Annotated in this window: 46 protein-coding genes and 1 pseudogene (2 of these 47 cut by a window edge); 30 read left to right on the top strand and 17 right to left on the bottom strand. The window is 49.2% G+C overall.

The features are described from left to right. From SHEWANA3_RS19030 to SHEWANA3_RS18995, 8 genes are all read left to right on the top strand, one after another. Positions 1-2536, top strand: the 3' portion of a protein-coding gene (locus SHEWANA3_RS19030) for a YhdP family protein (RefSeq protein ID WP_011718416.1). The gene continues 1718 nt to the left of window position 1, outside the view; only the last 2536 of its 4254 coding nucleotides appear in the window; its start codon lies off the left edge, out of view; its stop codon occupies positions 2534-2536. After that, positions 2460-3308, top strand: a complete 849-nt coding sequence (locus SHEWANA3_RS19025) for a carbon-nitrogen hydrolase family protein (protein ID WP_041412813.1) — start codon at positions 2460-2462, stop codon at positions 3306-3308. Before SHEWANA3_RS19030 ends, SHEWANA3_RS19025 begins: the two co-directional genes overlap by 77 nt. A gap of 124 nt (positions 3309-3432) precedes the next feature. Next, complete coding sequence (gene tldD, locus SHEWANA3_RS19020; RefSeq protein WP_041413174.1) at positions 3433-4881, top strand: metalloprotease TldD; 1449 nt, start codon at positions 3433-3435, stop codon at positions 4879-4881. A 110-nt stretch (positions 4882-4991) separates the two neighbouring features. Further along, positions 4992-6413, top strand: a complete 1422-nt coding sequence (locus SHEWANA3_RS19015) for a TolC family protein (protein WP_041412811.1) — start codon at positions 4992-4994, stop codon at positions 6411-6413. Then, on the top strand, positions 6403-7377 hold the full coding sequence (locus tag SHEWANA3_RS19010) for an efflux RND transporter periplasmic adaptor subunit (RefSeq protein WP_011718412.1): 975 nt from the start codon (positions 6403-6405) through the stop codon (positions 7375-7377). The genes SHEWANA3_RS19015 and SHEWANA3_RS19010 overlap by 11 nt, the downstream gene beginning before the upstream one ends. Positions 7378-7430: 53 nt before the next feature. After that, entirely contained in the window at positions 7431-8678 is a 1248-nt protein-coding gene (locus tag SHEWANA3_RS19005; RefSeq protein WP_049796101.1) for an ABC transporter permease, read from the top strand. 1 nt (position 8679) lies between these two features. Further along, positions 8680-9831 (top strand): ABC transporter permease, encoded by a 1152-nt coding sequence (locus SHEWANA3_RS19000; protein WP_011718410.1) that lies wholly within the window; start codon positions 8680-8682, stop codon positions 9829-9831. 168 nt (positions 9832-9999) lie between these two features. Next, on the top strand, positions 10000-10401 hold the full coding sequence (locus tag SHEWANA3_RS18995; RefSeq protein WP_011625012.1) for a hypothetical protein: 402 nt from the start codon (positions 10000-10002) through the stop codon (positions 10399-10401). A gap of 145 nt (positions 10402-10546) precedes the next feature. On the opposite strand, the gene SHEWANA3_RS18990 is transcribed toward SHEWANA3_RS18995, so the two are convergent. Further along, the gene (locus SHEWANA3_RS18990) at positions 10547-11086 is read right to left on the bottom strand and encodes an outer membrane beta-barrel protein (protein WP_011718409.1); all 540 of its coding nucleotides are present in this window, start codon (positions 11084-11086) and stop codon (positions 10547-10549) included. Positions 11087-11609: 523 nt separating this feature from the next. Between SHEWANA3_RS18990 and SHEWANA3_RS18985 the strand changes: the two genes are divergently transcribed. Next, the gene (locus SHEWANA3_RS18985; RefSeq protein WP_011718408.1) at positions 11610-12941 is read left to right on the top strand and encodes an APC family permease; all 1332 of its coding nucleotides are present in this window, start codon (positions 11610-11612) and stop codon (positions 12939-12941) included. A 53-nt stretch (positions 12942-12994) separates the two neighbouring features. Here SHEWANA3_RS18985 and SHEWANA3_RS18980 read toward each other — a convergent pair whose 3' ends face one another. After that, positions 12995-15484: an Ig-like domain-containing protein gene (locus SHEWANA3_RS18980; RefSeq protein ID WP_011718407.1), complete on the bottom strand. Its 2490-nt coding sequence runs from the start codon at positions 15482-15484 to the stop codon at positions 12995-12997. 28 nt (positions 15485-15512) lie between these two features. After that, positions 15513-16046 (bottom strand): ribosome biogenesis factor YjgA, encoded by a 534-nt coding sequence (yjgA, locus tag SHEWANA3_RS18975; protein WP_011625015.1) that lies wholly within the window; start codon positions 16044-16046, stop codon positions 15513-15515. Between the two features lie 175 nt (positions 16047-16221). Between yjgA and pmbA the strand changes: the two genes are divergently transcribed. Next, positions 16222-17565 carry a metalloprotease PmbA gene (pmbA, locus tag SHEWANA3_RS18970; RefSeq protein WP_011718406.1) on the top strand — a complete coding sequence of 448 codons (1344 nt, stop codon included), beginning with the start codon at positions 16222-16224 and terminating at the stop codon, positions 17563-17565. 145 nt (positions 17566-17710) lie between these two features. Here the strand turns inward: pmbA and SHEWANA3_RS18965 are convergent, their stop codons facing one another. Both SHEWANA3_RS18965 and SHEWANA3_RS18960 read right to left on the bottom strand, forming a co-directional pair. Continuing rightward, positions 17711-19837, bottom strand: a complete 2127-nt coding sequence (locus SHEWANA3_RS18965; RefSeq protein ID WP_086017274.1) for a TonB-dependent receptor — start codon at positions 19835-19837, stop codon at positions 17711-17713. Between the two features lie 196 nt (positions 19838-20033). Continuing rightward, the gene (locus SHEWANA3_RS18960; RefSeq protein WP_011718404.1) at positions 20034-20879 is read right to left on the bottom strand and encodes a transporter substrate-binding domain-containing protein; all 846 of its coding nucleotides are present in this window, start codon (positions 20877-20879) and stop codon (positions 20034-20036) included. Between the two features lie 254 nt (positions 20880-21133). Between SHEWANA3_RS18960 and SHEWANA3_RS18955 the strand changes: the two genes are divergently transcribed. Continuing rightward, entirely contained in the window at positions 21134-21391 is a 258-nt protein-coding gene (locus tag SHEWANA3_RS18955) for a ribosome alternative rescue factor ArfA (protein ID WP_011718403.1), read from the top strand. Between the two features lie 272 nt (positions 21392-21663). On the opposite strand, the gene rimO is transcribed toward SHEWANA3_RS18955, so the two are convergent. Beyond that, positions 21664-23106 (bottom strand): 30S ribosomal protein S12 methylthiotransferase RimO, encoded by a 1443-nt coding sequence (gene rimO / locus SHEWANA3_RS18950; RefSeq protein WP_011718402.1) that lies wholly within the window; start codon positions 23104-23106, stop codon positions 21664-21666. 420 nt (positions 23107-23526) lie between these two features. Between rimO and SHEWANA3_RS18945 the strand changes: the two genes are divergently transcribed. Beyond that, positions 23527-24237 carry an oxidative stress defense protein gene (locus tag SHEWANA3_RS18945; RefSeq protein WP_011624181.1) on the top strand — a complete coding sequence of 237 codons (711 nt, stop codon included), beginning with the start codon at positions 23527-23529 and terminating at the stop codon, positions 24235-24237. 268 nt (positions 24238-24505) lie between these two features. Further along, positions 24506-25297 (top strand): annotated as a pseudogene (locus SHEWANA3_RS18940) (class I SAM-dependent methyltransferase). A gap of 655 nt (positions 25298-25952) precedes the next feature. On the opposite strand, the gene SHEWANA3_RS18935 reads toward SHEWANA3_RS18940, so the two are convergent. Together SHEWANA3_RS18935 and SHEWANA3_RS18925 are read right to left on the bottom strand one after the other, a co-directional pair. Next, entirely contained in the window at positions 25953-26879 is a 927-nt protein-coding gene (locus SHEWANA3_RS18935; protein ID WP_011718401.1) for a DUF2971 domain-containing protein, read from the bottom strand. A gap of 537 nt (positions 26880-27416) precedes the next feature. Next, on the bottom strand, positions 27417-28520 hold the full coding sequence (locus tag SHEWANA3_RS18925; RefSeq protein ID WP_011718400.1) for a phosphoribosylaminoimidazolesuccinocarboxamide synthase: 1104 nt from the start codon (positions 28518-28520) through the stop codon (positions 27417-27419). A 703-nt stretch (positions 28521-29223) separates the two neighbouring features. Here SHEWANA3_RS18925 and SHEWANA3_RS18915 point away from each other — a divergent pair. The 4 genes from SHEWANA3_RS18915 (at position 29224) to nrfD (ending at position 34050) form a co-directional block, all read left to right on the top strand. Continuing rightward, on the top strand, positions 29224-29850 hold the full coding sequence (locus tag SHEWANA3_RS18915; RefSeq protein ID WP_011718398.1) for a pentapeptide repeat-containing protein: 627 nt from the start codon (positions 29224-29226) through the stop codon (positions 29848-29850). Between the two features lie 391 nt (positions 29851-30241). Continuing rightward, the gene (phsA, locus tag SHEWANA3_RS18910) at positions 30242-32524 is read left to right on the top strand and encodes a thiosulfate reductase PhsA (protein WP_041412810.1); all 2283 of its coding nucleotides are present in this window, start codon (positions 30242-30244) and stop codon (positions 32522-32524) included. A 12-nt stretch (positions 32525-32536) separates the two neighbouring features. Beyond that, positions 32537-33103 carry a 4Fe-4S dicluster domain-containing protein gene (locus SHEWANA3_RS18905; RefSeq protein WP_011718396.1) on the top strand — a complete coding sequence of 189 codons (567 nt, stop codon included), beginning with the start codon at positions 32537-32539 and terminating at the stop codon, positions 33101-33103. Positions 33104-33105: 2 nt separating this feature from the next. Continuing rightward, positions 33106-34050, top strand: coding sequence for an NrfD/PsrC family molybdoenzyme membrane anchor subunit (gene nrfD / locus SHEWANA3_RS18900; RefSeq protein ID WP_011718395.1), 945 nt, complete (start codon positions 33106-33108; stop codon positions 34048-34050). Positions 34051-34172: 122 nt separating this feature from the next. Here nrfD and SHEWANA3_RS18895 read toward each other — a convergent pair whose 3' ends face one another. Together SHEWANA3_RS18895 and metJ are read right to left on the bottom strand one after the other, a co-directional pair. Continuing rightward, complete coding sequence (locus tag SHEWANA3_RS18895) at positions 34173-34916, bottom strand: sulfite exporter TauE/SafE family protein (RefSeq protein WP_011718394.1); 744 nt, start codon at positions 34914-34916, stop codon at positions 34173-34175. Between the two features lie 107 nt (positions 34917-35023). After that, positions 35024-35338 carry a met regulon transcriptional regulator MetJ gene (gene metJ / locus SHEWANA3_RS18890; RefSeq protein WP_011718393.1) on the bottom strand — a complete coding sequence of 105 codons (315 nt, stop codon included), beginning with the start codon at positions 35336-35338 and terminating at the stop codon, positions 35024-35026. A gap of 222 nt (positions 35339-35560) precedes the next feature. Between metJ and metB the strand changes: the two genes are divergently transcribed. The 3 genes from metB to metF all read left to right on the top strand — a co-directional run bounded on the left by metB (position 35561) and on the right by metF (position 40325). Further along, positions 35561-36724, top strand: coding sequence for a cystathionine gamma-synthase (metB, locus tag SHEWANA3_RS18885; RefSeq protein ID WP_041413169.1), 1164 nt, complete (start codon positions 35561-35563; stop codon positions 36722-36724). An 11-nt stretch (positions 36725-36735) separates the two neighbouring features. Then, positions 36736-39129 (top strand): bifunctional aspartate kinase/homoserine dehydrogenase II, encoded by a 2394-nt coding sequence (locus SHEWANA3_RS18880; RefSeq protein WP_011718391.1) that lies wholly within the window; start codon positions 36736-36738, stop codon positions 39127-39129. 302 nt (positions 39130-39431) lie between these two features. Then, positions 39432-40325 (top strand): methylenetetrahydrofolate reductase, encoded by an 894-nt coding sequence (metF, locus tag SHEWANA3_RS18875; protein ID WP_011624168.1) that lies wholly within the window; start codon positions 39432-39434, stop codon positions 40323-40325. 79 nt (positions 40326-40404) lie between these two features. On the opposite strand, the gene SHEWANA3_RS18870 is transcribed toward metF, so the two are convergent. Continuing rightward, complete coding sequence (locus SHEWANA3_RS18870; protein WP_011718390.1) at positions 40405-42309, bottom strand: methyl-accepting chemotaxis protein; 1905 nt, start codon at positions 42307-42309, stop codon at positions 40405-40407. Between the two features lie 219 nt (positions 42310-42528). Between SHEWANA3_RS18870 and slyA the strand changes: the two genes are divergently transcribed. From slyA to SHEWANA3_RS18835, 7 genes are all read left to right on the top strand, one after another. Next, a complete protein-coding gene (gene slyA / locus SHEWANA3_RS18865) occupies positions 42529-43002 on the top strand; it encodes a transcriptional regulator SlyA (protein ID WP_041413167.1) in 474 nt (157 codons plus the stop codon). An 8-nt stretch (positions 43003-43010) separates the two neighbouring features. Then, entirely contained in the window at positions 43011-44069 is a 1059-nt protein-coding gene (locus SHEWANA3_RS18860; protein ID WP_011718388.1) for an HlyD family secretion protein, read from the top strand. Positions 44070-44085: 16 nt separating this feature from the next. After that, positions 44086-45114, top strand: coding sequence for a DUF2955 domain-containing protein (locus tag SHEWANA3_RS18855; RefSeq protein WP_011624164.1), 1029 nt, complete (start codon positions 44086-44088; stop codon positions 45112-45114). Positions 45115-45303: 189 nt separating this feature from the next. Beyond that, positions 45304-45930, top strand: a complete 627-nt coding sequence (locus SHEWANA3_RS18850; RefSeq protein WP_011718387.1) for a c-type cytochrome — start codon at positions 45304-45306, stop codon at positions 45928-45930. 10 nt (positions 45931-45940) lie between these two features. After that, positions 45941-46999: a c-type cytochrome gene (locus SHEWANA3_RS18845; RefSeq protein WP_011718386.1), complete on the top strand. Its 1059-nt coding sequence runs from the start codon at positions 45941-45943 to the stop codon at positions 46997-46999. Between the two features lie 835 nt (positions 47000-47834). Continuing rightward, positions 47835-48209 carry a hypothetical protein gene (locus tag SHEWANA3_RS18840; RefSeq protein WP_011718385.1) on the top strand — a complete coding sequence of 125 codons (375 nt, stop codon included), beginning with the start codon at positions 47835-47837 and terminating at the stop codon, positions 48207-48209. A gap of 1208 nt (positions 48210-49417) precedes the next feature. After that, a complete protein-coding gene (locus SHEWANA3_RS18835) occupies positions 49418-49777 on the top strand; it encodes a cysteine-rich CWC family protein (RefSeq protein ID WP_011718384.1) in 360 nt (119 codons plus the stop codon). Between the two features lie 24 nt (positions 49778-49801). On the opposite strand, the gene SHEWANA3_RS18830 is transcribed toward SHEWANA3_RS18835, so the two are convergent. Beyond that, positions 49802-50917: an energy transducer TonB gene (locus tag SHEWANA3_RS18830; protein WP_011718383.1), complete on the bottom strand. Its 1116-nt coding sequence runs from the start codon at positions 50915-50917 to the stop codon at positions 49802-49804. A 158-nt stretch (positions 50918-51075) separates the two neighbouring features. Continuing rightward, positions 51076-51891 (bottom strand): hydratase, encoded by an 816-nt coding sequence (locus SHEWANA3_RS18825; protein ID WP_011718382.1) that lies wholly within the window; start codon positions 51889-51891, stop codon positions 51076-51078. A 318-nt stretch (positions 51892-52209) separates the two neighbouring features. Between SHEWANA3_RS18825 and SHEWANA3_RS18820 the strand changes: the two genes are divergently transcribed. Beyond that, positions 52210-53199 carry a DMT family transporter gene (locus SHEWANA3_RS18820; RefSeq protein WP_011718381.1) on the top strand — a complete coding sequence of 330 codons (990 nt, stop codon included), beginning with the start codon at positions 52210-52212 and terminating at the stop codon, positions 53197-53199. 8 nt (positions 53200-53207) lie between these two features. After that, entirely contained in the window at positions 53208-53828 is a 621-nt protein-coding gene (locus SHEWANA3_RS18815; protein WP_011718380.1) for an HAD-IA family hydrolase, read from the top strand. Positions 53829-53844: 16 nt separating this feature from the next. Here SHEWANA3_RS18815 and dkgB read toward each other — a convergent pair whose 3' ends face one another. Together dkgB and SHEWANA3_RS18805 are read right to left on the bottom strand one after the other, a co-directional pair. Further along, complete coding sequence (dkgB, locus tag SHEWANA3_RS18810; RefSeq protein ID WP_011718379.1) at positions 53845-54687, bottom strand: 2,5-didehydrogluconate reductase DkgB; 843 nt, start codon at positions 54685-54687, stop codon at positions 53845-53847. A gap of 132 nt (positions 54688-54819) precedes the next feature. Then, entirely contained in the window at positions 54820-55701 is an 882-nt protein-coding gene (locus SHEWANA3_RS18805) for a LysR family transcriptional regulator (RefSeq protein ID WP_011718378.1), read from the bottom strand. Between the two features lie 182 nt (positions 55702-55883). Here SHEWANA3_RS18805 and SHEWANA3_RS18800 point away from each other — a divergent pair, with 182 nt between their 5' ends. Next, positions 55884-57080 (top strand): MFS transporter, encoded by a 1197-nt coding sequence (locus SHEWANA3_RS18800; protein WP_011718377.1) that lies wholly within the window; start codon positions 55884-55886, stop codon positions 57078-57080. Between the two features lie 65 nt (positions 57081-57145). Here SHEWANA3_RS18800 and SHEWANA3_RS18795 read toward each other — a convergent pair whose 3' ends face one another. Beyond that, positions 57146-57517, bottom strand: coding sequence for a hypothetical protein (locus tag SHEWANA3_RS18795; RefSeq protein ID WP_011718376.1), 372 nt, complete (start codon positions 57515-57517; stop codon positions 57146-57148). Between the two features lie 67 nt (positions 57518-57584). Then, positions 57585-57671: the 3' portion of a hypothetical protein gene (locus SHEWANA3_RS23660; protein ID WP_166485363.1), read on the bottom strand. Its footprint extends 69 nt past the window's final position; the window shows 87 of its 156 coding nt (coding positions 70-156); its start codon lies off the right edge, out of view; it ends in the stop codon at positions 57585-57587.

The raw sequence follows: 57671 nt of genomic DNA, 5'->3' as shown, positions 1-57671 counted from the left end.
CCAACCGGATTGGCCCGCGGTGACTGAGCTTTCCCTCGATGCCTTATTTGAAAATGCCCGCATGGATATCTGGGTTAACCAAGGCAAATTGATGAATGTGGTGGCCGATGGCGCCCATGTATTTATCCCCGAATTAGGCGAGCATTCGCTGTTAAAAATTCAGGCCGATCTCGCCACCAATGGTAGCGACGCCACCAAGGTGCTGCAGGCATCACCGCTCGCCGATACAGTGGGCAAGACCTTAAGCGTTGTGCAAGTGCAGGGCGCGGTGACCGGAAATTTAGATATCAGTATCCCCTTATACGAGGGTGAGGCCGAGGATATTCGTGGTCAAATTGCCTTTGATAACACCCCCGTCTTTATTGCCCAACCTGGTTTACAGCTCAAGGCCGTGACGGGCACAGTGCAGTTTGCAAATGAGATTGTTGAAGGCAAAGGCATTAAATCCCGCTTATTTGAGCAGCCCTTCGAGTTTAGTTTTGCCACTAAACCCGAGGGCAAAGATTTTGCGCTCAATGTGGATATGAAGAGCCGCTGGGATCTCAGCCGTTTACCACAAGAGTTGCAAAATCCCTTGAGTGATTTTTACCAAGGTAAATTCGCTTGGGGTGGTAACTTGAATATGGTGTTCGACGATAAAGGCTATCAAATTCAAGCCAATGTGGGTTCAGATCTGGTTGGCGCCACCTTGAAATTACCGGGCGCCTTTGCCAAACCCGAAGATGAACCTAGACCCTTAATTGCGGAGTTTTCTGGCGATCAGCAAACGGCAACCCTAAGGGTAAAACTGGATAAACAGGCCGAGTTTATTGGTGGCTTCGAGGCCGAAAAGGGCACTCAATTCAGCTATTTTGACTTGTTACTGGGTCGACTCTTCGATGCGGCCGAGGTGCCTAATACTGAGCTTGGGCATATCAAGATTGATGTGACCAGCGGCAAGCTCGCCAATTGGCTGCCTGTAATTAATGCCTTTGTCGGCACAGACAACAAGCCCACCCGTACCGGTATTTTAGTCGAAGAGACGAGCCACTCGGCCTTGTTCCCCTCGGTGGTTGGGATCGATGCCAATATCGGCAAGTTTGATTTATTAGGCCAAGGACTGACTGAGCTTAGATTGAGCGCTAAGCCTAACGAACATGGCTGGCGCTTCGATGCCAAGGCCAGCGAGTTTGAAGGCTGGGTCGATTTTTATCCCAATTGGATGACCCAAGGATTAAAAGTTAACGCCAGTAAGTTTTATTTCTCCCCCGAAGTGAAACCCGAAGGGGAAGCGGATTTCGCCGCGGATCAGGTGCTCACTAATTTACCGCCGGTTGCCGTGAATGTGGAAGATTTTCGCTTTTTCGACAAAGCCTTCGGCAAGTTGGTCTTACAGGCGAGCCCGCAACCTTTAGGCTATCGCATTCAGACCCTATTGTTAACGACGCCAGAGGTGTCCTTACAGGGCAATGGCATTTGGCAACAGCAGAATGCTCAAAACCAAACAGAATTAACGGTGAGTTTAAACGCCAGTCAGTTCAATTATTTGAGTCAGCAATTAGGCATAGACCCTGGTGTGAATGAGGCGCCTTTGAAGATGAATGCCGAGCTTAAGTGGCAAGGTGCACCCTATGCTTTCTCCCTCAATACCTTAAACGGCAAAGTGAAGTTTGAGCTGGGTAAGGGGCATTTATCCCAAGTGAGCGATAAGGGGGCGCGGATATTCTCCCTGTTCAGCCTCGACTCCTTAGTACGTAAGTTATCATTAGATTTCAGTGACGTGTTCGGCCAAGGCATGTACTTCAATTCTTTTAGCGGCACTCTGCAAATCGATAATGGCGTGGTTAAAACCACGGATACCGAAATGGATGCGATTGCAGGCAATATGAAGGTGCGCGGCTATACGGACCTTACCAGCGAAAGCTTAAATTACGATATCCGTTTTGTGCCGCAGCTGGCATCGAGTGTGCCGACCGTGGTGCTGCTCAGTACCAGTGCGTGGACGCTGGGGCTTGGCGCGTTTGCGCTGACCAAAGTGCTCGAACCTGTGATTGAGGTGATTTCGGAAATCCGCTTCCGAGTGACTGGCACTATGTCCGATCCTGTGGTGGAAGAGCTCGAGCGTAAGAGCAAAGAGATTGAGATCCCCGAGTCGATTCTGCCTATGGTGGGGGGCGAATTGCCTGCGCCAACCGAGGGCGCTGAGCCTAAGGCCGATGCAGTGCCCGTCAAGAATGGCGCCCCGACTAAGATAGAGGCTACGCCGACCGTCGAGCCTGAAAAAAACAATGAGCAGCCTGCGCCAGATGCTGATAAACCTAAAGTGGAACCAGTAAAAGCAGTCGAGGAAGAGGCATCGCCCCAAGCGCCAACGCTCCCCAAGGTAGAGCCTGCTGAGCCGCCCCAAGTCGAACCTGAACAGCCTAAGCCTTTGAGCACCAAGGTGGTATTGTCGATAAACACAATTCAAGGAGATAGTCATGCGCATCAGCCTGTTGCAATGTCAGAGCAGTCGCGACGTCAGCGCGAATCTGTTGTTTATCGAATCGCAGCTTGAAGAATTAACCCGTGAGCGCCTGCAATGGGATAAAGATGCCCCGCATTTAGTGGTGCTGCCAGAATGCAGTCTGCTGTTTGGTGGCCATGAGAGTCAACAACTCGCCTATGCGGGCGACAGTCATCTTAGCCCGTTAAAATCCGCCTTAAGTGCCTTAGCCGCCCGTTACTGCGTGTATATGGTGGCGGGAACCATCCCCGCGCTGGCGGAGGATGGACGTGTCTACAGCCGTTGTTATCTGTTTGATGATAAAGGTGATACCTTAGGGCAATACGATAAACTGCATCTGTTTGACGTGGATGTCGCCGACGGCACTAAGCAATACCGCGAGAGTGAAACCTTTTGCCCCGGCAATCATATAAGCGTCATCGACACCCCTTTTGGCAAAATTGGCTTGACCATCTGTTATGATTTACGCTTTCCGGATTTATTCAGGGCGCTACGCCTCGCGGGAGCCGAGGTTATTACCGTGCCTTCGGCCTTTACTAAGGTCACCGGAGAAGCCCATTGGCAGGTGTTATTACAGGCCAGAGCCATTGAAACCCAATGCTTTATTTTGGCCGCCGCCCAATGGGGCGCCCATAACGAAGGCAGTCGCGAGACCTGGGGACAGAGCATGGTGATAAGCCCTTGGGGCGAGGTGATTGCCGAGCAGAAAACCGGTATAGGTTGGGTGCATGCCGATATCGATGTGGCCGAGGTGCACAGCATCCGCAGTAAAATGCCCGTGGCGCAACATAATCGCTTTACTGCACCGAACCTTAAGCCTTGAACAGATCAAGCCTTGAACAGATTAAGCCTTCAACAGATTAAGATGAAATAGACTCACAGCGAATTTAAGTTGTTTAAAAATGAGTGAGTTGCCAATTTTAGCCAAGCTTTCAGAGAGAACCGCGATGCCTTTTTTAGCACAAGTAGAGCAAAGTTTATTAAAGGGTGGCTTAGCCCTAGATGGGTTACAGAGTTATTTAAACACCATACATCAACATAAAGTCGATTTTTCCGATCTCTATTTCCAAGGCAGTCGCCACGAATCTTGGGTGCTCGAAGATGGCATCATTAAAGATGGTAGCTTCCATATCGAACGCGGCGTCGGTGTGCGTGCCATCAGCGGCGAGAAAACCGGTTTTGCCTATGCCGATGATATTACGCCTGCGGCCTTAAGCGCTGCTGCCGAGGCGGCGCGCGGTATTGCGGGGGCAGGTGAGCAGGCCAAGGTGCAGGCTTTCAAACGTCAACAAGCCTTGGTGCTGTACGATAGTCTCGACCCTATCGCCGCCATGGAAGAAGTGAAAAAAATCAACCTGCTGAAAGAGGCCGATGCCTATATCCGCAGCCTCGACAGCCGCATTATCCAAGTGGTGATTAGCCTCGCGGGCGTGCATGAAGAAATTCTGGTTGCCGCCAGTGACGGCACCTTGGCCGCCGATATTCGCCCGTTAGTGCGCTTTAATTGCAGCGTTATTTTAGAAGAAAATGGCAAGCGTGAGCGTGGCAGCGCCGGTGGCGGTGGTCGTCACGATTACAGCGTGTTTATGGTGACGGATGAAACAGGTTTACCTATGTGCTTTGCCTTCGCTCGTGAAGCGGTGCGTCAGGCGCAAGTCAACCTCAATGCCATCGATGCGCCAGCCGGAGAGATGCCTGTGGTGCTCGGTAATGGTTGGCCGGGCGTATTGCTGCACGAGGCCGTGGGTCATGGTCTAGAAGGTGACTTTAACCGCAAGGGCAGCAGCGCCTTTAGTGGCATGGTCGGCGAGCAAGTGGCTTCGAAGCTCGTGACTGTGGTGGACGATGGTACGCTTGCGAATCGCCGTGGCTCACTGAGCATCGACGATGAAGGCGTACAAACCCAGAGAACCGTGTTAATCGAAGACGGTATTCTTAAAGGCTATATGCAGGATAAATTAAATGCGCGCCTGATGGGCGTGGCACCGACGGGTAATGGTCGCCGTGAATCCTATGCGCATCTGCCTATGCCTCGCATGACCAACACTTATATGACGGCGGGCGAGTCTGATCCGAGCGAGATCATCAAGTCAGTGAAGAAGGGCATTTATGCGCCTAACTTTGGCGGCGGTCAGGTGGATATCACCTCGGGCAAGTTCGTGTTCTCCGCTTCTGAAGCCTATCTGATTGAAAATGGTGAAGTGACTCAAGCGATTAAGGGCGCTACCCTGATTGGTAATGGCCCAGAAGCCATGAGCCAGATTTCTATGGTGGGCAACGACATGGCGCTAGATAAGGGCGTTGGTGTGTGTGGTAAAGATGGTCAAAGCGTGCCTGTGGGTGTCGGTCAACCGACCCTCAAACTTGACCGTTTAACCGTTGGGGGTACGGCATAACCCGCTTGTTTACTGTCTAGGCAGCACTTAAGGCGGTGGGTTCTAGCCGCCTTCCATGATGGATGTTATCATTTGCAAAGGAAATTAGAGTAACTACTCTAGAGGTGTTAATGAAACTATCACGTTTGGCATGGCTGTGTTTATTGCCTTTGCCCTCGCTATTGCCGTTAGCGGCTAGTGCCCAGCCCAGTAGCTTTACTGAGGCTTGGCAGCAAGTGCTTAAGGTGAGCGATAAACTCCAGGCCCAATCCCAAGAGGTGAATCGCGCCAAGGGCGAGCAAGAGGCTGGCGAAAGTTTAAATCTGCCGTCCCTCAGCCTGAATGGCAGCTATACCCACCTCGAAAAACCAATCGAATTAGATTTAAGGGATCTCAACCCCTTAGCCTCGCTTGACCCTGCGACCTTGCCACCCGCACTCGGCGGTGCTTTGGCGAGTATTCCGGGTTCATTATTTGTCACGCCCTTTACCGAGCAAGATATTTTTCGCGCCAGCTTACAGGCGATGTGGCCGATTTATACCGGCGGCCAGATCACTGCGGCTCAAGGCATTCACGCCGCCATGGTGGCCGAGAAGCAACAGGAATTACAGTTAGCGACCCGCGACTTATTCACTCAGTTGGTCGATAGGTACTATGCCGTCGATGTGACTCAATCCCTCGTCAGCACCCAAACCGAGCTGGTGGCCTCCTTAACTAAGCACGTTGATCACGCGTTAGCGTTGGAGCGCGAAGGGCAAATCGCTAAGGTCGAGCGCCTTAATGCTCAAGTTGCCTTAGATAACGCTAAGGTCAATTTAGGCAGCGCCCGCCGCCAACATGAAATGGCTGTGATCGCCCTGTCGCGCATGTTGCAGCAGAGCGATGTCAGTACTAACTCGCCACTGTTTGTGTTACCACAGGCGCCTTCATTGGGGGATTTGACCCAAGTGACCCTGAGTCAGCATCCCGCACTTAAACTGCTCGAGGCTAAAGAGGCGCAGGCGAATGGCTTGGTTTCCTTAGAGAAAGGCAAATACCACCCGACTGTTTTCCTCTTTGGTAATTACACCTTATACGAAGATGACAGCTTGTTTTCTAAAGTGGAGCCGGACTGGATGGTCGGTGTCGGCGTAAAAGTGCCCTTGCTGAGCCGCGATGGCCGCAGCGGTAAAGTGGAAGCGGCTAAGAGTGCCTTGCTGCAAGCCCGTTACACTAAGGCGCAGACCCGCCAAGACTTAAGTTTGCTGCTTGACCAAAGCTATCGCCAGTTATTGCAGGCCGAGGAAGAGGTCAAGGCACTGAATACCTCACTCGAACTGGCCAGCGAAAACCTGCGTTTAAGGGAAATCGCCTTCAATCAAGGGCTTTCGACTTCTATCGACAGGGTCGATGCCGAATTAAAACTGAGCGCCGTTAAAACCCAGCAGCTCGGTGCCAGTTATCGCTATGTGCAAGCCTATGCCAGATTAATGGCCATCAGTGGTCAATTAGATGAATTTATCGGTCGCAGTGCCACAGGCGCTCAATCGCAGGAGACTATCAATGCGCGCTAACAGAATCCTTGCCCTAACGGCGTTGGTCGCATTAGGCCTTATCTTAGCCTATGGGCTCAAACTGGCTTATAGCCCGCAGCCGAGCTTGTTGCAGGGGCAAATTGAAGCCCGTGAATATAACGTATCCTCCAAAGTACCTGGGCGGGTAGAGCAAGTGCTTGTGCGCCGTGGCGATAGCGTCAGCGAAGGTGATTTATTATTTGCCATTCATAGTCCTGAATTGGATGCCAAGTTGATGCAGGCCGAAGGCGGCCGAGATGCGGCTAAGGCGTTGCAACAGGAGGCGAATAACGGCGCCCGCACCCAAGAGGTGAGGGCGGCTAAGGAACAATGGCTCAAGGCGCAAGCGGCGGCAACGCTGGCGAAAACCACTTATACCCGAGTGGAAAATCTCTTCAACGAAGGAGTCGCGGCAAGACAAAAACGCGATGAAGCCTTTACCCAGTGGCAAGCGGCCAAGTACACAGAACAAGCCGCATTAGCCATGTATCAAATGGCCGAAGAAGGCGCGCGGGTCGAAACCAAAGCCGCTGCGGCGGGTAATGCTCGCATGGCCGAAGGGGCGGTGAAAGAAGTCAGCGCCATTATGGCCGACAGCCAAATGCGCGCACCTAAGTCTGGGGAAATCAGCGAAGTATTGTTGCAAGCGGGGGAGCTAGCCCCGAGCGGCTTCCCAGTGGTAAGCCTTATCGACATGCAGGATGCTTGGGCAGTATTCCAAGTGCGTGAAGATCAGCTAAAACGCTTTAAAAAGGGCGACAAACTGCCATTAACCATTCCCGCGCTAGATAAAACCGTGGAGTTCACTGTCTCTCATATCAGTGTGATGGGCGACTTTGCGACTTGGCGTTCAACCGAAAGTGGCCATGATTTTGATATGCGCACCTTCGAGGTGGAGCTGCGCCCAACTGCGCCGATCCCCGATTTGCGTGTTGGTATGTCTGTGCTGCTCAGTGCCGAGTAACCATTGTGGCCAAGTTACCGAGCGAGCAAACGCATTTGAACGAGCCTAAGCCGTTGAATGGGGCTCAGAATGCGGCGCAGCCTGCATCTTCAGGCATCATTGCATTAGTGCGGCGCGAGCTTAGGGCGCTATGGCGCGATCCTTGGCAACTGGCCCTTATCAGTTACATCCCGCTGCTGGGCATCTTGTGTCTCTGGTGGTTATTTAGTGCTGGGCTACCACGGCAATTACCCGTGGCGATTGTCGACCAAGACCATAGCCAATTGAGCCGAATGTTGACCCGTCAACTCAAAGCTAACCCTGTTACCGAGCCGCGCAGTTTTACCGATCTCCCTTCGGCCGTCGCGGCCATGCAGCAGGCGCAGGTCTATGCTGTGGTGGTCTTTCCCCATGATATGAAAAAGGATTTACTCACCGGCCATAAACCTACAATCGATGTGCGTTACAACAGCCAGTTTTTGCTGGTGGGTAAGCTGCTGTCGAGCCAAATTCAGTTGAGTCTAGGCGATGGATTGTTGCAGGTCGCAGGTCTTAAGCAATTGATGACGGGCACGCCAAAATCCCAAGTGGCGGTGAATTTAAGTCCAGTAAAGAGCCAAACGACCGCGTTGTTTAACCGTAATAACAACTACATAGGTTTTTTAGTGCCGCCGGTATTGGTCGCACTCTGGCAGTTATTATCTATGTTGGTGATGGCCAACAGCTTAAATCGCGAGTTACACCTTAATGCCGCGCAGTCAGAGGAGGGGATCTCCAATCGATTGACCGAGCATTTTTGGCCTAAAGTGTTGGCTAAAATCCTGTTGTTTACCCCGATATTGATGCTGCAAGGCGGGTTTATCCTCGCTTGGTTGTATCTGTATCTGGCTCTGCCTTTTGCGGGCAGTTTAGCGCTGCTGCTAGTTGCCCAGTTGATTATGCTACTGGCGGTGTGGAGCCTAGTGCTGTTTATCTTTGTGCTGATGCGCGATAGCGCGCGGGTCATCAGTTTTTGTACTGCGCTGTTTGCGCCAGCCTTCGCCTTTATGGGGATCACTTTCCCCACCCATGAAATGCCGCAACTCGCTCAGTGGTGGCGACTCATTATGCCATCGAGCCATTATATTGAGTCCCATGTGAGCGTGGTGAGTTATGGCGCGACTTGGTCGACCTTGGCGCAGCAACTCAGTAGTTATTGGGGTTTTATCGGTTTATTACCGCTGATTTATCTTTTGGCGATTAAATTACTGCCGATGACGGTAAAAGCTCAGGCTGAAGCGGCGGAATACGACGCGGCGCCTCTGCCTGCGAAGGGGCAATAACATGAATTTATGGCAGTTAGTGCTGACAGAATTAAAGGCGATTGTGAGCGACAAGGCGATTGCCGTGACCCTATTCGGCGGAGTGCTGTTTTATTCGGTGCTCTATCCTTTGCCTTACTTGCACCAAGTCCCAACAGAACAACAGCTTATCGTGGTGGATTTAGATCATTCCTCCCTGAGCCGTCAACTTATTCGCCATGCGGATGCCAGCGCTAAAATCCAAGTGATAGGCCAAGTGGGCTCCATTACCGAGGCGAAGCGTTTTATCGAAACCGGCAAAGCCCATGGTTTATTGGTGATCCCTGAAGGATTTCGCCGCGACTTGCTGCTGGGCAAGGGCGTGACCTTAAGCTACGGCGGTGATGCCAGTTACTTCTTGATTTATTCGGCGGTGGCCGAGGGGCTTGTCAGTGCGGGAATGGATGCGGGTAAGCAAGTGCAATTAATTGGAATGCTCGCGCAGGGGAAAAATCCGAAAGAAGCCGAGCAGAACCTAAACTCGCTGCATTTAAACAGTGTGCCTGCCTTTAACCCTAGCCTAGGTTATACCCCCTACGTGGTGCCTGGACTGTTCTTACTTATCCTGCATCAAACTTTGTTGATTGGAACCGGGATCCTCGGTGCGGGGCAGTGGCGCAGCCGCAGCTATTGGCAGCAGGTGTCGCCGCTGCAATTGGTCTGCGGTCGTATTCTCGCCTTTATGTTGATTTATATGGTGTTTACCAGCTTTTATGTGGGGTATTGCTACCACTGGTATAAGGTGAGTATTCAGGCGAGTCTTGGTTTAGTGGCGCTATGGTTGCTGCCGTTTTTATTGGCGACGGCCGCGGCCGGAGTCGCAATGAGCACGCTGTTTAGCCGCCGTGACCTACCGACTCAAGTATTGCTGCTGATTTCTATGCCGATTCTGTTTGTCTCCGGCTTTGTCTGGCCGATTGCATTAATTCCCGAGCCTTTGGTGCTGGGCTCGCAGATAATCCCTGCGGTGCCCGCCATTATGGGGATGTTGGAGCTGAACCAAATGGGCGCAAGCTGGGCGAGTGTGCTGCCAAAATGGTTACAGCTTTGGGGCTTGTTTGTGCTGTTTTTGGGTCTTGCGATTTTGGGGATCAAACGTCGGGCGCGGGTATTGGCAGAACTCAGTACATCCTAGGCGGCGCTGTTATTCGTACCGACAGAATACTGATTTTTATGTTTGTATTAAATTTGTTATTGGATATTAGGCAGATATAGATATAATCGTCCGGCAAAAAATTAAACAGGGGCCGTTTAATTTCGAAGCAGTTGCTTCATTTTTTTATCGCATCAAAAGGAAGATGAAATGCGTAAAATTACTTTAGTCTCTTTGGCCATGGGTACTTGTTTGTTGGCCGCCTGCGCCGCTAAACCTCCCATCGTTGCACAAGAAAAAACCGTTGAAGTCGATGGTATCAACCTCGTTTTTGGCGGTAGCTACGATACTGAACGCAAAAATATTTCACTGTCGGTGAATGGCGACTCAGTGATGAAAGGCACTTTCCCACCTTACACGCCAACCCAAAACCTCAGCGGTAAATACAAGGGTTACACCATCTCTAGCCAATGTTATTTTGGCTCAGTGCTGAGCAGCCAAGGTGGCGCATTTGGTGCGATTGCTGGGGTGATCCAATCGACGAAATCCAGCTCTGGCGATAAATGCGACATGCTGGTTAACGGTAAAATCGTCGAAAGCCTTTACTTCTAAGCATCCCACATATCGCTACATGGCCCCTGTATCTTGTGTGTTCCCTTGTGGATAGTTGTATCGAACTCGGTAGGCTGTTTAAAAAAAAAAGGGAGTACCCAAATAAACTAGGTACTCCAAGAAAATAATGAGGGAGAAAATAGTGTTAGAACTTGTAGTCTAAGGTGAGGTAAACCTGTTGACTGTTGTTAATTTCATTGCCGTTTTCTTCATAGTCTTGGGCTAAATAACGGTAGCCGAGATCCGATGAGAAATGCTCGCTCCATTTGTATTGCACGCCCACTTGACCGCCATATACAAAATCGGTTGCCGATTTGCCTGAGACTTTGTTGTCGTTGGCACCAATGCTAACCCCGGCAAACAAATTAACGTCTTTATGTACTGGTAACAGGTAGTCATAGGAGACTAACCAGCTGTACTGTTCCTGCTTGTACTTATCATTGGCAAAATTGAATTTGTCTTCCATATAACCAAAAGTACCTGTAATACGATGGTTCTGTTCAATCAGCATACCAATGCGGGCTTGATAGCTCAGATCTTCGGTGTCTTTGTTGATAACACCTTCAATCTCATCTGCTTGATAACCTAAACCCATACCTGCAAAGTAATCGATCTCGACGGCGTGAACACTGCTAGTCAGTAACGCTGCACCTGCTGCCATCATCATAATTTTATTCAGTTTCATCATGGACTCCTAAGACTGCTAAGTCGTTTTATCAAAATAATATCGGGTTGATGGAGCCTACTTTACGGCAACCCTTTAACGAGGATAAGCCTGTAACCGCGTGTCTCTTTGTCTCAAAAAACGCGACAATCAGATCAAACTCACATAGATAAGTACAAAATTTGTACTCTTTTTAAGCGAAGGAGCCATTTCTGAGAGCTTGCAAAATAGTAAGATTTTTTTATCTGCCTAAAGCACAGATAGGCAACTTAATGCCCTTATTGGGTTGTCTTCGACTCTGTTTTGGGGGAGAATGCGCGCCGCAAAAATAACCGGGGTATTCAGTATCCCGGTTATTTTCTTTTTGTGTGTATAGGTTTTAAACCAATTGAGGCCGGTAAACATCCGGAAATGATATGAGGTTCGTTTGAACCTACTTTACTGAGGACAATTCAATGGGGCTGTTGTTTACCGGATGTTCGGTAGTTGCCGTAAATCAAGCTGTTGCGTTTGCAATTCCACCTGCTGCAAAGGGAGGTTGGATATGAGCCAACAAAATCCAGGCTTAAAGCAAAGCCTGAGTCTGTGGCAAGTGGTTGTGATGGGATTAGCCTATCTCACGCCTATGGCTGTGTTTGACACCTTTGGCATTGTCTCCGAGATCACCTCAGGCCATGTGGCCACCTCTTACCTGCTCGCGTTAGCAGGGATCCTGTTTACCGCCTTTAGCTACGGTCATTTAGTGCGTAAATATCCCTATGCGGGCTCGGCCTATACCTATGCGCAAAAAACCTTTAGCCCGAATGTCGGCTTTATGGTGGGCTGGTCATCGCTGCTCGATTATATGTTTATGCCGATGATCAATATGCTGCTGGCAAAGATTTACCTTACGGCCATGTTCCCTAACGTCGAGCCGTGGATTTTTATCTTTGGTTTAGTCGCTGTGATGACGGTATTAAACCTCAGGGGCATAGATTTAGTGGCGAATTTTAATGGCGTTATCGTATTCGCTCAGATAGCCATTATCTTAGTTTTCATTGGCTTAATGGCCCACAGTCTGTCCCTTGGCGAAGGTGAAGGTGTGATTGCCAGTGTGCGTCCATTCTATTCTGAAGAGATAAGCCTTGCGCCGCTGTTTACTGGCGCGACCATTCTGTGTTTCTCTTTCTTAGGCTTCGATGGCTTAAGTTCGTTGAGTGAAGAAACCAAGGACGCTAAGCGGGTGATCCCCCGCGCTATCGTGTTAACTGCTTTGATTGGCGGCGTGATTTTTGTCAGCGTGTCTTATTTCTTGCAGCTGTTTTTCCCAGATATTTCTCGCTTCCAGCAGTTAGATGCTGTGCTGCCTGAGATTGCCCTGTATGTGGGCGGCAATTTATTCCAGTCTGTGGTACTGGTGGCAACCACCATTGCGGTGTTGGCCTCAGGCATGGCCGCCCATGCGGGGGTGGCACGTATTCTCTACGTGATGGGGCGTGACAATATGCTGCCCAATAAAGGCTTTGGCTATATTCACCCCAAATGGCGCACGCCAGCATTTAACGTGATTCTGGTGGGATTACTGGCGCTTTCGGCGGTGTCCTTCGACCTCGAAATGGCACTGGCGCTCGTCAACTTCGGGGCGCTGGTGGCCTTTACCTTTGTGAACCTGTCGGTAATAGTGCAGTTTTATATCAAAGAGAAACGTAACCAATCCTTGAAAGACCACTTTCAGTACTTCGTCTTACCCTTGTGCGGCGCGGCGACTATTGGCGTGCTGTGGATTAACCTTGAGCCTCAGTCCCTAGAGCTTGGTTTGATTTGGGCGGCTGTTGGGATCTTGTACTTGGCGCTGCGAAGCCTGCGTTTACGCAAGGCCGTAGAGTTACAGAATTAACCAATAGATTGAGCTAGAAAGTAAAAGACCCGCAGTTGCGGGTCTTTTGGTTTTTACAGTGTAGGCACGGTAAAGCTGAGGGAGGTCTTAATTTGCTTGGGCGTAGTGGTCACAACGCTGATTTGACTCCCCGCAGAGGCGGTGAAACTGAGCGGTGTGCCTAAGCCATTCTTCGCGGTGAGAGTATTGGCTACCTCAATGATATCTGGCGTACCGTTACAATCGACGCAGAGCTCGATTTGAGTCTTAGCAGGCATAATTTGCTTGGCACTGTCATGCACAAACACCACAAACTTAGACTCGCTACCTGCGGCAACGGGTTTAATATCATTAACGCTCGCGAGTAACACACCGTCTTGCTGCACACTGATATAAGCTTGCGAACCAGACATGCTTAACACCAAAGCCTTACGCACATAGGTTTTGTTGGCTTGACCAGTGCCACAGAGGCTGCCTTCACATTGAGGGCCGTTAAACTTGCCATCGGCGACGGGATAGGTCTCGCGGGCGAGGTTATCGAAATAAGGTTCACCGCTGTCGCGGCTAAAGTTTTCATTATCATCACGAAACGCCGTTGGTAAGTCGCTAAAACCGCTACTGTGGAAGGTTTCAACATCCATACCATTGCCGCTACAGTTAGTTGCTACACCATTGAATAAGCAGGCGTTCGCGATAGCGCCACCATCGGCACTATCAAACTGATTGTTGCCGTTAGTGTCGAAGAAGGTTTCGTGACCCAAGGCGTAGGCCAAGATGGTAATACGGTGATCTTGAGGGCGATAATCGCTTGAAGTCCAAGTCACGCTACAGGCGCCATTTTGCGTCAGGCAGCTTGGGGCAATTTGGCCGCCTTCGGTGGTAAAGTTCACCGTAGTATCATCGGGCGCGGGGTTACCAAAACTGTCCGACAGTCTGGCGGTAATAGTCGCGGTTTCACCGTTATAATCGCCCGCTTCGGGGTTAAATATCGTCGTCGAAAGACCAAAGCCAAGCTGTTGTGGCAGACCTGTATTAACGGTTAATTGTTCAGATTGGCTAGTGATCACTTCCTTGGTATCGGCATCCACTGCGCTGGCAACCACGCGAACTGGGGTCGGCACAGTACCTGAGAGCACACGTACACTAGCAATGCCTTGGGAGTTGGTCAGGCTCTCGGCGCTGGCGCTGCCATTGGCAAAACTTAAGCCGCCAACCACAGTATCTAAACTAAAACTAACCTTTTGCTGCGCTGCTGGCTGACCATTGGCGCTGGTGACTTTAAAGCTCACCAGTGATGATTCACTCGACCCAGTTCCGCCCGCGCCTTTAATGCGAATTTGGTTAGGCTCGGCCGCTTCAAAACTCAGACTGGCTAAGGTTTGACGTTGTAGCGTAAAGGGGAAGTTCGCCGTTAGTGTTTGATTACCCACGACAGTGGTCGCGACGATTTGATCGTTACGCTCGCTATTCCCGCTGCAACTGGTGTCTTGGAAAGTCGAGCTGGCATTACCCGATAGGGTCGTGACTGGCGTGTCTAAGTTCGCATTATTGCTGGCGGTACAGTCAGAGCTGAAACTGATGGATGATGGCGTCTGTACGCGAGTGATAGTGCCATCGCTGGCCTCTAACACTAAGCTTGCGGTCACGCCAAAGCTGCCGCCCGCACTGATTTTATAACTGCCATCGGCTTGCGCCGTTAACGTACTGGCCAGTTTTCCTTCGGTAAAACTGCCGCCAGTAAAGGAGCCTAACTTTAAGGTACCGGCTTCGTTAACGGCATCTTTGCTGAGCACTTCATATAAGCTGCTGCTTTGTAGCGATTGCCCTTGATAATCCACTGTTACCGTTAAGGCATTGGCGCCTAACTCGGTGGCACTAGGGGTATAACTGACTTGGGCAATACCTTGGCTATTGGTTAGCGCACTAGCTGGGGTTAAGGTAGCCGAACCCGCGCTAAAGGTGACCTTAGCATCGGCAATGCCGTTACTCTCGGCATCGAGGAAAATGGCTTGCAGTTGTACGGCTTCGTCTACTTTAAAACGAGTCACTACATTCGCGCCGCTTTGAATACTGGCGCTCAGTTTGGGGGCTATGGATGCGCCAGTGCCGTCGATAGTGCCTGTAAATTCAAAGTTGCGAGTCGCCGATAGCGCTGTGCTGGAATCATTCGGAGTGGTGGTCGCTGTAATAGTGCCAGCATTGATAAGCAAATCAGGATTACTCACAATCACAACGGCTTCACCATTGTTATCCGTGAGTTTGCTTTCCGGTGTTAACGTCCCAAGGTCGCTCGTAAAGTTAACTCTCTGATTGCTGACCTTAGCCGAACCTTTGTTTAACTTGGCGACAGCACAAAAACCTGCGTCTTTAGGGAAACTTTGAAGTGAGGTAAAACTGCCACATTGACTACCCGATAGGGTTTTAAAGTCGATAGACAGTTTGTAAGTACCGTCGCTGGCATCTGTGCCACCGTTATCTTCGTCAGAAGGGCCGTTACAGCCCCAAAGTCCAAATAAGCCAATAGAAAGCAAAGTAAGATTGCAAAACGTGTTGCTAAATCGCATAAGCAAACATCCTTGTTGGGCTGAGTTGTTAGTCTTGGATTTCGCTGCGTAGGTATTTAAACAGCTCTTTAGATGATTTGGACTCAGGGCCTTTTGCCAACTCTTTTGTGGCTTGGCGCACTAAGGTACGCAGCTTCTGTCTGTCCAACTGTGGGTAATGTTCCACTAAGGTTTGAATTTCGCTGTCGCCTTGGCTCAGTAAACGCTCGCGCATTTTCTCGAACATTTGCAGCTTAGCGGTCTCGTTGTTGTTTTTGTTCAGTACGATAGCGAGAGCGGCTTTAATCGGCTCCACATCGACGTTACGCATCAACTTACCGATATATTGCATATGGCGGCGATAGGCTTCGGTCTTCGGCTTAATCTTATGAGCTTGCTGGATGCTGTCGTATAAGTGCTCGTCCAGCTCGATTTTATCTAGCTGGGTCTTGCTGAGCGACACCAATTCCATACCGACTTTTTGAGCAGCTTCGCAGTCACGCTTGTCCTCGGTTTTGCTGACATACTCTTCGTCACTGTCATAGGGTTGTTTAAAATGCTCTGAATCACCAACAATCTTCATATAGATAAAACCTCAGTTAAATAACGGCCTAATAATAACATCTCCCGCCAAAAATCGCCTAACGAAAGCGCGTGCGCCATGGCTGAGATTGACGAAATAAGCGCGCAATAAATAATGAGAATGGCATGGGTGTTTGTTATGCTAACGCCATTGCCGACAACGAAAGAGTAGCTTTGTGTCTTTGAACAGAATCGATAGTGAATTGGCCGCGCTGAAAGATGCGGTTGCCGTGGCCCTCGAATATGCCAATAAATTAGGGACAAATGCCGCCGAAGTGGCGATCAGTAAACAACAGGGATTATCGGTTTCAACCCGCTTAAAAGAAGTGGAAACAGTTGAATTTAATAAAGATGGCGCCCTAGGGATTACGGTTTATCGCGATGGTTGCAAGGGCAGTTCATCAACTTCCGATCTCAGTCCCGAAGCCATTGCTCTGGCGGTGAAAGCGGCGGACGATATCGCCCGTTATACCTCGGCCGACCCCTTTAGTGGTTTAGCCGACAAAGCCCTAATGGCGACCGAGATCCGCGATCTTAAGCTCTATTATCCTGAAGATATTTCCCCCGACGAATTAGCCCAATTGGCGATTCGCGCCGAAACCGCGGCGCTCGATGCCGACTCGCGCATCAATAACTCCGATGGTGCCAGCGCAAACGCCCACACTTCGGTCAAGGTTTACGGTAATAGCCACGGCTTCTTAAATGGTTATTGCAGCTCGCGCTACAGCTTAAGTTGCAGCGTGATCGGTGAAGACAGCGATGGCAGCATGCAGCGGGATTACGATTACACTATCGCCCGTAAATTCAGTGAGATGGTATCTCCCGAATCCGTTGGTTTGAAAACCGCACAAAAGACAGTGAGCCGTTTAGGCGCGCGTAAGATTGCGACTTCGCGTTTACCTATTCTGCTTTCGCCTGAAATCGCCACAGGGCTTATCGGCCATTTAGTCGGCGCGATCAGCGGTGGCAGCCTGTATCGTAAATCCAGCTTCCTGTTGGATGCGATTCACACCCAAATCTTCCCCGATTGGTTCAATATTGAAGAACAGCCGCACCTGCTGGGCGCGCTTGCCAGTGCCAACTACGATAGCGAAGGTGTGGCGACGCAAGATAGACGCATCATCGACCGGGGTATGTTAGAAAGCTATCTGCTGACCAGCTATTCGGCGCGCAAACTAGGCTTAACCAACACAGGCCATGCGGGCGGTATCTACAACTGGACGCTGGCGCACACTGGCCAAAGTTTCGATGAGCTAGTCAAAGGCATGGGCACTGGCTTGATTGTCACAGAAGTGATGGGCCAAGGCGTGAATATGGTAACGGGGGATTATTCCCGCGGCGCCGCCGGTTTTTATGTGGAAAATGGCGAAGTGCAGTTCCCCGTCGAAGAGATCACTATCGCGGGCAATCTAAAGGATATGTTCCGTGGTATTCAGGCGGTCAGTAGAGACTTTGATTTACGTTCGTCTATCCGCACCGGCGGGATTTTATTATCCGAGATGAAGGTCGCGGGTAACTGATTGAGTTAACTTAGTCGGGTTCATTTAATGACTCAGTTCTCACCAAGTGAGCTTTAAACAAAAGGGCAAATGCTAATGCATTTGCCCTTTTTGCTTTAATTGCGCCGTGCTAAATAGCGCTGCCACATTTTAGCGGCGGTGCTCATTAGAATTTGTAGCTAGCGCCTAATTCAAATGAGCGACCCGAGCCTGCGACTTGGCTAAAGCCACCCGTGCTATCGGCCTTAAATTCGGCAAGGTTGACGCCACCCAATGGCAGTTCGTAGTAAGTATCAAACAGGTTGTTGATCGCAAAGGTTAAACTCAGCTCTTGCCATTTAATACTGCTGCTTAAATTTAATAGCGAATAGCTGTCGGTCTCATTCTCTAAGCGGCGCTCATCAACCTTATCCTTAGTCGCTACCCATTGCCATGACAGACGGTTTTCCCAATCACCCAGTTGATGGCTAAGGGCTAACTCGGTTTGTAGCGGTTTGATTTGATAAAGCGGCTCGTTACCCTCATCGCGCTCGCCACGGGTGATATCGAGTTTCCCCTGCATCTGCCATTTACCGCTGTCGGTATCGGCTAATAGGTAGTTCGCACTCAACTTAGCGCCATATAAATTGGCATCTTCGTTGGTGAATTTAAGGATATTGCGTTTACCGTTGGCAAGGCCAGTACGGTTAAAACTGCCAATCACCTCGGCATCAATATAGTCGGTCACTGCGCTATACCAAGCCGTGGTCGAGAATTGCCATTCATCGCCCGCGAACTTGTAGGCCGCGCTCAGAGTGTGCGCCGTTTCAGGCTTAAGATTGGGATTGCCCACATAACCGTTACCGTCGCCATACCAGCCGATCATTGTGGTTGCCATCACGCCACGGCCCCAGCTGTAACGCTCATACAGGTTTGGCGCGCGGTTTTTACGGGCTAAGCCAAATTCCAATTGTTGTTTGGCCGACAATTGATAACGCGCCAACAGAGTGGCGTCGATAAGATTATCGTCTCGGCTTCTATCCATAGCATTAAAGGCTTTTGTTGCCTCGGCATCCACATTCGGCATGCCCATCATGGGCATATTGCTGTAAGCCTGCACTTCGCCCGTATCTGTGGTGACATATTCATAACGCACCCCGGCAGACAACCACCAGAGTGGCGTGAGGTTTTGCTGCCATTCGCCATAAACTGCGGCGCGGCGGCGTTCACCGTCGTTGATATTGATATAGTCATTGGGCGCCATCATAGTGCCGGGCACCGCTGGCCAAGTATCATCGAGTTGATAGTTATAATATTCCTGACCGACGAGTAGCGTGCTGTCATCACCCATAGGTAAGCGCCAATGCAGTTGGTAGCTGTAATCGCGACCCTCTGTATTCATTGGCATCTTGCCGATTTTTTCTGGGGTGAAGAAGCCCATTTCATGCTTCACGCTGTGCCAGTTTAACTGGGCGCTAAATTCACCGTCGTTGTCTAAATCTCGCAGATAGCGGACTAGGGCGCCGTAACTCTTGTTATCCGTCATATCCATGTATTGGTTAGGAAAACCTTGGAATGGGATAGCCTGGTGCGTTAGCTTAATCGCCAGTTGTTGAGTGTCATCGCGCCATGCCGCCGTTAAGGCGTGGTTTTGGGCGCGATAGAGGGTATCGAGCACTTTATCGCCGTGACCATCCTGGTAGCTATTGGCATCTTCATAGGCGCCTTGATAGCTGAAACTTAAGTGCTTACTGGCAATCCCAGTTTTAGCCCCGAGTAAGAAGGCATCGCTGGTGCTGCGGTATCCAGATGAAATCTCGCCGCTTTCAAAGTTGAGGTTGTCACTGTCGCTAAATTTAGGATTAAGGCTATTAACCTTTATCACCCCGGCGATATTGTCGCCGCCCACACTGACAGGGGGCACGCCCGCGACCACTTCTACCGAGCTGATTTGGTTAGCTGAAACGTAGGAAAGTTGTGGGTTCATTTGGTTGGCACAGGAAGCGGTGATATCCGCGCCATCGACGAGTACTTTAATGCGATCGCCCATCATGCCATTCAGCACGGGCAAGGCGGAAACGCCGCCCGCTTCGGAGAAATCGACGCCTTGGTCTTTCAGCAAGGCATCGGCCGAGCCTAAGGCATTACGGCCAAGACTCTGCTCGCCATGAACTTGAATACGTTCAATTTGAGTCTGATTTGTCTCGTCGGCCATGGCCTGTGAGGTAACCGAAGCGCCTAATGCTAAGGTCAGCGCGCTGGCGATTGCGGAGCATTTAAAGCCGTGGGGGATAGTTGAAGGGTGTGCAGCCATCGTTTTGTCTTCCATTCACTCGGATAAATTGCGCTGCATTATAAAGATCATCACAGTGTGACAGGTGCGGCATATTGTCGCAGAGCTTATAAAGACAAAGCTGAAATAGCGGCCGCAGTGCTAGCTAGCACCAAGATGAAGATAAGCTAGCAGCAATGTGAGGATAAAAAGCGGCGCGGTTTAACACGCTTTTGGATTAACCGAAGTGATTGAAGTAGATACGCTGGGTTTCCCCTTCGGCATCCATGGCGGCGAGTGCCTTAGCAAACTCATAGGCCTTCGAATCTTCGGCGAGTCTGTTGGGGCTGTTATCTGGGCTGACGGGTAAGTCTGCTCGGTAATTGGGGTTATGCTGCCCGCGAAAATGGCGGCTTTTTTTCGAAAACCCCAGATACATGGCCTGAGGCTGCTGGCAGCAATTAGGGTGCAGCTTAAATTGGCTCATGTCCCGCTGTTTAAGGTAGTAGCTGATGGTGGCCTGATCGTAGATAAAAAAATCCCCTTGGCTGGCAAGCAGGTAATCTAAGGCCTTAGGCACATCGAGTTCGGGCGGTTTACGTACCGACATGGTCTCTGGTAAGCCGTTAAAGTCGTAACTGCCGGGGGCGATTAATAGTGTCATCCCACTCTGGGACAACTGCTCTAACGAACTGATATTAGCGGCTCCCGCACGGCTAATGCCGATGGCGCGCTCCGACAGGCCATTAGGGATAAAATAGGCAAATTGGGCGCGCTCTTCACTAAAACTCAGGCCTGGGTAAAAGTCGATATTACCGAGTTTTAAATCCCGTAAAATCCGCATCTTAGGCGCCCGCGTGATCCTGAGTTTGCAACCAATCCGTTCGGCGGCGGCTTGATATATGTCGTGGTAGAAGCCTTGGTTATTTGGGTCGTGCTCGATAAAGGGAAGGCGCTCACTGGTGCGATACCCCATGGTAATGATGCACTCAGAGCTTGAAAAAGCCTGCGCGAGACTGGGGAAGAAGCTGAGTAACAAGAAAACGAGGCTAAGCAAAGGCCGATAAATAACTGCAAACTGCAAAATGATCTCCTTATCCCGTGATTACAAAGGGTAATCTTGCCGCCAATGGGCGAGCTAAAAGTACAACTAAGGCGAAGGCTTGTTAGCCTAATGTATTATTTTTATTGAATTAATCTATCATACTTTTTGATAATAAAAAGAGAGATTCTTTGCACTACTGCACAAACTCTGTACATCCTGTCATATTGCGCTATAGTGTCGCCGCAGGTCGGGTGAGGTGCATTTGGCCTGTAAATATTAACTGAGGAGTTCCTATGGCAAAGCTTAAAGAGACTAGCGTGCTCGAGCATGAAAATGGTCGCGGCACTATTACCGACAACGCACTCAAGGCAGTGGTGACAAGTTCACTGTTTAGAATGCGAACCGAAAAGCCGAAAAAGGGCAAAGGGTCTTACAACCGTAAAGCAGCAAACCGAAAGGGGTATCAGCACAGGGGCGATACCCCTTTCGACTTTATGGGGCTTGCCTCGCTGGTGCCTAGTGTTAAAGCTTTAAGTTTGCTCGCCTTGTAACTTGTTTTTCCCTTATCTCTGCTCGATTTCTCTTTGATTTTTATCCAGTAAGCCTCTTAACGCACCATTCCTGAGCCTATTCCTCAACTTATCTGCTCTGCCATTGGCAGCCTATTTCCTTCAATGCCTATCACTAGGCTGGTAACGATTGCCCATAAAAAAGCGAGCCCTTGACTATTAGTATTAATATCAAGGGCTCGCTATTTATGTTTTTAATCCGGCTAATCGACTGCTTAGGGCAAGCGCTTTAGTAGCACGCTTAAGTCGAGTGCTTAAGCCTCGATATCATCTTCTGCATCGGCGTCGACTAACTCAGCCCACAGATCGTGCTCGTCCGAGTGAGTGATCACAGCGCGGACTAACATGCCGGGTTCGAGTTCGGTTTCACCGTTGATAAAGACCATGCCGTCGATTTCTGGGGCATCGGCGAAGCTGCGGCCAATGGCGCCTTCTTCGTCTACGTCATCGATCAGAATATCCATAGTGCGGCCAACGAAACGGGCTAAACGCTCGGCGCTGATCTCGGCTTGGACTTCCATAAATCTGTGGTATCTGTCTTCCTTCACGTCTTCGCTGATAAGTTCAGCGATGGTGTTGGCGACTGCGCCTTCCACTTCTGAGTACTTGAAGCAGCCTACGCGGTCGAGGCGCGCTTCACGCAGGAAGTCGAGCAACATTTCGAAGTCTTCTTCGGTTTCGCCAGGGAAGCCCACGATAAAGGTTGAGCGGATCACCAAGTCTGGGCAGATTTCGCGCCAGCGTTGAATCGCTTCTAACTGACGGTCAACACGGCCTGGACGCTTCATCATTTTCAGGATGCGAGGGCTGGCGTGCTGCATTGGAATGTCTAAGTAAGGCAGGATTAAGCCTTCGGCCATTAATGGGATCAGATCGTCAACCCATGGGTATGGGTAGATGTAGTGTAAACGTACCCAAGCGCCCATCTTGCCCAGTTGGCGGGCAAGGCTAGTGATGTCTTGCTTCACCGGCATACCGTTCCAGAAATCGGTGCGGCCGCCCTTGTCTTTGCCGTAGGCAGAGGTGTCTTGGCTTACGACTAAAATTTCTTGCACGCCTGATTCAACCAAACGCTTGGCTTCATCTAATACGCTACCGGCTGGACGGCTATCTAAATCGCCACGCAGTGCTGGGATGATGCAGAAGGTACAACGGTTATCACAACCTTCTGAAATCTTTAAGTAAGCGTAATGCTTAGGCGTTAACTTAACCCCAGTTTGTGGGATTAACGAGGTAAATGGGTTGTGCTCTGGTTTTGGCACGTACTTGTGTACATGCTTTAACACGGCTTCGTAGCTGTGTGGGCCGGTGATTTCGAGCACGTCTGGGTGCACTTCACGAATTTGGTTTTCCTTGGCGCCTAAACAGCCAGTCACGATCACTTTGCCGTTTTCTTCTAGGGCTTCGCGCACCGCATCTAAGGATTCTTCAACCGCCGCATCGATAAAGCCACAGGTGTTGACGATAACCAGATCGGCATTATCGTAGCTGTTGGTGACTTCATAGCCGTCGATGCGTAATTGGGTCAGAATGCGCTCTGAGTCCACTAGGTTTTTTGGGCAACCCAAAGACACGAAACCGATGCGATTCCCGGTAGCACTTTCGGCATTAGCTAAGTCAGCACTCGCTGCTTCTAATGTCTTGGCTGGGGTCTCAAGCGTGGTTGTTTGCTTAGGATTAAAAGTTTCAACTGTCATGGTGTCTCGCTGATGCTGATAAAAGAGCGCCGTAAAAAGAGCGCGGATTATACCTGAAGTGATTAAAAGGTACAGTGTCTTTGGGTGAAAAGTGTACAGCCAAGAGGGCGTTTCTACCAGTTGTGGCGCGGCAGAGTCCGCTGCTCTGTTATCCCGCCGCATTTCATCTTGGGCGAATGGCTTTAAGGTTTGAATGGCGCAGTGCACTGCCGCTCGCCGCCGATTTAAAAAATTTTCAAAAAAATTAACCCTTTTTATTTTTGCCCGCGTTTATAGGGGTAGTTTGCATGATGCGCGGCTATCACAACGGACGACAAATCGTGCTGTTACATATTGGTACAGTGAGTCGTACTTTTAGCCGATAGCCGCCGCGTCAGAACCACGGCAGTCTCGCCTTAAATGATTTAGTTGGAGTTAATAATGAAGCATTCTCTTTTAGCTGTATTAGTGGCTGGTGGTCTTTTTTCTGGTGTATTTACCGCTAAGGCGATGGCCGCCGACGTGGATTTCCCCCATATCGAAACCATGGGAGTGAGCCAAATTCAGGTTGAGCCCGATATGGCCGAGCTTAATGTCGAAGTGGCCGTTACCGAGAAAGAGGCTAAGGCCGCCAAGGATAATTCGGATGCCGCAGTGGCGAAATTTATCGCCCGTTTAACCGCCGCGGGTATTACCAAGGAGCAAATCCAAAGCGCTAACTTAAATCTGCAACCGCAATATGTGTATGCCCAAGATAAGGCGCCCGAGCTGAGTGGTTATACCGCGAGTCGTCAAATCACAGTCACTATTAGTGATTTAGCCCGCTTAAATACCATTCTGGACTCCGCCTTAGAGGAGGGGATTAACAGGGTTAACAATATCGCCCTTAAGTCGAGCAAAGAGGCCGAGTATGTGGCCAAGGCGCGCCAAGCGGCCATTGTCGATGCTAAACAAAAAGCCGAAAGCTTAGCCAAGGGATTTGGGGAGAACTTAGGTAAGGTGTGGCAAATTCGTTATTACGATCAACGACCTGTGCAGCCCGTGATGTTACGTATGAATGCTAAGGCCGATGCCATGGGAGCCGCCGAAAGCTATCAATATGGTCAAGTCACTATCGAAGACAGAGTCGAAGTGGTTTATAAACTCAAATAAAACCGCAATGTGGGTATGGCTCTCTATCGCAATGGGCCGCTCAACTGAGCAGCCCATTTTTATATGCTTGGCCGTGAAGGCATATCCCACTCAGCGAACCGAATTGAAGAAAACACCTGCCCCATCTTTATCCTAGTGGACTGTTTATTGAATAAAATGGATTCTCGCGTTTTGTACTCGACTCTAGGGCGGAATTGCGTGTATCGGTTCTTAGCCAACTGATATATCATGCGCCACCCTTAATTGCCTATGGCTCCTGTTTGCCGCTATGTCTTCTAACGCGCTTTATACCGATCTTTCCGGTTATTACGATCTCATGTGCTCCGATATCAACTATCAACAACAGAGTGCGAGTATCCATCGATTGCATCAGTTCTTAGGCAATAATGGCAAGCAACACCTCGATCTAGCCTGCGGCACAGGCCCGCATGTGCGGCACTTTATCGACCTTGGCTATCAATGTCGTGGTCTGGATATTAATCAACCCATGCTCGATATGGCCATGCGCCGCTGCCCTGAGGCGCAGTTTAATCTACAGGATATGACCGCCTTTTATCTCGAGCAGCCAGTCGATTTAATTACCTGTTTTTTATATTCCATTCATTACAGTGCGGGCATCGAGCGCCTTAAGAGTTGTATTGCCAGCGTGCACCGCGCCCTAAATGACGGTGGGATATTTTGTTTTAACTCGGTTGATAAGCACCGCATCGATAACCGCTTATCGATTAAGCATTTTGCCGAGTTTGAGGGGCACCATTTTGCCTTTGAATCTGGCTGGCATTACAGTGGTCAAGGCGAAAACTAGTCATTAAACCTGAGTATTGCAAAGAGTCACCAGCCTTTTACTCAACAGGCTGATGTAGACGCCGATGCCGATACATCTGCGCATCAGACTGAGTTATGGCAAGACCAACATACTATGGTCGCGACCAGTTTTGCGGAGCTGCAAGCGTTACTCGCGCCATATTTTGAAGTGCATATCTTTGAACACGATTATGAAAAAATCGTCCCATGGGATTTAAGCTCAGGTAATGCGCTGTTTGTCTGTGTGAAGATTTAACCTTGGGTTGAAGATGGCAACTTTCTTACTTTCATCAGTCTTCTTTAGCTTATTTAGACTGTTGATGGTTCCTTTAGAAAATCAAAACCAAAGTCAAAGTCGTGGGACTTCATCTCACACTTGTTTATGTTGATGTATAGTCATTGCGGCCTAACGGCCGAGGTGAATCAAAGTCGTGGGGCTTCACCCCACACCCGACCAAAAGGGGAAAAACGCCTGTTCCCCTTTTGGAAATCCCCCGGCGTCCCTAGCGAAGTTAGATGCATTGGTTAGTGGCTTCGTGCTTATTCGAAAATCGCTAACGCTTCCGATGGTACATCCTGTACCCCGAAAGCTAACTCGGCATCCATGCCTCGCTCACGCGATTTTCTTCAGCGCCCTTCAGCAACTTCGCAGGGGAAGGTGAACTCCTGCTATTTAAGTGTTCGCTATTGATTTCCGAAAGAGTTGTGGTTTTCATATCTTCAAATCGGCGTACTTTAGGATATAGGATCACAGAAGATCTAAGATTTGATTTGAATAGAGCACAAGTGTAGGGACAAAATGGTACTCAGTTAATGTAACTATAAATTCTACGATAAACAGTAAAATTTTCCGATAAGTAAGGTTTTAGGATTCTAGAAATATTGTTCTAAGATAGTGATGTTCTATATCACTAAGATTTTTTTGTTATGTTAGGAAATGATCTGACATATTGCTCTAATATCCCAGCATGGTCTAATGCTCTCATCGGATTTCGGTATGCTGCATTTTGCTGATGATATTCTGTAATACAACACCATGAGCACATTTCCTTATCTGCAATAATTGGTTCCCTGCAGTTTTTACATGCATGAGACGCGGGGCGAATTTTATCGCTATCGAAGATGAAACTTTTGGAGTCTTTGGTAAGTAAATATGGTGTTGATGAGCTTTTCCCTATAGTCGTTTGAAAGTAAGGGATATTAAGTGAATCAGATAAATCTCTACACTTTTCAAGGTATTCCTGTTCTGCTTTAGAGCCAGCAATGATGGCTGATACGCAGTCGATAGGAATATTTAGGATCATGAGACCACCAATATTTTCAATATCCTCATTTTTTACAACAAGTCTTCTCTCTAACTCGTAGCTCCAACATGAGTTTTTTGTAAAATACGCTGAACTTAGGACACCTCTCCATAGAAACATGGTGTACCTTGGTTTTCCAATAAAACAAGCACGATGTAAAAGATTGGATAATTCTTCGCTAGGCTTATCTTTATAATCGACATCGTCTATTCGAGCATTTTCTATTGCTTTTAAAATTTTATTTTCATCAAATTCGATTACAAAACCTTGAGAGTTTTGTCCATAATGGGCCCACATTGGAGTTACAATAGGAGAGTTAGAAAAACAAGATGTAGGATACTGTGGTATCTCTTCAATTACTTCATTATAAAAAGCCAGCACTTCAGGTTCATCATTAAAATCTACAGTCAGAAATAGTTCATATGGATCATTATAATCTTTTGGATAAGAGCACTTCACACGACAGAAACCTTGTCTATAAAAGGCCTGCTCTAAAATTTTAGGACCAATATATTTATATATTTTTTTGCTCATTTCATTACTTAGATTGATGAGAAACGTATTTTATTAAGAGAATAAAAAATATTTTTAAAATAAATGGAAATTATCATTGTTGTAGGTTGTTATCAACCATTCCGCACAATGATACCTGTCATGAAGATCTGGCAAGCTCAAATCTTTGAGGATTAAAAGTTCACACTTTTGTAAGAGAAGTTCACCTCCCCTCGGAGTTGCCGCAGGGGATTGGTGTCCGTTGCGTGGTCGAGGCATGGATGCCGAGATAGCGTCAGTCGAATCAGGGACGAGCGTCTGACGCGATAGCATAAGGACGCTAAATGCCCAAGGGGCTTTCAACTCCGTTGGGGCGTCTTGGAGCATCCAAGGAGGATAGGACGAGCAGTCCTCCTTGGTCGGGTGTGGGGTGAAGCCCCACGACTTTGATCTTGTCTTAGATTTTCTCTGAATGAATTCATACACATAAATCCAAACCCAGTTTGAAAAACAAAAAAGGCGCCTAAGCGCCTTTTTCAATTTAGGTTGAGGGTAACACCCTAACCACAGCAGAGCTGATTAAACAATCAGATCATACTCTTCCCGTAGGATCTTGATGATATCTGCCTTTGGATTCGCTGGCAGCGGGATTGCCGCGCCAGTCACCTTCTCGGCGATGCCGGTGTAAGTGCGTGACACATTCATCATGGCCTCTAATGGCAGGGCGTTATCGCGGGCGAGGGCTTCGCGCTCTGGCATTCTGTCTTTGTTGAGCAGAATATCTGGATCGGGGAAGTGGTTCAGCAGGAACTGACGGAAGCCTTCCTTAGAGTTTTCAAGGATTTTACCATCGCGGTAGGCGGCGCCGTCCCAAATGCGGGATGAGTCTGGGGTGCCCACTTCATCCATATAGATCAGTTTTGAGTTGCCGTTTTTATCGGTCACATAACCAAACTCGAACTTGGTATCCACAAACACTTGGTCAAGGTCGGCTAGGGCCTTTGAAATCACCTTAAAACCATCTTTTAACAGCTTCTCGTACAGGTCTATATCTTCTACCTTTTCAAAACCAAAGGCTTGATAGTTGGCTTCGATATCGGCTCGGCTGATGTTCACATCGTCCTGCGCGGGCACACCGGGAATACCGGTTAAGATGCCTTTGGTCGAAGGGGTGATCAGCAAATCTGGCAGCTTTTGATCTTTCTCTAAGCCTTCTGGCAGTGTGATGCCGCAGAATACGCGCTCGCCCTTAGAGTAGGCGCGCCACATTGAGCCGGTAATGTATTGGCGGCAAATGGCTTCGACTTTAATTGGGCGGGCTTTTTGGACTATCCAAACGAAGGGATGCGGAATATCTAAAATGTGGCTGTCGGCTAAACCGTTTTCGGCAAATAACTTAAACCAATGATTAGAAATGGCATTTAATGCCGCGCCTTTACCTGGAATGCCTTTTAATCCGCCTTCACCGTGGAAGATGCAGTCGAAGGCTGAGATACGGTCGCTAATCACCATAATGGCAAGCGGCGTATCTTCGGGCACATTGTAGCCCTTGGTTTGAATTAAACGGCGGCTGTCGGCGTCGGTTAGCCAGTAAACGCTACGTACCTTGCCGCTATGGACTGGGCTGTTGGTGCGGATGGGTAAATCGTTGTTTACGGCTAATACGGAATCAGCAAGACTCATGACGAGTATTCCTTTGGATAGAGAGTGTAGGGACAAGTTTTTTATTCGTTGCGGTGTGCATAAGCCGTAAATGCTTTGCCACCTTTTTATTATTGACCAATAGCTTATCGCTCAGTGCGCACAAGAGATTGGTGAGGTTAAAACGTAAAGCGAATAGGATATTTTCGGGCGATAGGCAGGAGAGAGAAGGTCGGGATAAGGGGTAAAAATAGCACGCAGAGCAAGGTTGGCGCCAGAGAGAATCTGGTCTGTTCAAGCGGGGAAACCCCGTGCCATTTTGCTCGAAAAGGCTAACCATTAATCCGAGAGAACCTTGTTAGACAGCCGCGAAAAGTGGCGCCATTTTACCTTTATTCGCAAAATTTTCCACGGCTATTTATGCACATCTGTGCGGCGTGTCGGTGTAAATTTGGTCAGGGATCAATGTGGCAGCAGAAAATACTTCCCATAAAACCCGAGCCGAGGAATCGCGAAGCTTGAGTTTAAAGTGTGACTCGCTAAGCCTCAGAATGGTATTAATCCCAATATAGGCATGCAGTTAGCTCAGTAAATCGGGGTAATATAGGTGGTCTGAATAAAGCGAGTGGCTAAGCAGCTATACCGCGTGGCCTTTTGCGTTAACGCCCATTTTTTGTGAATTGAAAAACACAGTTTGCCCATCAGCCCTTAGCCTAGGTAGGGATGACACAGATAGAGGTAGTCAATGACAGATGTAAAAACGCCGATGATGGCGCGCGCCGCCTCCGAGGGGCGATATTTTTTCTCAAAGCAATTTATCGCCTTAGCCGAGAGCCAAACCCTGTGGCAGGATCTGGAGTTTGAAGAGTGTGAATTCCACGATTGTCAGTTTAGCGACAGCACATTCCGTAACTGCAAGTTTATCGATTGCCGTTTTGTGGGGTGTAATTTGAGCCTGCTCAAGGTGCCCTTAAGCCAATTTAACGGCGTGCGTTTTGAAGAATGTAAGTTGGTGGGCATAGATTGGACTCGTGCCGCTTGGCCGAGATTATCCTTTGCGGCGCCTTTTAGCTTTAGAACCTGCATCTTAAACGACAGCTCTTTTATGGGGCTTAAGCTCGATGAAATGGTGCTCGAGGGCTGTAAGGCGCAGGATGTGGATTTCCGGGAGGGCAAGTTTAATCGCGCCAACTTTAGTTACAGCGATTTTCGCCACAGTTTATTTGGCCGCACCGAGTTGATGGAGGCGGATTTCTCCGAGGCGACCGATTACGATATCGATATTTTTAACAATAAAATCAAGGGCGCTAAGTTTAGCCGTGACGAAGCCATTCGTTTACTCAATGGCTTAGAGATCACCCTAGTCGATTAAGCTGCTATTTTACCGAGCTTGTTTTGGTCAGTTTTAAGATTTTTTTAGCCCGTTTTTTATCTCAAAATGTTGGCGAGTGGTTCCCCAAATGGCTCGCCAATTCTATTGATCCTATTCACGAATTTTTAGACCATTTTTAACTTTTAGTTGCCGCAGATCACACTCAACTTGCCTATGTGGTTTACCACAATATCCGCTTACCCCTTTAGGGATAACAATCACTCTGGAACAGCAAAATGCCAGCGTGCCCAAGGTCATTGGTGCAAGTGCATTGGCGTAAATAACTAAAAACCTGTGAGCGAATTTAGCCTTTAACCGCAGCGGTGACAAAAGCCTAAGTTTGCGTGTGCCAACTGGCGCATTAGGGTGGATGAGTGTGATGGAGGTAACCATGATTGAGCTTAATAGGCGAACCTTTTTAAAGGGCGCTGGGGCCAGCGGTGCAACGTGCGCCTTGGCTAGCCTGCTGCCAGGCAGCTTAGCGGCATTAGAGAGCAAGCAGCTAAAGGGTATGGGCAAAGACATTGCCAGTATCTGTGAGATGTGTTCGACTCGCTGCCCGATTTCGGCGCGGGTGATTGAGGGTAAAAACGTTTTTATCAGCGGCAATAAGGCGGCCAAATCCTTTGGTGGTAAAGTCTGTGCCCGGGGCGGCGCTGGCCATAGTTTACTTTACGACCCACAGCGGATTGTGAAGCCACTCAAGCGGGTTGGCGAGCGCGGCGAGGGTAAGTGGGCGGAGATCTCTTGGGATGAAGCCTATCAACTGATTGCCGATAATCTCAATAAAATCAAGCAAGCTTATGGCCCTGAGGCGGTAGCATTTTCCTCTAAATCCGGTTCGCAAGAAAAACACTTATTCCATCTCGCCACCGCCTTTGGCAGCCCGAATACTTTTACCCATGCCTCAACTTGCCCCGGTGGTTACGAGATTGCCGCTAAGGCCATGTTTGGCACTAAGGTGAAGCGCGATTTAAGCAACTCCAAATACATCATTAACTTCGGCCATAACCTGTACGAAGGCATCAACATGTCCGAAACCCGCGGCATGATGGCGGCGCAAATGGATAAAGGTGCCAAGCTGGTGGTATTTGAGCCAAGATTCTCCATCGTCGCCGATAAGGCCGATGAATGGTATGCGATCCGCCCCGGCACCGATGTGGCGGTGGCTTTAGCGCTTTGCCATGTATTGATTGAAGATAATCTCTACGACAAGGCCTTTATCGAGCGCTATGTGGAAGGGTTTGATGCCTTCGCCGCCGAAGTGAAAGCCTATACCCCTGAGTGGGCCGAAACCGTTTCCGATGTGCCCGCCAAAGATATTCGCCGTATCGCCCACGAATATGCGGCCAAGGCGCCCCATGCTGTGGTGGATTTTGGTCACAGAGCCACCTTTACCACCGAAGAGTTTGAAATGCGCCGCGCCTTGTACGCTGCCAATATCTTGATTGGCAATATCGAGCGTAAGGGCGGTATCTACCTAGGTCAAAAGCCTGGCGATTATAACAAGCTGGCGGGAGAAAGCGTGGCGCCCGTATTGGGTAAACCCGGCGTAAAAGATATGCCTAAGTCTGCGGCGAAACGTATCGACCAAGTGGAAGAGCAGTACGCCATGATGTGGTCATCGGGCGGGGTTTACCAAACCATCCTCGATGCGACCTTAAGTGCCGTGCCCTACCAATTACACGGTTGGGTGATGTCCCGTACTAACCCCATGCAAACCATGACCGACAGGGCGCGTGTGGTCGAAGCCTTGAAAAAGCTCGACTTTGTTGCCGTGTGCGATGTGTATATCAGCGAAACCGCCGCCTATGCCGACGTGATTTTACCCGAGTCGACTTACCTTGAGCGCGATGAGGAAATCGCCGACAAGTCGGGTAAAAATCCAGCCTACTATGTGCGCCAACGCGTGGTGGAAACCCTAGGCGACACTAAGCCCTCATGGCAAATCTTTAAGGATATTGGCCATAAGCTAGGGCTAAGTGAATTCTACCCTTGGGACAATATGGAAACCCTGCAACTGCTGCAGGTGAATCGCGATACCGCACTGCTGCGCCGCATTAAGGACGAAGGTTTTGTTAGCTTTGGTAAGCCCATCATGCTGCGCGAACCTAAGATGGTGGCCGAGTTTACTAAGGCTTACGCCAATGCCAAACCCGTCGATGAAGATGGCACCTACGGCAGTTTACTCAGCTTTAAAACCCCAAGCGGCAAGATTGAATTGACCTCTGCTAAGGTCGAAGCCATGGCGCCAGGACGCGGGGTGATTAAGTTCCGTGAAGTGCATTTGAAGAAAGCCGATGAGCTGTACTTTATCCAAGGCAAGGTCGCCGTGCATACCAATGGCGCGACTCACAATATCCCCATGCTGGCTAACCTGATGTCGGATAACGCCATTTGGGTGCATCCCGTCACGGCGGGCAAGTTAGGGATCAGCAATGGTGATCCGATTCGGTTAACCAGCAGCGTGGGTAGCGAAGAGGGCCACGCCTTAGTCACTCCGGGCATTCGCCCCGATACCGTGTTTGCCTATATGGGCTTTGGCTCTAAAAACAAAGAGTTGGTTAGAGCGACAGGTAAAGGTATCCACTGCGGAAACTTACTGCCCCATCAAACAGCCCCTGTGTGTGGCATGAATATTCATACGACAGGCGTCACGCTGGCAAAACGCTAATTGGAGGCTCAAATGACGAAAAGATATGTGATGGTGCACGATGAGAACAAGTGCATCGGCTGCCAAGCCTGTAACGTGGCCTGCCGCAGTGAAAACGGCGTTCCAGAAGGGGTGACCCGTTTGCAGGTGAGAGTCGAAGGACCCTATGGCGAAATGCCACACCTGCACTTTAAGTACCACAGGGTGTCGTGTCAGCAGTGTGAAGATGCACCTTGTGTGAAGGTGTGCCCAACGGGCGCGGCCTATGTGGGCGAGGATGGCATTGTCTCCATCCATGGCGATAAGTGTGTGGGTTGTATGTACTGCGTGGCGGCGTGTCCCTACAAGGTACGTTTTATGAACCCAGAAACCAAAGTGGCTGATAAGTGTAACTTCTGTAAGGACACGCGTTTGGCCCGGGGTGAAGAGCCCGCCTGTGTGACTGTATGTCCGACCGATGCCTTAGTCTTTGGCGATGCCAACGATCCACAGAGTGAGGTCGCTATGCTACTAAACACTAAGATCACTTACCAAGATAAGACCCATTTAGGCACCAAGCCTAGGGTATATCGCGTTCCTACCAAAAGAGGGGGGATTTGATTATGAACAATACTTGGGGCGATATGGCGCAATATGATCCCGTCACTTGGCATTGGATCATCGCCGTGTATCTGTTTATGGCGGGCTTATCCGCCGGAAGTTTGCTGATTGGTATCGGTTTGCGTTGGTTTAATAAGGAGCAAGCGCAGGGGGAGACCAGTATTCTCAAGGCCGCCGCCATTATTGGCCCTGTGGCCATTTGCCTAGGCTTGGCATGTTTAGTGTTTGATTTAACGAAGCCTTTCCACTTCTGGCTGATTTTAATCAACTATAACTTCCAGTCCGTTATGGCGATTGGGGTATTAGCGCTACTGGCTTACTCACCCTTGGCATTTGCCTACGCGATTCTTGTGCTGCGTGACGAACTGCCAAAGTGGGGCTTAGGTTTTTTAGTGCCTATCGCTAAGCTGCTGATGCCCTTTAGAAAGCTGATTGAAGTGCTGCTGTTTATCCTCGCGATTGGTGTAGGCGCTTACACAGGCTTCTTAATTTCGGCCATGAATGCCTATCCAATGCTGAACACTGCGGTATTGCCGGCGCTGTTCTTAGTCTCTGGTTTATCGGCTGGCGCTGCCGCCAATGCGGTGCTGGCGCTGGTGATGTTCAAGACCGATAGCCACGACAAGACCTTAGCCAAAATGCATGGCTTAGAGCTGCCAGTGATGGCCATCGAAATCATGTTCCTGTTTATGTTGTTCTGCGCCTTGTACTTTAAGGGCGGCGCGGCGGCTGCGGCGCTGGCATCACTCACCTCTGGCGTGTGGGCAAGCGTATTCTGGATTGGCGTGGTCGGGATTGGTTTTGGTATTCCTTTGCTGTTTATGCTGTTGCCTGCCGCGACTCGCCATAGCAAGGGCGCGATGATCATGGTGGCCTGCGCCAGCTTAACCGGCGTGTTAGCACTGAGACACTTTATTGTGTATGCGGGGCAAAGCTATCTAAGTTAGTGCTCTGGTGAACTGCAATCTCGATGGGATAAGTCACACATCCCCTGCAAGCAAAAAGCACCGGTAACGGTGCTTTTTTATGGCGGCAATTGGCAGCGATTGGAAGGGGATTATTGCGGTAATTATTGCGGCAATAGCTCAATCACAGATTTCACCGTAAGCACTAAGGCGCTGATAGCGCAGAGGGCTAAGGTTGCCATCTTGGTCTTATGCTTATCCACATTCCCCACCAGTTTACCCGCCACTAAATAGCCTAAAAAGACCGAGGGCAGTAGCATCAGGGATAACCATAAATGCTTGATTTCGAGCAGGCCCGTCACCCCAAGGATGACCATCGCTATGGTCGAGCTGAAGATAAAGAAGGCTGAGAGTGCGGCGCGAAATTTGGAGGCATCCTTACCCGCTAACAAAATCGCCATCGGCGGACCACCAATGGCGGCAATATTACCGAAGATCCCCGATACCACGCCCGCGCCAAATAGCGTCGCTTTATTCACTGGCAGGCTGAATTTATACAGGCTCAGCACCACGGCGACTGCCACAATGCCTGCAATCGCTAAACCAAGAATCGGCTGTGGCGCAAACAGCAACAGGCTGGCACCGATAAAACCTCCGGGCACGCGGCCAATCAGTGCATATTGCAAGCCGTTGAATTCTAAATGGCCGCGTTCACGCAGTAGGGTGAGTAGGGCGATGGAAAAGCCCATCACAATCACCGGGGCGGGCACTAATTCGGGGTCGACAATATACAGCAGCGGACTCGCCACTACGGCAAGACCAAAGCCAATCAGACTCTGGGTGAGGGCACCTAAAAACACAATCACAGACGCAATGGCGAGCGTTTGTGGATCTATCAAGGAGAACATAGGATTCCATCAAAACAAAATAGGGATCGTTACTCTAACCCATCAGGCAAGATGAGTATTAACGATCCCTAATAATTAGTTACGGCAGGATTATGGACGCTTGAGCGTTATTCCATATCTTCCCACTCGATCCCCATTTCGTCCATCAACCGTTTCGCTTCGGCGGGAATGCTGTCTGGGCTATCTTTCGACAGATCGGCATCATTAGGCAGAGGCTGGCCGGTGTAGGCATGCAAAAATGCTTCACACAAGAGTTCGCTATTGGTGGCGTGGCGCAGGTTGTTCACCTGACGACGGGTACGTTCATCCGTGAGGACTTTTAGCACTTTGAGCGGAATAGACACAGTAATTTTCTTTACTTGTTCATTCTTCTTGCCATGTTCAGCATAGGGGCTGATGTATTCCCCATTCCATTCAGTCATTGACTCACCTGTTATAACGCTAAATTCGGGGCAGATTTTAAACCCTTACAGATAACAGTCAAATTATTGCTACTATTTCTTAGTGATTGCAAACAGATTTCTTTATGTTTAGACGTCTAAACGTCTTAACGCCTATTGACGATGCCACTGGGCTTAGGTACATTTAGACGTCCAGACATCTCTTTGCGAACTTAGGAGTTCCCGATGACCGCAGGCAAATTAGTGACCGAACGTCAATTAGCCACATTAGCAGTGCGTCAGGGTATCGAAAGCGATACTCAGTATGGCGCTGTGGTGCCGCCAATTTACCTGTCGACGAATTACGCCTTCGATGGTCATAAAAATCCTCGCGAATTTGATTACAGCCGTTCCGGCAATCCTACCCGCAGCATCCTAGGTGATGCCCTAGCTAAGCTGGAAAAGGGCGCAACTGGTGTGGTGACTTGCACTGGTATGGCGGCCATTACCTTAGTGACTACGTTGCTTGGCCCTGATGACTTGCTGGTGGTGCCCCACGATTGCTACGGCGGTTCGTACCGTTTATTCACTAACTTGGCTAAAAAGGGCCAATTTAAACTGCTGGTGGTCGATCAAACCGACGCCCAAGCGCTTGAGCAAGCCATCGCCCAGCAACCTAAGATGGTGTGGATTGAAACCCCCTCTAACCCTCTGCTGCGAGTCGTCGATATCGAAGCTATCGCCAAGGCGAGCCACGCAGTGGGCGCTTTAGTGGTGGTGGATAACACTTTCCTTTCGCCCATTTTGCAGCAACCGCTGTTACTCGGTGCCGATATCGTTATCCACTCCACCACTAAGTACATCAATGGTCACAGCGATGTGGTGGGCGGCGCGGTGATCGCCAAAGATCCTCAACTCGGTGAGACCTTACATTGGTGGTCGAACACCTTAGGTTTAACTGGGTCTGCCTTCGACAGTTATCAAACCCTGCGCGGTCTGCGTACCTTGGCCGTGCGCATTCGCGAGCACCAAAGCAATGCCCAGCGTATTGTTGACGTTCTGACGAGCAGCCCTGTGGTGAGCAAAGTGTATTACCCAGGCCTTGCGGATCACCCCGGCCATGCCATTGCCGCCAAGCAGCAAAAAGGCTTTGGCGCTATGCTGAGTTTTGAGCTTAAGGGCGGCGAGGCCGAAGTGGTCGCCTTTTTAGATGCCTTAAGTTTATTCAGCGTGGCCGAGAGCTTAGGTGGCGTTGAGAGTCTTGTGGCCGTGCCCGCGACTATGACCCACAGGGCGATGGAGCCCCAAGCGCGTTTTGAAGCTGGTATTAAAGACACCCTATTACGTTTGTCGGTTGGTATTGAAGATGCCGACGACTTAGTTGCAGATATTCAAGCAGGATTGGCCGCCGTCGCGGCTTGTCAGTAGAGGAATTCGAGATGGCACGTTGTCACTTACATAAATTTGGTGGTTCCAGCTTAGCCGATGCCGATTGTTATCGCCGAGTCGCCCATATTCTGTTAACCCATGGTCATAGTGATGATCTGGTGGTGGTGTCTGCCGCGGGTAAAACCACGAACTTTTTATATAAATTATTGTCCCTGCGCGATAGCAACCAATTATGGCAGGAAGAGTTGCAAGTCCTTATCAGCTATCAGCAAGGCTTGATTGAGCAGCTGTTATCCAATGAGCAAGCGCGGGATCTGCGTGAGCGTTTAACTACGGATAAAGCCCAGTTAATCAGTCTATTATCTTTAGATTCCCGTAACGATTACCAAATTAGCCATGTAGTGAGCTTTGGTGAGCGTTGGTCGGCTCGCCTGATGGCAGCGCTGCTGCGTGAATCGGGTGTGGCCGCAAGTCATGTGGATGCCTGTTCGATTCTCGTGGCCGACGAGGCCGCCGTGCCGCAAATTCGTGTGCAAGAATCCCGTACCAAAGTGCAAACCTTACTGGCCGCGCATCCTAACGAGCGTTTAGTGATCACCGGTTTTATCTGCGCCAACGAGCGTGGCGATACCTTGCTATTGGGTCGCAATGGCTCTGACTTTAGCGCCAGCTTAATAGCTAGCCTTGCCGACATTGAACGCGTGACCATTTGGACCGACGTTGAAGGGGTATTTAACGCCGATCCGAATAAGATCAACGATGCGAAATTACTCAAGAGCATGTCCCTCGCCGAAGCCGACCGCTTGGCGCGTTTAGGCTCGCCCGTGTTGCATTCACGCACCTTGCAGCCGCTATTTAACACAGAGGTGAGCCTAGCCGTGCGTTCAAGCTACGCCTCCCATACCGACTTTACCCTGATAGCGCCGCACAGCTCCTCGGCGAGTGCGCCCGTGGTGACCAACCTGAATGCCGTGGTGTTATTTGGCTTTAAGATCGCGGGCGATGTGGCCAGCCTGCTCGAGCAATTAGTCGAGGCAGGGTTAACGCCGCTGGCCCATTGGTTATCGGCGCATCAACGACTCGAACTTGCCTACACCGCTGAAAACCAAAAACAAGTACAAAAGTTATTGGATGCACAGGCCGAAGCCCTCGGCATTAAAGATCTGCAAATTAATACCGAGCTTGGTTTAGTTGCGCTTGTGAGTGCCGATGCCGAGCATTATCGCCGCAGCTTTGCCCGTTTACTGAGCCGCGACGCTAAGCCTTTGTTCAGTGGTGACTTAAGTCTGGTGACCTTAGTGCCACAGTCGCAGGTTAATCTGCTGACGCAAAAAGTGCATCGCCGCTGCGCTGGTCCACGTAAACGCATTGGCGTATTGCTGCTGGGCGTTGGCAATATTGGTGAGGCGTGGGTGAAGCTGTTTAAGTCAGTTTCTCCCTCGCTGAATCAAGAACTTGAAGCACGTGTCGAACTCGTCGGTTTAGTGAGTTCCAGCAAAGCCCTGATCAAGTCTACGGCTGTGGATCTGGAAAACTGGCAGCAGGAATTCGATGCCGAGGCAACACCTTGGCAATATGAGCACTTATTCGAACAATTAGAACAACTTAACTGTGACGAACTGATTGCATTAGATATCAGTGCCAGCGCCAGTTTAACCCTGCAATACCCAGAGTTTTTCGAGCGCGGCATCCATATGGTCAGCGCGAACAAGCTTGCGGGTTCAGGCCCGCTGCCGTTCTACCGCGAGCTGAAGGAACAACTCGGTTATCGCCGTCTATTCTGGCGTTATAACGCTAGCTGTGGCGCGGGCTTACCTATTCAGCACGCCTTAAACGATTTGCGTAACAGTGGCGATAGCGTTGAAGCTGTCGGCGGGATTTTCTCTGGCACCCTGTGTTGGTTATTCGAGAAATACGATACCAGCAAACCTTTCTCGGAATTAGTGATTGAAGCGCGTGGTCTAGGGATTACCGAACCCGATCCCCGCGACGATCTTTCTGGCCGCGATATGCAACGTAAGCTGCTGATTTTAGCCCGTGAAATCGGTTTGGAAATCGAGCTTGAGGATATTGAGCTGCGCTCCTTAGTGCCAGCCCATTTAGCGGATATTCCACTGGAGCAATTCCTTGCCCGTATCGGTGAGTTGGATGATGAATTGCAGCAACAATACGGCGCGGCGGCGGAGCAAAACAAGGTACTGAGATATGTCGCCTCCTTGGACAATAGTGGCGCGACACTGAAAGCCGAGGTGGGATTACAGTGGATTGATGCGAATCATCCCTACGCCAACCTCACGCCCGGGGACAATGTGTTTGTGATCCGCTCTGCTTTCTACCAAGGTAATCCGCTGATTATCCGTGGGCCGGGTGCGGGTCGTGAGGTAACAGCCGCGGCGGTGCAATCGGATCTGACGCAGATCTGTCGCGATCTTCTGCAAGAATAGTGATAAATCCAGACACTTGAAGAACTTAAACCCCGTATCTTCAAGTTGATTTGGCCTATATTCATAGACTTAAAGGGCTCATTCGAGTCCTTTTTTGTTGGCTAAAATTAGGTCTAGGATCTAAGTGGCAAACAAGGGATAAGAAAATGCCGAAAAGGGGGATTTTTTGGCTTGACTTAACCGCCAGTTTCTCTAGTATATGGACATATAGACGTCCAAACGTCCATATGGATTAAATTACTGCATTTATAAGTCGTACCAGCGCGATGGAGCGTCGCACTCGGGCGGTTGAGGAAATACACATGGCTTTTCATCACGCACAACATTCACATTCGCTAAACCAAAGTTTGTCTGAACTTAATGGCGATATTAATGTTTCTTTTGAGTTTTTCCCGCCATCAACCCCCGAAATGGAACAGATCCTGTGGAACTCTATCCGCCGTTTAGAGCCGCTGAATCCTAAGTTTGTTTCAGTGACCTATGGTGCAAACTCGGGCGTGCGTGACCGCACCCACGGCGTGATTGAACGTATTCAAAAAGAAACCAATCTGGTTGCCGCGCCGCATTTAACCTTAGTGGATGCCAGCGATGAAGAGCTGTTAGATCTGGCGAAGCATTACTGGAAATCGGGGATCCGCGACATAGTGGCACTGCGTGGCGATTTGCCTGCGGGCAGCCCAAAACCGACTCGCTTTGCGGCGGATTTAGTGCGCCTGCTGCGCTCAGTGGCCGACTTTGATATTTCGGTCGCCGCTTACCCAGAAGTGCACCCAGATGCGGCTAACGCTCAAGCCGATTTGATTAACCTTAAGCGTAAAATCGATGCCGGTGCGAGCCGTGCTATTACCCAGTTTTTCTTCGATGTTGAGTCTTACTTACGCTTTCGCGACCGCTGCGTTGCGGCGGGAATTGATGTCGAAATCGTCCCCGGTATTTTACCCGTGACTAACTTCACTCAGCTAAAACGTTTCGCGGGCATGACCAATGTGAGCTTGCCGAGCTGGTTGCATAAGCAGTTCGATGGCTTAGAGAATGATGCGGGAACCCGTCAGCTGGTGGGCGCTAACGTGGCGATCGATATGGTCAAAGTGCTATCCCGTGAAGGTGTTAAAGATTTCCACTTCTACACCCTCAACCGCGCCGAACTGACCTATGCGATTTGCCATACCTTAGGGGTTCGCCCAAAGGCGGTATAACGCAGTCAACATCCATAAAAACGCCGCTACTGAGCGGCGTTTTGTTTTTGGCTAATTCCTAATTCCTAAATCCTAAATCCTAAATCTTAAATTGGGAGAGCAGAGTCGTTAAGCGCATTGAAAGCTGCGCCAGTTCATCTCCCGCCCGCGCGGTTTGCATAGCACTCTCGGTCGCGTTGGTCGCAATATCATTAATATTATTGACGTTTTTATTAATTTCCGCCGAAACGGCGCACTGCTCATTGGCGGCACTGGCGATTTGAATGTTCATTTGGCTGATGGTAGATACCGCTTGGGTAATGGCCTCGAGGGCAGAACCCGCCTCATGCACCAGTGATACACAGCTCTGTGTGGTGGCCGTGCTGGTATTCATGCTACTGACCGTGGCCTTGGCACTTTGTTGCAACGTTTCTATCATCTGCTGAATTTCTGTGGTGGAAGCCTGAGTACGGCTGGCGAGTGTGCGTACCTCATCTGCTACTACGGCAAAGCCACGGCCTTGTTCTCCGGCGCGGGCGGCCTCAATTGCGGCATTGAGGGCGAGTAAGTTGGTTTGATCGGCAATATTGCGGATAACGACTAATACCGAATCAATTTGCGTGGTATTGCGCTCTAGCTCGTTAATGGCATTGGCCGCCTGGGCAATCTCATCGGCAAGCAAGCTAATGGTCGATATGACTTTTTCGACTAATAGTTTGCCCTGCTCGGTAGACTCGCTGGCATGGGTTGCAGCATCGGCGGCGTCGGTGGCATTGTGGGCTACCTCTTGCACTGTTGCCGCCATTTCGTTCATCGCGGTGGCAACCTGTTCGGTTTCGAGGTGTTGCCGATTCGCCATTTGCTGGGTTTCATGGGTGATGGCGGACATTTCTTCGGCCGATGTCGCGAGCAAGCTGGTCGAGTCTGATACTTGGGCCACAGTGGCGTGGATTTTCTCTGCGAACCGGTTAAAGGCCTGGGCAAGTTGGGCCATTTCATCCTTGCTCTTCACTTCGATACGACGGGTTAAATCGCCTTCACCTTCAGCAATATCATTGAGTGCGTCAGTGGTTTCGGCAATTGGACGGGTAATACTCTTAGCGATAAACCACGCGATTGCGGTACCGATTAAGAGGGCTATGACCCCTATCATGATGAGTTTCAAACGAATATCGGACATTGCTTGCTCAGAATGGCTTCTGTCCAGCGCAATATCTAATACCCCGAAGGTTTTGCCCGAATAGTCCTTTATTCCATGGCGGTAGAGCGCAAAGCTCTTGCCATTTAAATCTATGGTGCGGATAACTTCGTCGCCTTGCATAACACTTTCAAGTTCACTGGCGGCGCTGGTGTCTGTGGTAAACGTGCCACCGAAGGGGACAAAGCCGCCATCTTTTGGAAGCAGGAGACTAATCTCGGCCTGATAAGCATTTTTAAAGTGGTCGAAGAAGGTTTGACCAAAGGACATGCCAAATTCCACCGAGCCAGTGTGCTGCCCTTGGTAATTCATCGGCACTAGCCCGCGGATCCCTAAGCCTTCCACTCCATATTCTAAGCCGCTAAGCGGTTGTTTTTGCGTGTTAGTTTCGACAATGGTTTTACGGATCGCTGTGAGGTCGTCGCCAAATTTCTCAGGGCGGTGTAGGCGTAAAAACGACGTGGCAGGCGGGGTGTGGAACTGGAACTGCTGCACGGCAAAATCTTGTTTCAGGCGGGTAAATAGCGGCAATGTGCGTTGCAGTAATTCATCATGGTCGCGTGCGGCAAAGCTGCTTTGGATCTCGGGGGTTAAGGAGATTAATGTCGCCATCGCCTGCGCCCTTTGTCCCGATGAGGCGATATTGGCGACTGCGGTTTCGTACAGTTTGTGCAGTTCTCGCTGCTCGGACTCGCGAATTTGGCGACTGAATTCCGATAGCACCAGCGGCATGATAAAGCTCATCACCGCAAATAGTAGTAGGCTGATCCCTAACACTATCCTAGTGCTAATGTTTAAATTCTTCACAGTTAACCTCCAAATATCCGTATGCCTGCCTAATTATCTTTTTGAATATTATAGAGATACTGCTTTTTAGATTTGGGAGCGGCTTAGCCTTTTTCAGTTGTTTTCCGTTTTTTTGTAGATTTCGTGGCAGCGTGCACAGATCTTTTTTTCGTGACGAATATTTACTTAGCCTGCTAACTAAGTATAATGCTTAGCAGGCTAAGTAAATGAGTAAGCATGATGCAGAAAGAATTAGAGCGATTAAAGGAGTTATCCCTGGCGGAACATTTGGGCCGTTTGCACCGACTATGGCGCACCGTGGCGGATGTGGAATTAGCGCCACTCGGGTTAACTCATCCTCGCTGGACAGCATTGTGGAAGTTATTGCGTCTGGGCGACAAGGTGAGCCAGAAGGTGTTGGCGGATGCGCTAGAAATTGAGTTGGCTTCTTTGATGCGCACCTTAGGGCAGCTTGAGGAGCAAGGTTTAGTCGAGCGTCACTGCTGCACTAAAGATAAGCGCGCCAGAATCGTGTCGTTAACGCCCGCGGGAAAGGATGTATTAAAGCAAGTAGAAGCACGGATTATTCAAGTGCGCGCTGAGTTGTTGGCAGGGATCAGCGCCAGCGAGCTTGGTGAGTTTGAACGCATCATTAGCCTAATCAGTGATAACGCCTTAGCCAAGTTGGCTAAGAGCACAGAAATTCTTGAGTGAGAAATAAGATGACACCGGATCAACAATTTGCCCGCCTCGTAAAAATCGCCATGTTCGGTTTTGTGGCTGTGTTTGGCTATTTTATGTTTGCCGACGCTATGATGCCCTTGACCCCACAGGCCATGGCAACCCGTGTGGTGACTAAGGTGACTCCGCAGATCAGCGGTAAGATTCAAACCATTAATGTGAAGAATAACCAAGTGGTCGCCAAGGGCGATTTACTGTTTCAAGTCGACCCCGCCCCCTTTGAGTTAGCCGTGTCTCAGGCCAAGTTGGCCCTAGAGCAAGTGCGTCAGGACAATGCCGAGTTAGATGCTTCGTTGCTAGCCGCCAAGGCGGAAGTGAATGCCAGTACCACTACGGCTCAACTTAAGCGCCGTGAAGCTAAACGTTTAGATGCGCTGTATGCCACCCATGGTGTGTCGCAGCAGCAACGGGATCAGGCCGATAGCGATGCGGATGCTGCCGAGGCGAATCTGTTAGCCGCTAATGCTCGCCTCGATAAACTCAAAGTGAGCCGTGGCCTCTATGGCGAAGAAAACCTCAGAGTGCGCCAAGCGAAAAATGCCTTAGAGCAAGCCGAGCTGAACCTGTCTTACACCCAGATTCGTGCCGACCAAGATGGGGTGGTGACCAACCTGCAACTCGAAGTGGGTAGTTTTGCCGCTGTGGGCCAGCCGCTACTCGCCTTAGTCTCTGATAAATTAGATATTATTGCCGACTTTCGTGAAAAGACTTTACGTGGCGTTAACGCATCTTACCCTGCATTAATCGCCTTCGATGGTGAGCCTGGCCGTTTATATCGCGCCCAAGTGAGCAGTGTGGATGCCGGTGTGAGTGCGGGGCAGTTTGATGCTAATGGCCGTTTAGCAGCGCCGCAGGAGTCGGATCGTTGGGTGCGTGATGCGCAGCGCTTAAGACTGCATTTAGTATTAGACGACAATGCGATGAATAACCTGCCAGCAGGTGCGCGTGCCACAGTGCAATTGCTGCCTGACAATACGCTGTTTAGCCTGCTAGCCAAGGTGCAGATTAAGGTCATTAGCCTGCTCCATTACATCTATTAATCTCAAGGCCATTCGCATGTTGTTACGCCACAACCCTTTAACCACCAATGACTTACGCCAGTGTTTGCGCATTGCCACTGGCGGCACCATTGGCTTTACCCTGTGTAAGCTCTTTGGGTGGAGTAATGGGGTGTTTTTTACGGTAACCCCAATGTTATTGCTGGGACTCGTCCCTGTGATGAGTGGCCATGCGATGCGGCAGTTACTGGCCTCATCGGCCATGGCGGGACTTGAAGTCGGTCTGCTCGGAGGTTTCTTCGGTAGCCACCCCGGATTGATGACGCCGATTGTCTTTTTACTGTTTTTATATCGTTTTGCGGCTATGTCCCGCGGTAGTCTGTTTCTGTTTGGTGCCAATGGTGTGCTGAGTTTGAGCATTATGCTGCACTTTGCCAGCTATCCGGGCACAGATCTCAATGACTTAATCTTCAGTAATTTCTGGGCGACGGGATTGTCCGTGGTTATCGCCTATCTGATGACGGCACTCTGGCCGGATGTCGAGCCTCGTCCTGCCTACAAACCCGGTCCTAAGGCGCCGCACCGTATGCGCCACGAGGCTTTACTCGGTGCCAGTATTGCCACGCTCTCTTTCTTAGTGTTTCAGATTTTCGATTTGCGTGACTCTATGTCGGCACAGGCGACCACGCTGTTACTCCTGTTCCCTATGCATTGGAACGGGGCGCTGGATTATGCCCGCAAACGCGCGCTGGGCACTCTGCTTGGGGTGTCGTTTGGGGTAATGGTGCAACTCTTCCTCTACGACTGGTCAGGATTGCTGATCCTGATTGTGCCGCTGCTGTGGATTGGGCTTATGTTGTTTGCCCAGGCCCATGTGAAAGAGGCGAGTGGCTCAGGCGTGGGGTTTGGTGCCATGACCACCCTAGGGATTTTGTTTGGCCAATACTTAACCCCTGGCAACGACCTGATTTTTAGTGCGCTGTACCGGGTGAGCAGTATTTTTGTGGCGATTGTGGCGACGTTATTCCTCTGTTACTTGCTTCATAAGTTATTGAATAGCTTTGAAGCGACTCGATTTGGTTATTAACAACTTAATATTAGATTTTTTTAATGCTTGTTCAGTGGAGATTCGAGGAGTAAGGTACAAACTCGTTTAGTGTGGGCTAAACGTGTGAACGCAAAACTCAAATTATCTCTTTTTAACGACCTAGGTTTAGGACTTGGCTATGCACTTGAGCCGTTTAAGTTCTACTCAAGGTATGTTCAAGGATAGAAAATGAATATTAAAATTAGAACATTAGCCAAAGGCATCGCGCTGATCTACGGCTGTGCCTTGACCTCTGTAGCCATAGCGAATCCAACTCCAGTCCCGCCAGCAGGACAAATCTGTGTGACCTGCCACGGCGCCGAAGGCGAGGGCATAGAACCCCTAGGTCCCCGTCTCGCTGGACTTTCGAAAGAATATATCAGCACCCAATTACAACATTTTCAGGCGGGTGTACGCCAAAACGCGACCATGATGCCGATGGCGATGACATTGCAAGGTGATGGCATCGACCAAGTGGCCAGTTACTTCTCCGCCAAATCACCTAAGACTGAGGTCAAGCCGGTGATCCGTGGTGAGCAGGTGACCTTTAGTGACGATACCGCGCGCTTAGCCTATCAAGGCGATTGGTCTCGCGGTTTACCGGCCTGCGTGACTTGCCATGGACCCTCGGGTTTAGGTGGCGGCCTGTTCCCTCGTTTAGCGGGTCAACAGGCTAGCTATATCAAGACGCAACTCTTGGCGTGGCAAGCTGGCACTCGTAAGGGAGATGTGGACGGCATGATGGCCAATGTGGCTAACAAGCTGACCGCCGCCGAGGTGGATGCCTTAGCAAACTACTTTGCGAATTTGAAATAAGGAGCCGGCCATGAAATCTTCTGCCATCTTACTATTGGCCGCAATGGGCGTGCTAACAGCTCAAGTGCAGGCTGCGAATGAGTTACCCGACAAACAAGCGCCATTGCCCTCAGTCCCTAAAAACCCTGATCAAACCTATCTTACGCCTAGACCCTTAAGTGCGATTCCCGAAGGGGCCTTCGGCGATAAAGTACGCTTGGGTTTTCAGTTATTTGTGAATACCCAGCAGTTAAGAGATAAGTATGTGGGTAACGAGCTTAACTGTGCCAACTGCCATATGGATGCGGGCCGTAAGGCGAATGCGTCACCGCTTTGGGGCGCCTATTTTGCGTATCCCGCGTATCGTAAAAAAGACGATAAAGTAAATACCTTTCAAGAAAGGGTACAAGGCTGTTTTAACTATTCGATGAATGGTAAAGCCCCCGCAGCGGGCAGCCCCGAACTGGTCGCGCTATCTGCCTATGCCTACTGGTTAGGGATGAGTGGCCTAATGGATGCGGCTAACCTTGATGGTACAGTGCCAGAACTTAGCGATGCCGAATTGGTAAAAGGCGCCAAACGTGAGGATTTCCCACTGCCAGACACACTAGCCAAAGCCATGACTGTGGAGCAACGCGCAAATCTGCCTGGCCGTGGTTATCCTGAGATCCCAAAACCTGAGCTCGCGTTCTCACCCGAGCGCGGCAAAGCCGTGTATATCGCCCACTGCCAAGCGTGCCATGGCGCCGATGGTCAAGGCCAATCGATTGCCGGTGTTTACTCTCTGCCACCACTGTGGGGGCCAATGAGCTACAACTGGGGCGCTGGTATGCACAGGGTCAATACAGCCGCATTCTTCATTTATGAAAACATGCCTTTCGCTAAGAGTATTCAGCTGACTCACCAACAGGCTTGGGACGTTGCGGCTTACATTAACTCCCATGAACGGCCACAGGACCCCCGCAATAAGGGCGATGTGAAACAAGCGCAGGAGAAATACCATAATGACAATGACTACTACGGTGTCGAAGTCGATGGCAAAGTGCTTGGCACCGCTTCTTATCCGGTGTTTCCGAAAAGTCATAGTTGAGTCACTTTGATTGACTGTTCGCACGGTGAAATAAAGCGAGTGAATTAGTTAGACAGAAAGCCAGCAAGCATTTAGCTTTGCTGGCTTTTTTATTGGGTAAAATGTGTTGGGGGATTTTACTTAAAGCTATTTAATATCAGAGCATTAGCCCCTATTGATTTAGCTTGTGAGCATCGGGTTAGTCTCAGCAGGCATGTCTCAGCATATAGGCTTGTTATGGCATTCGCTCACCGACTCGCAGCCAGTCCATCCGTGGATGCTCGACCGCCCCGTCCTTGGGGCGGACGGTCGTCTCGCTAATCACCATAACTCGCCTTTCGGGCATCAGTGTGGTCTGTTGATTTCAAAACCGATCATGAATACATGAAACGTATCGAGGGAGTCGAACCCTCTCTACGTTTTCTAAGAAGCTGATTTGCGCTGGTTTTTGGTCAAAGGAAACAAACTCTTGTTACACCTTACTGTATTTTTTTAGTCAGGGGAAATCTCGAGCGTTCTAACCTCAAGCACTGTTAGACATACAGGTATCATGGGTAATTCAGATACGCCTTCAAAGCGAGCCTATAAAGGTATCGGTTTTTGCTTGGGTTTTTATGCAATCAAATGAATTTATTGCTCTTTCATTTTGCCTAATACTATTTACCATGTGAAAACGCTACTCGGTAAATAAGCTCTCGATTTTTCTGGATGAAAAATGTTGATAGCCCACTGGTACTAATGCTAACTTATTGTCATTATTAAATTATTTTTTCATTTATCCCCATGTCCAACTCTATTCGGGTTGGGTTTTATTAGAAGAGCAGGTAATACACTGTATTAACTCAAGGACAGTTCGGTGAAATATAAGAACTTCAAGCCACTGGTTCACAATTTTACCCACTCGTTTGTGGGAGGCTGTAACTATCTTGATGGAAAATTTATATTTGAAGACCTTTTCGAGTTAGCTGAACAACGAAGAGGTCGAAAGGTGGTTGTGCAATGGCTACCTTTCTCAGAACAGCAAGATCCTGAACTCTCAGAACGAGTTAAAAGTTCGATAGGTTTTTACTTAGCTTGGTTACCTAAAATGGCATCAAGTTTGGGTGTAGAATTGGAAAAACTCACAGATTACCGAACTGAAGTGTATGTGACACTTCTCCGAGACATTTGTGTTAAAGCTATTGCGCACGATGATCGTGGGAAAGAATATTCATACATCGTCAGCAATTGAGTTATAAGTTGCTTAAGCTGGACAAATTTAAGCGCGGCTTCGCCGGAAATTTGCCCCTTAACAAAGCGTTGGTATGCCTAGTTGACCATGGAAGATTTAAGAATAATAAACGAGTTTGCTAATAGAGAAAGAAAGGTGACCATAGCTGTGTTGGTTGCCTTTGTTATCTTCGGTGGGGTTATCGCAATCAATTACTTTGCTGATATTTATATTAATCCAGCGATTCCATTTTTCGTTGGATTGGCTATTTGCATTACGGGATTCTACAAATGGTATAGGTGTCCTAAGTGCAATTCCGTACCAAGAGCATTAGGGCGAGCAGGAGTCCAAATATCGCCACATTATTGTGGGGAATGTGGAGCTAAATTACGGTGAAAGCATTCCGCTAAATAAATACTTCATCTATTCAAGCTTCGGATTAACAACAAATTGCATCCAGCATGTATGAATCTGTGAATCCATTTTTCATAATGCAGGAATGCTGCTTACTAAGCTAAATGAATACACCAAATATGATTTTAGTTAGACACCACTTGATGAATACAGCTAATTAAGGCAAATAAATACCTAGGTGTTTATTTGCACGCTGAATCGATATGTGTGCCTTGATGATGGAATGATTATTCCAACGTTAATGAAAAAAACATTATTATTTCTGAGTTATAACTCTCCTTGTGAAAGCTCGGACTGACACAACTCTTTTCTGATATACAGCCAACACAGAAGTTACAGGAGTTCACCATCCCCTCGGAGTTGCCGCAGGGCGAATAGACAAATTGCGTGAGTCTCGCCATGGATGGCGAGCTAGCTTTCGCAGGTGCAAGGACGCATCCTTCGGAAGCGATAGCAAATTTGACTATGAGCACAAGGGGTTTTCAACTCCGTTGGGGCGTCTTGGAGCATCCAAGGAGGATAGGACGAGCAGTCCTCCATGGTCGGGTGTGGGGTGAAGAGCCACGACTTTGACTTATCTCGGCCGTAAGGCCGCAATGATTCATATACTTACAGCGATAACTTTGCCAATTCAAACGCTAAATAAACCAGCATTATTATCGGGTGTGGGGTGAAGACCCACGACTTTTCAACTAAAGCATTCAAACGTAGTTTGGAAAGCTTTAAAGTCTAACCTTGGTGTAAATCAACTCAGCCTGAGTTGCAAAAAACCATTATTATCTCTGCGTTATCACTCCGATGCCATAAGGATTACCGTGCCCAAGCTCTTACCCGAACCTCAGTTCGATGCCGCGCAGCTTTGCCCTTTATGCCAAGGGGCGAATCAGTGTGCTATGACTCTTGGTGCAGATATCAGTGGCTGTTGGTGCACTAAGCAGACGTTTCCGAAGTTGACTCAATTACTATCTGACGATTTGGCAGCGAGTTTATCGATAGGCGAGGAAGCGGGGCTGAGTGCCGATAAGTTAGCGCAACTATTAACGCAACCTGCGACGGCTTGTATTTGTGAGACTTGTTTAAGCCGGATAAAGCGAGTGCTAACTGCTTCAGTTACTTCAGAAGATAAAAACAGCCCATCGGGATTAGGCGATGGGCTGGGATATGAGGTCGAGTAACCTATTATAGGTGACCGAAACCGATTAAGACTTATCGGTGAAATAGTCTATACGCACAGTCGTTTGTGCTGGCACGGGCTTGCCATGTTCAAACTTAGGGGCATAGCGCCATTCTTCGATCATTTTCAGTGTGGATTTTTCAAATAGCACACCGCCTTTGGATTCGAGCACTTCAGGATTTTTTACAAATCCCATCTCATCAACAGTGAAGTTAAGGGTCACATAGCCGCTTTTACGTTGCATGAGGTAGGACTTAGGGTATTTGGGTGTCGTACGAAACAGCGGTTGTTGCTCCTGAGTGTCGGCCCATGGGCGCATCTTGCCGATGGCGATACAGTGGGCGGTGGACTCTTCGCGTTTTCCTTGGCGTTCATAAAGTTCGACTAAATAAGCGTGGGCACTTAAGGCGTAGGGATGGCTAAACTTAAGGGCTTCAAACTGCTTAACCACTTCTAACAGTAATGGAATCGCCTTGTCATCATGCTTTTCAGCATATTCAACTGCACCCACTACATAGGTAGCTTTGACTCTGTCTAGGGCATTTTCGGGAAGGATCTCTTTGTAAGTTTCATAGGCCTCGAAGGCATAGTCCCTTACCTGAGCCGTGTACAATCCTGTATTGGTGAGGCGATCAAAGGTTGCTATCTTTACATCGGCCAACAGCTTTTTATTTGCTGTTTTTTCAGCAATTTCAATAGCATTTTCAAAAAGCTCTTTCGCCACAGTCAGTTTAGGTGAGGTTTCCGCTGCGCCGAGTAGCGGGTCGATAAGCTCAGCTGCATGCTCGCCGTAATGCTTTTTATAATTGCTTAATGCGAGTTGATATAACTCATAGGCCTTGGCCGTTTTCGCCGCATTATCTCCCTCAAAGAGATTCGGCATAGCCACCTTTTTTAGCGCGCCAGCCCAGTTCATGGCGAGGTTCGCTAAATCGACACTATCCTTGGCATATTGAGCCTCACCTAGTTCGAAGGCTCTTTTGGCGCTGGCTTCTATTTGGGCGTTATCACCTTGTTTGAGTGCGGTTTGGTAGTCACTGTAGGCTTGGGAAAAAGTGTTTTCCGAGGCATTTAAGGGTAACGAAGTACTTAAGGCTAAGGCAAATAGACTTGCTAAAGGCAATATTTTTCCGTCTAACATCTTGTATATCCTTATATTTAGTTCCATCGGATAGTACAAATGTTTCACTCTTGATACAAGCTTGTTTTCGCTCTGTTGGTCACTCTGGGGATTTTAGAAGGTAAGCCTTTGCCTACCTTCTTACTTTGCTGGCTAGCTTGGCACTCTTTAGGCTGTACTTATTTAGCCACGAACTGCAAAGCAAACTGGCCTAAGTCGCCGTAGTGGAGTTGGCAGTGCTGATTGAGTGGCAAATCTAATACCCCCGCATAGGAGCCTGTGATCACATATTGTCCTCGGGTTAAGCCAATCCCTTGGGTAGATAAGAAGTTGACCAACCAATAAAGCCCAGCTTTAGGGAAACCATTTGGATGAACAGCGGCTTTTTGTAGAGTTTCACTTGCTTGCTGTCCGCTTGCGGCGATTTCAACGCTTAGGGCGAAATGACCTGTTTCTATCTCGGCTGGTGTAAGCAGTTCAGGCCCTAACCATAGGCCTTGATTGACTAAGCCATCGGCGAGGGCGTCGAAGTGATTGGCTTCGCTTGGGTTTTGATAACGACTTTTGATTAGTTCCAAGGCGAGGCGCGTTTTACCGAGGGCGGCGTCAATTTCGGCTCCTGAATAAGGCGTGGATCGTGGTGGTAAATCGCTGCCAATTTCAAAGGCGAGCTCGGGTTCGACACGGGCAAGCCCTTTGCTCGAAGGATAAAGCGGACACTCGGCGGTTTCGATATACACATCATGTTGATAGATAGGTGCTACCACGGTTTTTTCTGCGGTTGGCAGTAAGCACTTCCACCCTGCAATTGGGTTGCCTTGGGCGCTAAACAGCTGCGCAATGGCCTGCTGGATGGCAAAGGCGTGGGGGAAATCTTTCGGTCTTAGCGCTTCTTGTAACAGGGCGTCCGCTTCACCCTTGGCGCGTCGCTGGGCGAGTTCTTGTGCTGCTGCGTTAATGGACTCAAGCTGTGTTTTAGCGTCTGTCTGTGACATGTTTAATCCTAACTAACGTATTTAAAAGGCTTATACAGAGTGGTTGATGCCGCAAAAACTGAGCGCATAAGGCATAACTCGACTCTGCAAATCCAATCTGAGCTAAAAGAGAAATTGCGCTCAATATACCTTTTTGTGCTGCTAAAGGCTTGATAAAACTTATCTTGAAATGCTCTACATTTATCGCTGGGCAAGATTGATTTAGTGTCAGCTTAACTATCCAATCCGGCGGATAAGTTAATCGCTTTTTAGGCTAGATCTTAGCGCGCTGCGGTGCCAGAATGGCGTTCCTTTCTGCGGTACTACTGGGACTTTTCCGTGAATCAAAGCCACTCTGGATCCTTGGCAACTAACCATGCTCAATTGGGATTGTTGTTTATTTCTGTCGCCGTGCTGTTTTGGGGCATGTTACCCATAGCGCTTAAGCTGTCGGGGAGTTTTATCGATCCTGTGACTTTGACTTGGTTCCGTTTTTTAGTGGCGCTCCTCGTCAGTATTTTGGTGCAGTGGAGTGCGGGGAGTTTGAAACAGTTTGCAGCGCTCGATGCCAAGGTTTGGCTCAGGCTTATCCTCGCCGGACTGTTTTTAATGCTCAACTATGTTTCATTCGTGTATTCCCTCGACTATCTAGCCCCCGGGGCCGCGCAGCTTAATTTTCAAACCTCGCCATTCTTTCTCGCCTTTGGCGGCGTATTGTTTTTTAAAGAACGCCTGAACGCGGTGCAGCTCAGTTGTTTTGCCAGCTTAGCTTTAGGGATGTTGATGTTTTTCCATCCCTATTTAGATTTTTCCGCCACCGATAACCATGAGATCTGGCTTGGGGTGATGATAGTGCAGTTTTCGGCATTATCATGGACCACCTATGCATTACTTCAAAAGTCACTGTTGAACCGTTTATCCCCCGCTAACGTACTCTTAGTCATCTACGCCTTAGGGATCTTTGCGATGGCGCCCTTTAGCGACTTTAGCCAATTTGCACAAATGGATAGCTTTGACTGGCAAGTGGCGCTGTTTTGCGCCGCCAATACCTTGATTGCCTACGGCTGCTTCGGACAATCGATGAAGTACTGGCCGACGGCGCAGGTGAGCGCCATGCTGGCGTTAACGCCAGTATTTAGCTTTAGCGCCACGGCGTTAGTGGTGAGTATCGGTTGGTGGCCAGATGTATTTAAGGCCGATAAATTAGATGCGCTATCGCTATTCGGCATAGGTGTGATTATTGTGTCAGTGATGGTAGTGCAGTTACTGCCCATGTATCGCCAGCGCCGCGCACGACGTTTGCAACCCGCTTCACAGACCACTGAATAGGTACCCGAGTGATCACACGCCTGACTGATATTGAATTAGAACAGATCCGCGGGGTTATCTTTGACCTCGACGGTACGCTTGCCCATTCAAACCCCGATTTTAAAGGCTTAAGGGCGGCATTAGGTATTGGATCGGGTACCGATATTCTCGAGCATATACATAGTCTTGAGACCACAATTGCCAAGATGCAGGCGCTGGAGATTGTCCATGACTATGAGCTTGAAAGTTCGCGTCAGGCGAGCTGGATTGAAGGGGCGCAGGCGCTGATTGCGTTTTTAAAGATGCGGCAACTGCCGCTGGCGATTTTGACCCGCAATATGCCCGAGGCGGCCAAAATCACCATCGAAAAACTCGGTATCGATATCCCTTTAGTGTTGACCCGTTACGATGCCGAGCCAAAACCTCACCCGCAGGGTATCCACTTGATTTGCGAGCAATGGCAGTTGAATCCAGCGGATATCTTGTATGTGGGGGATTATCTATTTGATCTGCAAACCGCACAAAACGCGGGGAGCCGCTGCGCCCTCTATTGCCCAGAAGAGGTGCCGGACTATGCCCAAGCGGCGGATTTGCTTATCGCCAATTATCAGAGCTTTATCGACGCTTGGGCATTAGAAGCTAAAGGCTAACTCAAGCGCGCTCGAGCTAATCCCAATGTGGGGCAAAGTCAGGATTGGCAACTCTATGATTGCGATCCAGTTGATTGATTTGCTCGATTTCTGCTGGCGTTAAGTTAATGCTTGCAGCCGCTAAGTTGCTGCGAACATTGTCTCTTTTGGTTGAGGAGGGAATGGTGGCAAAACCTAATTGTCGCAACCAAGCCAACACAATTTGTGCGGGAGTGGCTTGATGCACTGATGCTAAGTTGACTATGGTTTCATCCTGCAAGACTGCGCCATAGGCAAATGGCATATACCCAGTTACTAATACATTGTGTTGTCTGCAAAAATCCGTCACTTTGCGATTGATGAGATAGGGATGCACTTCTACTTGATTGGTATAAATAACGCCTTCGCCTAAGATGGCAATCGCTTGCGCGAGTTGTGCATTGGTAAAGTTTGATACGCCAATGCGACGAGTCAGGCCTTTATCTAATACTGCTTTTAGCTCTGAGAGATACTCGACCATACTCGGCTCATCGCTGTTCAACGGCCAATGAATGAGTAACAAATCAAGATACTTGGTTTGTAGCGCCGTTAGGCTGTCGATAACGCTAGTCTCAAAGCGTTCCTTGGTCAGGTTTTCAGTCCACACTTTGGTTGTGATAAACAGTTCTTCACGTGGGATCCCTGAGGTGTTAATCGCATCCCCGACCGCTTGTTCATTGCCATAAATCTGCGCCGTATCGATATGGCGTGAACCTTCTTCGAGTGCCATCAACACGGCATCGAAAGCGGCGTTATCTTTAAGTCTGAAGGTTCCTGTGCCTAGCATCGGCATCGCTGTCAGAGGCGCTTGGTTAGATGTTGTCGCATTGGTTTGAGTCATATTCTTCCCCTTATTCTGTGGATGGGGCAACTGTCGCCGATCGTGCTTTGTCGATAAAGAGGCTAAAGCACAAATGATTTTTGCTATTATTGCAACAATCTATGGCACTTAACGCCCTAATCACTTGCAAATTTATAGGGTTAGCCGAGGTTGAATAAAATCGATAAAGGCGGAGATCCGCCGAGCTACGGTTGAGGCCTTGTAATAAACGGCATTGACTTGCTCCCGCTCTATGTTTGCGACTCGCTCGTTTTCCAGCAAAGGCAATAAACGCCCGCTAGCAATATCATCGCTGACCATAAATCCAGATAGGCAGGCTATACCGTTACCCGCGAGGGCTAATTGACGTACGGTTTCGCCATTGCTTGCCCGCATTGTGGGAACAATGGTTTCCAGTCCTTTGAGTGGCCATTGATTCAAGACCTTAGCGCCCGTAAAACCGATAAGGCTATGGTGGTTTAGCTCACTGACGCTTTTAGGTAAACCGCGTTTGGCGAGGTATTCCTTAGAGGCGACAATATGCAGTTTACTCTTACCTAAGGGTCTAGCGTGCAGGGTTGAATCGGTGAGTTTTCCGATACGAATCGCCACATCGGTGCGCTTCTCAATCAAGTCGACAAAGCCTTCGTTCGAGGTGAGTTCTAGCTCTATCTCGGGGTAAAGCTGTTTAAACTCATGCACTAGGGGGACAATCTGATGAAGAACAAAAGGGCTGGCTGCATCGACTCTAAGCTTACCCTTAGGTTGCTCCCCGCGGCTCATAAGTTCTTCTTCCGCTAACTGTATGGTTTGCAGCCCAAGCCTAACTGCATCGACAAACAGGCGTCCCTCATTGGTTAATTCGACTCGTCGAGTGGTGCGGTTGAGCAGGGTAACTTGTAGTTGACTCTCAAGTTTAGTCACGGCTCTTGAAACCCTCGCGACTTGAATATCGAGCGCTTCGGCCGCCGCGGAAAATCCGCCACTATCGACCACTGTGAGCAGTATCTGTAAGTCATCTGAGCGAGTCAGCATGTCAGTCTCCAACAAGGTAATTAATTACGTTTATAGCAAAAATCATTTGCAAAAATTACTCTTTTTGACAATAAACTTTATCGTCAAGATAGCGCCATCTGAAGTTAAGCGAGCTGCTTTAACTTCAGCTCTATTAGCCCTTATCGAGCTTGTCGCTCGTTTAATACAGGATGGACGCCATCATGCCTTTAGCTTTACTCGCATTGACGCTAAGCGCCTTTGCTATTGGAACAACAGAGTTTGTCATCGTGGGATTAATTCCCACTATGGCGCAGGATTTACAGGTTTCTCTCCCCTCGGCGGGATTATTAGTAAGCCTCTATGCCCTTGGGGTAGCCGTCGGCGCCCCAGTCTTAACTGCCTTAACGGGGCATTGGAATCGTAAGCATGTGTTGTTAGCGGTAATGACACTATTCGTTTCGGGGAATGTGCTCGCATGGCAAGCCCCGAGCTATGAAACTTTGATTGCGGCGAGAGTGATTACAGGCTTAGCCCATGGGGTGTTTTTTTCGATTGGCTCAACCATTGCCACAGGACTGGTACCAAAGGAAAAAGCGGCCAGCGCCATTGCGATTATGTTTACAGGACTGACCGTCGCACTGGTAACTGGTGTGCCCCTAGGGACTTATATCGGCCAGAGTTTTGGTTGGCAATCAACCTTTTTAGCCGTTGCTTTGCTCGGCCTTATCGCACTGATAGGCAGTGCATTCTTAGTGCCGAACAACCTTAAGCAGACCCGTGCAGCCAGTTTACTGACCCAAGCGAAAGTGCTGACCGAGCCAAGGCTGCTGTTGGTATTTGCCATTACAGCAATTGGGTATGGCGGTACTTTTGTTGCCTTTACTTTTCTCGCACCGATTTTACAGCAGATCAGTGGTTTCGATGCGAGTGCGATAGGGGCGATCATGTTGGTGTATGGTGTCTCGGTCGCTATAGGCAACATCTGGGGCGGTAAGATGGCCGATAATATGGGGCCAATCAAAGCGCTAACTTATATTTTTACTGGGTTAGCCGCTGTGCTGTTTATCTTCCACTTTACGGCGTTAAACCCTATTACCGCAGTGTTAACCATACTCGTTTGGGGCGCTTTTGCCTTTGGCAATGTCCCTGGATTACAGGTCTATGTTGTCAAACTGGCTGAAACCTATGCACCAACCGCAGTAGATGTGGCCTCGGGACTTAATATAGCCGCCTTCAACATAGGGATTGCCTTAGGTGCCTGGGGAGGTGGACTCATTGTCGAGCAGATGGGATTAATGCAAACCCCATTGATTGGTTCGCTAGTGGTGATTGCGGCGCTGCTATTAACTCGCCTGAGTGGTTATTTGGATACTCGGACTGAGCCTGTTGATACGTCAGTCGATGGTGTTAAGCAATAGTTTATCGTTGCAATATGGGCTTGCTGGCCACAGTGCTTGCAAGCCCATTACAGTATCTAGTGAATCTAATGCCCAGCTGTATTCGTAGTTAAGGCATCTTGTTTATCTTGTTTAAGTCCAAGGCGAATACTGTCGAGCAATGCCACTAACCAGCAGAGCAAAAAGCCATAGAGCAGTTCATTGGCATTGGCCATGGTGGTTTGGGTTTGTTGAGTGATTTCGGCGGATATCACGCCGACATCTAGGGGTAAGGTGCCATTTTGGAGCTCTAAGGCGATCACTTGTGCTACTTGATAGATTTGCATAAGCAACAGCATAAGGCTGATGACAGCTAAGCCGAAAAACACCAGCGCCGAACGTTTATGTTTAAGGTAAAAGTGGCCGCTGCCGGGGGCGACAAAGGCGGATAACAGGCCAGCGGTAAGGGCTTTTTTCATCGAAATACACTAATTGCGTTGCTAAAGACTAAGCCGACACTAATAGACCTATTGGCTTAAGTGCAAGTTAATTTGCCATGGCGACTAACATTCCAATAAAGCCGGCAAACAGAGTACAACCGACCAGCACCATGATTAATAAGGTTTTATCTTG

This window comes from Shewanella sp. ANA-3 (genome assembly GCF_000203935.1).
Lineage (GTDB): Bacteria > Pseudomonadota > Gammaproteobacteria > Enterobacterales > Shewanellaceae > Shewanella.
Note: the sequence above shows the minus strand (reverse complement) of the source record. Positions and strands in the feature narration are given on the sequence as shown.

Bases quoted from the DNA above. Each gene is read 5' to 3' on its own strand.
- SHEWANA3_RS19025 (WP_041412813.1), top strand. From the start codon at position 2,460: ATGCGCATCAGCCTGTTGCAATGTCAGAGCAGTCGCGACGTCAGCGCG.
- tldD (WP_041413174.1), top strand. From the start codon at position 3,433: ATGCCTTTTTTAGCACAAGTAGAGCAAAGTTTATTAAAGGGTGGCTTA.
- SHEWANA3_RS19015 (WP_041412811.1), top strand. From the start codon at position 4,992: ATGAAACTATCACGTTTGGCATGGCTGTGTTTATTGCCTTTGCCCTCG.
- SHEWANA3_RS19010 (WP_011718412.1), top strand. From the start codon at position 6,403: ATGCGCGCTAACAGAATCCTTGCCCTAACGGCGTTGGTCGCATTAGGC.
- SHEWANA3_RS19000 (WP_011718410.1), top strand. From the start codon at position 8,680: ATGAATTTATGGCAGTTAGTGCTGACAGAATTAAAGGCGATTGTGAGC.
- SHEWANA3_RS18995 (WP_011625012.1), top strand. From the start codon at position 10,000: ATGCGTAAAATTACTTTAGTCTCTTTGGCCATGGGTACTTGTTTGTTG.
- SHEWANA3_RS18990 (WP_011718409.1), bottom strand. From the start codon at position 11,086: ATGAAACTGAATAAAATTATGATGATGGCAGCAGGTGCAGCGTTACTG.
- SHEWANA3_RS18985 (WP_011718408.1), top strand. From the start codon at position 11,610: ATGAGCCAACAAAATCCAGGCTTAAAGCAAAGCCTGAGTCTGTGGCAA.
- SHEWANA3_RS18980 (WP_011718407.1), bottom strand. From the start codon at position 15,484: ATGCGATTTAGCAACACGTTTTGCAATCTTACTTTGCTTTCTATTGGC.
- yjgA (WP_011625015.1), bottom strand. From the start codon at position 16,046: ATGAAGATTGTTGGTGATTCAGAGCATTTTAAACAACCCTATGACAGT.
- SHEWANA3_RS18965 (WP_086017274.1), bottom strand. From the start codon at position 19,837: ATGGCTGCACACCCTTCAACTATCCCCCACGGCTTTAAATGCTCCGCA.
- SHEWANA3_RS18955 (WP_011718403.1), top strand. From the start codon at position 21,134: ATGGCAAAGCTTAAAGAGACTAGCGTGCTCGAGCATGAAAATGGTCGC.
- rimO (WP_011718402.1), bottom strand. From the start codon at position 23,106: ATGACAGTTGAAACTTTTAATCCTAAGCAAACAACCACGCTTGAGACC.
- SHEWANA3_RS18945 (WP_011624181.1), top strand. From the start codon at position 23,527: ATGAAGCATTCTCTTTTAGCTGTATTAGTGGCTGGTGGTCTTTTTTCT.
- SHEWANA3_RS18935 (WP_011718401.1), bottom strand. From the start codon at position 26,879: ATGAGCAAAAAAATATATAAATATATTGGTCCTAAAATTTTAGAGCAG.
- SHEWANA3_RS18925 (WP_011718400.1), bottom strand. From the start codon at position 28,520: ATGAGTCTTGCTGATTCCGTATTAGCCGTAAACAACGATTTACCCATC.
- SHEWANA3_RS18915 (WP_011718398.1), top strand. From the start codon at position 29,224: ATGACAGATGTAAAAACGCCGATGATGGCGCGCGCCGCCTCCGAGGGG.
- phsA (WP_041412810.1), top strand. From the start codon at position 30,242: ATGATTGAGCTTAATAGGCGAACCTTTTTAAAGGGCGCTGGGGCCAGC.
- SHEWANA3_RS18905 (WP_011718396.1), top strand. From the start codon at position 32,537: ATGACGAAAAGATATGTGATGGTGCACGATGAGAACAAGTGCATCGGC.
- nrfD (WP_011718395.1), top strand. From the start codon at position 33,106: ATGAACAATACTTGGGGCGATATGGCGCAATATGATCCCGTCACTTGG.
- SHEWANA3_RS18895 (WP_011718394.1), bottom strand. From the start codon at position 34,916: ATGTTCTCCTTGATAGATCCACAAACGCTCGCCATTGCGTCTGTGATT.
- metJ (WP_011718393.1), bottom strand. From the start codon at position 35,338: ATGACTGAATGGAATGGGGAATACATCAGCCCCTATGCTGAACATGGC.
- SHEWANA3_RS18880 (WP_011718391.1), top strand. From the start codon at position 36,736: ATGGCACGTTGTCACTTACATAAATTTGGTGGTTCCAGCTTAGCCGAT.
- metF (WP_011624168.1), top strand. From the start codon at position 39,432: ATGGCTTTTCATCACGCACAACATTCACATTCGCTAAACCAAAGTTTG.
- slyA (WP_041413167.1), top strand. From the start codon at position 42,529: ATGCAGAAAGAATTAGAGCGATTAAAGGAGTTATCCCTGGCGGAACAT.
- SHEWANA3_RS18860 (WP_011718388.1), top strand. From the start codon at position 43,011: ATGACACCGGATCAACAATTTGCCCGCCTCGTAAAAATCGCCATGTTC.
- SHEWANA3_RS18855 (WP_011624164.1), top strand. From the start codon at position 44,086: ATGTTGTTACGCCACAACCCTTTAACCACCAATGACTTACGCCAGTGT.
- SHEWANA3_RS18850 (WP_011718387.1), top strand. From the start codon at position 45,304: ATGAATATTAAAATTAGAACATTAGCCAAAGGCATCGCGCTGATCTAC.
- SHEWANA3_RS18845 (WP_011718386.1), top strand. From the start codon at position 45,941: ATGAAATCTTCTGCCATCTTACTATTGGCCGCAATGGGCGTGCTAACA.
- SHEWANA3_RS18830 (WP_011718383.1), bottom strand. From the start codon at position 50,917: ATGTTAGACGGAAAAATATTGCCTTTAGCAAGTCTATTTGCCTTAGCC.
- SHEWANA3_RS18825 (WP_011718382.1), bottom strand. From the start codon at position 51,891: ATGTCACAGACAGACGCTAAAACACAGCTTGAGTCCATTAACGCAGCA.
- dkgB (WP_011718379.1), bottom strand. From the start codon at position 54,687: ATGACTCAAACCAATGCGACAACATCTAACCAAGCGCCTCTGACAGCG.
- SHEWANA3_RS18805 (WP_011718378.1), bottom strand. From the start codon at position 55,701: ATGCTGACTCGCTCAGATGACTTACAGATACTGCTCACAGTGGTCGAT.
- SHEWANA3_RS18800 (WP_011718377.1), top strand. From the start codon at position 55,884: ATGCCTTTAGCTTTACTCGCATTGACGCTAAGCGCCTTTGCTATTGGA.
- SHEWANA3_RS18795 (WP_011718376.1), bottom strand. From the start codon at position 57,517: ATGAAAAAAGCCCTTACCGCTGGCCTGTTATCCGCCTTTGTCGCCCCC.